Origin of the sequence: Caballeronia sp. BCC1704 (genome assembly GCF_902833455.1) — a bacterium.
In the GTDB taxonomy this organism is placed as follows: domain Bacteria; phylum Pseudomonadota; class Gammaproteobacteria; order Burkholderiales; family Burkholderiaceae; genus Caballeronia.
This window is the reverse complement of record NZ_CADFFT010000001.1, coordinates 680,439-737,265: the sequence shown is the minus strand read 5'-3', so window position 1 is coordinate 737,265 and position 56,827 is coordinate 680,439. Positions and strand designations below refer to the sequence as shown.

Here is a 56,827-nt window from a genome sequence, read left to right as displayed (position 1 = left end):
GTCCGTGGTCTTGTTGCCGGTGACCTTCAGCTTGCCGGCATTGACGACGATGATGTAATCACCGGTGTCGACGTGCGGAGTGAATTCAGGCTTATGCTTGCCGCGAAGACGGCGTGCCACTTCGCTGGCGACACGGCCGAGAACCTTATCCGTCGCGTCAATCACGTACCATTCGCGCGTCACCTCTTCGGCTTTTGCGGAAAACGTCTTCATGATCGATCCAAAAATTAATCTGCCCTTTGCTCTTTACCTTGTTCGGTCCTGCTTATATGAGTGCGCTAAATGACTTTCCTTGCGCGTGCAGGCTCTCCCTGACTTCTCTCCGCGGGCGTGTGACGAAGAGAACTTTGAAGTATAGCGGGAAAACGCTCGTTGCGTCAAAGGGTTGCGGCTTTCGGTGGCCGACTGCGGACGGCGCGCGGCTCTCCGAACGAAAAAAAGCCCGAGCATTCGAAGCTCGGGCTCAATCCACCTAGGAGGAGGTGGAGGAGACGCTGTAGGTACTGCAACAACCAATGGGCTGAGTATAGGCACGGTCATGCTGCAAAGCAAGAAGATTCGCATCATGAGAGCGGATTTCATAATGCGGTGTGCACATTTTCTGTGCGCCAGGGCGCGACGCGGTGCTTACGGCGAAATTTTCCACCAGCAGTTCGGCGCACGCGATTAAGCGGATTCCAGCTTCCCGCCCGCGTCAATCGGAGAATGCGCGGAGTCGGTCTGCGATGACCGTTCGATGAACCGCTACAATGAAAGCTGTCTACAACGCGTCAAGCGGGCGGAGCCTCAGCATGGAATGCAAAGTGAGCTGGATGGGACAGGACGGCATGGCGTTCGCCGCCGAAACCGGTAGCGGTCATCTCGTCAACATGGACGGCGCGCCGGAAGGCGGCGGCCGCAATCTCGCGCCGCGTCCGATGGAGATGGTTCTGCTCGGCACGGGCGGCTGCACCGCGTACGACGTCGTGATGATCCTGAAGAAAAGCCGCCAGGAAATCGAAGGCTGCTCGGTGACGCTCAAGGCTGAGCGCGCAAGCGAAGACCCGAAGGTATTCACGAAGATCCACTTCCACTTCACGGTCACGGGCAAGAACCTGAATCCCGCGACGGTCGAACGCGCCATTAATCTGTCGCACGACAAGTATTGCTCGGCGTCGATCATGCTCGCCAAGACGGCGGAACTCACGCATTCGTTCGATATCGTCGAACGCTAAGCGCGTCGCAGAAAAAAAGAGCCGGCGTCTTGATGACGCCGGCTCTTTCTTTTGAATGACGACAAAGCGGGCCGATAAGCCGGATTCTGTGCGCGCGCCGCCCGAAGGCGAACGCGCGTGGCAGCCATTCCTCTAGGCGCGTCATTGCTGACGCGCTCGAGCTTCCTACCCGCAGACGAACGGGGGCACCGTCCTGCATCGCGAAGATGCGCGCCTGCCTATTTGGAATTGCTCCGGGTGGAGGTTACCGTGCCGGCACGTCTCGCGACGGCCGCGGTGCGCTCTTACCGCACCGTTTCACCCTTACCTGATCTCCGGACTTGCGCCCGAAGCCATCGGCGGTTTGCTTTCTGTTGCCCTGTTCCGCGTGTTGCCACGGATGGCTGTTAGCCATCACCCTGCCCTGTGGAGTCCGGACTTTCCTCGCCCTCAACGCCAAAAAGCGCCGAAGCCGCGACTGCCTGGCCTGCTTTGCGGCGTCGATTTTAACATGCGGCTTTCGCGTGCTTCGCGGCGCCCGCCGCGATGCGTCGGCCGGGACGGAAGACGGACGGATCGTCGTAGAACGCGGCGTCCGCATTCGCGTCGCACCAGCCGGGCACGCCCAGCACCGGCAGCGGCGCGAACGCGCGGCTCGCGGGCGACTCGGCTATCAGATTGCGCGACACGAGATCGTCGAGCATAGAGCGGCGGGCGGCATCGTCCGATGAGAAATACGCGGCCGGCACATCCACGATCCACGCGTGCCCCGTGCATGCCTTGTATGGCGCGACGAGCTTTTCGAGCAGCGCGTGGCCGAAGATGCGCGCCTCGCACCGGCTGCCCCACGACGCGCGTTCCGTGACGAACAACTCACGCCAGTCGAAACGGCGCAGCGCATCCGCGAGCGATGGATCGGCGCACGCGAACAGCACCGCGTTCTCGTCGAAGAGCGTGAGCGCATCGCGCACGCCGCCGCGCGTCGGGCCGATGCCAAGCGCGTCGATCTGTTCTGCCTGACGCGCGTTGAGCGCCGCCTTGATGCGCGGATACGCGAACCACATCAGGCCGTTGAAAAAGTCGTGCAGATTGTGGCGCGTCGGAACGCAGCCGGTCGCGGCGATATGCGCCTCGTACGACGCGCCCTTCGGCAGCGATTCCTGCGCGACGAATGCGAGCGGCCGGCCGCGCCCGGTGGCGAGCGCGGCTTGCGCGGCGTCGTCGTTCAGTGCTTCGAGATAGCGCGTCGGACCATCGAGCGCTGCCGCCTGCCAGCGTTCGCCGCGCGACGCGAGCGGCGCAAGCCACGGGCGCGTCCAGTCGATCTCGTCGAAACGCGCGGACACTGCGGCTACCGTCAGACCGATTCCACGAACCGCCAGCCGATCGACTCGCCGCCGCGCAGCGGGACGATCTGCGAATCGCCCGCGGCGAATTCGGCGGGCAGCGTCCACGACGCGCGTTCGAGCGTCACCTTCTCCGCGCTGCGCGGCAGGCCGTAGAAATCCGCGCCGTGGAAACTGGCGAAGCCTTCGAGCTTGTCGAGCGCGCCGGCCTTGTCGAAGGCTTCGGCATAGAGTTCCAGTGCGTGCAGCGCCGTGTAGCAGCCCGCGCAGCCGCACGCGTGCTCCTTCAGGCCCTTCGGATGCGGCGCGCTGTCCGTGCCCAGAAAGAAGCGCGGATTGCCGGACGTCGCCGCCTCGACGAGCGCCACGCGATGCGTCTCGCGCTTCAACACCGGCAAGCAGTAATAGTGCGGACGAATGCCGCCGACGAGAATCGCGTTCCGGTTGTACAGCAGATGATGCGCGGTGATCGTCGCGCCGATCGTGCCTTGCGCGTCGCGCACGTAGTCGGCGGCGTCTTTCGTCGTGATGTGCTCGAAAACAACCTTGAGCGCCGGGAAATCGCGGCGCAGCGGCGTCATCACGCGGTCGATGAACACTTTCTCGCGGTCGAACACGTCGATGTCGCTATCCGTCACCTCGCCGTGCGTCAGCAGCGGCATGCCCACTTCCTGCATCGCTTCGAGCGTTTTCGCGCACTTGCCGAGCAGATCCGTCACGCCCGCGTCCGAATTCGTCGTCGCGCCGGCCGGATACAGCTTCACGCCGTGCACGAAGCCGCTGTCTTTCGCGCGGCGAATCTCGTCGGGCGGCGTGTTGTCGGTGAGATAGAGCGTCATCAGCGGCTGGAAGCGCGCGCCCGCGCCCTCCTTCGGCAATGCCGCCAGGATCCGCTCGCGGTACGCCGCCGCCATCTCGGTCGTCGTGACCGGCGGCTTCAGATTCGGCATGATGATCGCGCGGCCGAACTGGCGCGCTGTATGCGGGAGCACGGCGGCGAGCGTCGCGCCATCGCGCACGTGCAAGTGCCAGTCGTCGGGGCGCGCCAGCGTGAGAGTCGTAGGCGAATCGGGCGATGCGGAAGTAGCGGACATGGCGTGATGACGGCGAGGACGTTAAGAGAAAGCGAACCGCAAGCAAGGAATTGCGCAGCCGAGAAGCGCACGGCCGGAAAAAATCGCCGTGGAAATTCCACAACGGGCCGCCAACCGGCGACGGCCTTCGATTTTTTCGGGAATGCCCCGGTGATATGCTTGTCGGACGTATTGTAACAACCCGACTTCAGGGCTTCGGCCCGCCGCATCGAGCAACATGTGCCAACTTCTCGGAATGAATTGCGCCGAACCGACCGACGTGACCTTCTCGTTCACCGGCTTCGCGGCGCGCGGCGGAATGACGGATCATCATGCGGATGGCTGGGGCATCGCGTTCTTCGAGGACAAGGCGTGCCGGCTGTTCATCGATCATCAGTCTTCGGCGAGTTCGCCGCTCGCCGAGATGGTCAAGCGGTATCCGATCAAGTCGAAGAACACCATCGCGCATATTCGCAAGGCGACGCAAGGGCATATCCTGCTGGAGAATTGCCATCCGTTCATGCGCGAGTTGTGGGGCCGGCACTGGATTTTCGCGCATAACGGCGATTTGAACGGCCACGCGCCGCAACTCACCGGCGTCTATCAGCCGGTAGGCACCACGGACAGCGAACTCGCGTTTTGCGCGCTGCTGCAAGGCTTGCGCACCGCGTTCCCGTGCTCGCAGCCGCCGCTCGACGAGCTCTTCGAGGCGCTCGCCACGCTCACGCGCGAGATCACGCAGTACGGCGTGTTCAACTTCCTGATGTCGAACGGGCAGGCGCTGTTTTCGCACTGCTCCACGCATCTCTACTACCTCGTGCGCAGCTGGCCGTTTTCGACCGCGCATCTGATCGACGCGGACATGTCGATCGACTTCGCGAAGTACACGACGCCGGAAGATCGCGTCGCCGTGATCGCGACTTCGCCGCTCACCGACAACGAAGTCTGGACGCGCTTCGCTCCCGGCGATCTCGCGATGTTCCAGCAAGGCGCGCTCGCGCGGACGCTGAACATTCCGGTGCCCGAGGCAGTCGCGAAGAAGGCGGCCGAACCGCTCGCGAAGGCTTGCGTGGGCTCCGCGCTGAAAATCGACGAAATCCGCACGACGGCGGCAGTCGAGTCGGAACTGGGCATCGAATAAAAAAACGCGGCGCTTCCTCTCAGAAGCGCCGCGTTTCTTTGTAGCGTTGCGAAAGCTCAGTGCAGGATCTTCGCGAGGAAGTCCTTCGCGCGGTCCGACTTCGGGTTCGCGAAGAACGCGTCCTTCTGGTCGTCCTCCACGATCAAGCCCTTATCCATGAAGATCACGCGATGCGCGACCTTCTTCGCGAAGCCCATTTCGTGCGTCACGCACATCATGGTCATGCCTTCCTGCGCGAGCTCCACCATTACGTCGAGCACTTCGTTGATCATCTCCGGATCGAGCGCGGAAGTCGGCTCGTCGAAGAGCATCGCGATCGGATCCATCGAAAGCGCGCGCGCAATCGCCACGCGCTGCTGCTGACCGCCCGACAACTGGCCGGGATACTTGTCCGCATGCGCGCGCAAGCCCACGCGATCGAGCAGCTTCAGACCCTTCTGCGTCGCTTCGTCGTTCGAGCGGCCGAGCACCTTGATCTGCGCGAGCGTCAGGTTCTGCACGATCGACAGATGCGGAAAGAGCTCGAAGTGCTGGAACACCATGCCGACCTTCGAGCGCAGCTTCGACAGATTCGTCTTCTTGTCCGTGAGCGACTGGCCGTTGATGGTGATTTCGCCCTTCTGGAACGGCTCCAGGCCGTTGACGGTCTTGATGAGCGTCGACTTGCCCGACCCCGACGGCCCGCAGACGACGACCACTTCGCCCTTCTTCACTTCGGTCGTGCAGTCGGTGAGCACCTGAAACTGCCCGTACCACTTCGAAACATTCTTGATAGAGATCATCTTGCGACCTTTTTCTGAAGACTTTTGACGAGCGCCGACGCCACCACGCACACCACGAAATAACATGCCCCGGCGAACAGCACCATTTCGACGGTCGTGCCGTCGCGGTCGCCGATGTTCGTCGCCGTGCGGAAGAAGTCCGCGAGACTGATCACGTAGACGAGCGACGTGTCCTGAAAGAGCACGATCGCCTGCGTGAGCAAAAGCGGCACCATCGCGCGGAAGGCCTGCGGCAGCACGACGAGCTTCATCGCCTGACCGTAGGTCATGCCGAGCGCGAAGGCTGCGTTGACCTGCCCGCGCGGCACCGCCTGAATGCCGGCGCGGATGATTTCCGAATAGTACGCGGCTTCGAACAGCGAGAACGCGACCATCGCCGATGCGAGGCGAATGTCGATATCCGCCGACAGACCGAGCACGTTCTGCAGCACCTGCGGCACGATGAGGAAGAACCACAGCAGCACCATCACGAGCGGGATGGAGCGGAACAGCGTGACGTAGGCGCCCGCGAACCATTGCAGCGGCTTGATGCCCGAGAGGCGGAACAGCGCGATGACCGTCCCCCACACGATGCCGATCACGATGGCGAGGAGCGTGATCTGCAGCGTGATGATGGCGCCCGTCCACAGCGTAGGCAGCGAGCCGATGACGCCACTCCAGTTGAACTGATGCATTACTTGCCTCCGATGTAGCCAGGCAGCCGCGTTTTCGCTTCGATCCAGCGCATCAGCAGCATCACGATAAGGTTGATGAGCATGTACGCGAGCGTCACCGCGATAAACGATTCATAGGTCTGCGCCGTGTAGTCCACGAGCTGACGCGCCTGCGCCGACAGATCGAGGAGACCAATGGTCGAGGCCACCGCCGAATTCTTGAACACGTTCAGGAATTCCGACGTGAGCGGCGGCACGATGATGCGATACGCCACCGGCATCAACACGTAGCGATACGTCTGCCATTGCGTGAAGCCCATCGCGAGGCCGGCGTTGCGCTGTCCGCGCGGCAACGCGCTGATGCCCGAGCGCACCTGTTCGCACACGCGCGCGCCGGTGAAAAGCCCGAGACAGATGATCGACGACGAAAAGAACTGCGCGGAAGGCGGCAGTTGCTTGAACCAGTTGCCGATGGAAGCCGGCAGCAACTCCGGTATCACGAGATACCAGATGAAGAACTGCACGATCAGCGGAATATTGCGGAAGATCGCGACATACACAGTGCCGATGCCCGCCAGCGTGCGATTCGGGACCGTGCGCAAGATGCCGAACAACGAGCCGACCACGAGCGCGATAACCCAGGCCGCGAGCGACACGGTAATCGTCACCCAGAAGCCGGAGATCAGCCAGCCGAGATACGTGGTGGGCTCGCCGGTGGAAACCGGACTCAGCAGAACGCCCCAGTTCCAGTGATAAGACATGGACTCACTCCAAAAAGAAACGGAAGAAGCAAGGCTCCTTCCGTCTCGTTCGTTCTTTACCCGAACCGGTTAGTCGATTGCCTTGTCATTCGGGCTCTTGAACAGAGCCTTCATGTCGTCGCTTTCCGGGAAGTTCAGGTTGAGCCCCTTCGGAGGAATCGGGCTTTCGAACCACTTCTTGTAGATCTTGTCGGCTTCGCCCGACGTCTCGACCTTCGCGATCGCGTCGTCCACGACCTTCTTGAACTCGGGGTCGTTCTTGCGCATCATGCAGCCGTACGCTTCATGCGATTGCGGCGCGCCGACGATCACGAAATCGCCCGGGTTGTTCGACTTCGCGCGCTCGCCCGCGAGCAGCGCATCGTCCATCATGAACGCGACCGCGCGGCCCGTCGACAGCGTCAGGAACGACTCGCCGTGGTCCTTCGCGCTGATGATGTTCATGCCCATGTTCTTTTCCTGATTCATCTTGCGAAGCAGGCGCTCGGACGTGGTGCCGGCAGTCGTCACGACGGTCTTGCCCTTCAGGTCGGCCCAGTCCTTCACGCCGGAATCCTTCTTGGTCATGAGACGCGTGCCGATCACGAAAATCGTGTTCGAGAAAGCCGCTTGCTGCTGGCGCTCGGCGTTGTTCGTGGTCGAGCCGCATTCGATATCGACGGTGCCGTTCTGCACGAGCGGAATGCGGTTTTGCGACGTCACCGGCGTCAGCTTCACCTTCAGGTTCGGCATGTTGAGCTTCTGCTTGACCGCCTCCACGACCTTCATCGCGAACTCGTTCGAATAGCCGACGACATTCTGCTTGTCGTCATAGTACGAGAACGGAATGGACGATTCGCGATGCCCCAGCGAGATGACACCCGTATCCTTGATTTTCTTGAGCGTGCCCGCGTCCTGGGCGTAGGCGCCCGTGGCGAAAATTCCCAGCGCGGCGACGAGCAGCGCAGCCTTTTTAACCTTCATGTGTTCGATCTCCTGTGGCGAAAAACCGGGCCAAGTTTAGCAGGGTAATAATTCTGAAAGAATGATCGTTAACCGGAGTTCGTCGCATTTTAGAGACGGGCCGGTGCAACTGGGTGCAACTCCGCGTAGGCGCGCATATTACGCGAATTTGATAAAAAAAGTGGCGGCGTTCCGAGGGAACGCCGCCACTTTCATAGGGAGGTGGCGCGGCTGCAACGCCGCGCCTCGCCGCGCTTACGATGAACGCGCTTTTGCATGCGATCAGGGATACAGGCCGCGCATTTCGCGCGCCATCAAAATGCGCGTACACGCGACGATAAACGCCGCCGTGCGCACCGAAACCTGCTGCTCGCTCGCGACTTGCCACACTGCGGCGAACGCTTCGCGCATCACGCGCTCGAGGCGCTGGTTGATCTCGTCTTCGGTCCAGAAGAAGCTGGAGAAGTCCTGCACCCACTCGAAGTACGAAACCGTCACGCCGCCCGCGTTCGCCACCACGTCTGGAATCACGAGCACGCCCTTGTCGTGGAGGATGTCGTCGGCTGCGGTCGTGGTCGGGCCGTTCGCGCCTTCGACGATGATCTTCGTCTTGATCTTCGGCGCGTTCTGCTCGGTGATCTGCCCTTCGAGCGCGGCCGGGATCAGGATGTCGCTTTCGATGGTCCAGAACTCGTCCTTCGACACCGGGTCCGCGCCCGCGAAACCGCCGACACCGCCGTTCTGCGCGACGTGCTCGGCGAGCGCCACCGTGTTGATGCCCTTCGAGTTATAGAGCGTGCCGGTGTGATCCTGCACCGCGATCACGCGCGCGCCCGCTTCTTCGAAAAGACGCGCCGCGATGCCGCCGACGTTGCCGAAGCCCTGCACTGCGATGCGCGCGCCTTCGATCTCCAGCCCGACGCGCCGCGCCGCTTCCGTGCCGACGACGAACACGCCGCGTCCCGTCGCTTCCTTGCGGCCGAGCGAGCCGCCGAGCGAGATCGGCTTGCCGGTCACGACGCCGGTTGCCGTCTGGCCCTGGTTCATGGAGTAGGTGTCCATCATCCACGCCATGATCTGCTCGTTCGTGTTCACGTCCGGCGCGGGAATGTCCGTGTTCGGCCCGATGATGATGCCGATTTCGCTCGTGTAGCGGCGCGTCACGCGCTCCAACTCGCCGCGCGAGAGCGTGCGCGGATCGACGCGGATGCCGCCCTTCGCGCCGCCGTACGGCACGTTCACCGCCGCGTTCTTCACCGACATCCACGCGGACAGCGCCATGACTTCGGAAAGCGTCACGTCCTGGTGATACCGCACGCCGCCCTTGCCCGGACCGCGCGACGTGTTGTGCTGCACGCGATAGCCTTCGAAGTGCGCGACCGTGCCGTTATCCAGCTCAATCGGGCAATCGACGATGAGGATGCGCTTCGGACGCTTGAGGGTTTCGAGCCAGCGCGAGAGAGAGCCGAGGTACGGCGCCACGCGATCGACCTGCCGCAGATAGTTCCCCCACGGGCCGAGATCGTCGGCGTGCAGATACGAGGGAATGGCATGGTCAAGCTTCGGAGAGGACATTGATGCTCCAGCGGTTTGTGGAATACGTCAATTGTCGAAAAACGGCGTTTCCAAATCCAATGCCGTTTCCTTATCCGATCATGCGTTTCTTGCATAACCTCCTGAAGCCTTACGCGGCGGGCGTTTCAGCCGATGCCCTCAGCAGTTCTTCACCGACTGCGTCCCATAGCGCACGGACGAGCGCCTGGCGCGGATCGTCGCCTTGCGAAGCCATCTTGTCGCGATAGAGGCGGATCTCCATCGTCAACGTGAACTGACCGGCGGGCGTGCCGCGCGTTCCCCGGTCGAGCCGGACGAGCCGGCCTTCTTCGACTGCATCCTCTACTGCGCTATGCGGCAGGAACGCGACGCCGTGTCCCGCGAGCGCCATCGCCTTGAGACCTTCCGCCATATCCGTTTCATACACTTTGTCCAGATGCAGACGCGCGGGCGCCGTCGCGATGATCACCTCGGTCATGCGACCGAGGTAAGCGTTGGGCGTGTACGAGAGATACGGCACGGGCGCATCGGCGCTGGCGGGCAACGTGTAGCGCGCGCGTCCCGCCTTGTTCGGCGCGGAGAACGGGCTGATCGGTTCGAGGCCGAGCGTGAGCATGTCGTAGCGCGCGGGATCGAGCGCGACCGGATGGCTCGGATGGTGATAACCCATCACGAGATCGCAGCCGCCTTCGACGAGCGAGAGCACCGCGTCGTGCACGTTGAGCGCGCGCAGCCGCGTGCGGATGCGTCCGAGCCGCGCCTCGATGTGCTGAAGCCAGCGCGGAAAGTAGGTGAGCGAGAGCGTGTGCGGCACAGCGAATTCGATGGTCGCCGCCGGCGCGCCGCCCTGCCCGCGCAACAGCGTGCGCGCTTCGTGAAACTGCGAGAGCATCGCGAGCGCCTGCTCGTAGAACACCTGCCCGGCTTGCGTGAGCCGCGTCGGATAGACGGAACGGTCGATCAGTTCAGTGCCGAGCCACGCTTCGAGCGCCTGGATGCGCCGCGAGAACGCAGGCTGCGTGATATGGCGAAGCTCGGCTGAGCGGCTGAAGCTGCGCGTCTCCGCGAGCGATACGAAGTCTTCGAGCCATTTGAGTTCCATGCTGGAGTCGCGCCGTGCCGCGCCGGATGCGGGAAGCAGGCATTTTAGCGGGCGCGGCTGTGTCCGATGTATCAAGCGAAGGCTTACCGCACCATGCGCACGCATGGCGCACGGGCGAGGTGCGGCTTGTGTCTTGGCGCGTTCGCTCGTTCTGCCCGCGCCGAGCCGCGCCCGCATTGAGGCGCGCGGCATCGGCGCAAATTGGCATGATGCTTGCAAAAAATCCGGGCCGCCGTGAACACCACGCCATAAGCGCGACAGCGCCCACCCGGAACCCTCATGTCCAATCTCATTGCATCGCTCAAGAGCGGCAACTGGCGCTCGCTTCTCGCCTGCTTTCTCTACTTCGATACGGGCTTCACCGTCTGGGTGTTGTACGGGCCGCTTGCGCCGTTCATCGGGCGCGACATCACGATGTCGGCGGCGCAACAGGGCTTTCTCGTCGCGGTGCCGGTGCTCGCCGCCGCGATCCTGCGCGTGACGCTCGGCAATCTGTATCAATCGACCGATGGCCGCCGCGTCGCGCTCATGGGCGTGCTGCTCTCGTCGATTCCCTCGGTCGTGCTGCCGCTCGTTCCCGGCGTGCCGTCGTATGCGCTCTTGCTCGTGCTCGGCGTGTTTCTCGGCATGGGCGGCGCGAGCTTCGCGGTCGCGTTGCCGATGGCGGGCAGCAACTATCCGCCGAAGGTGCAAGGGCTCGTGCTGGGTCTCGCCGCCGCTGGCAACATCGGCGCGGTGCTCGACGGTTTCCTGTTTCCGCATCTGGCCGATGCCTTCGGCTGGAAGCTATCGACCGCCGCCGCGCTGCCGCTGCTCGCGATCACGGCTGCCGCGCTGTTCGCATGGGCGTCGGATGCGGGCGAAAAAACCGGCAGCACGATGCGCGCGCTCGCCAGCTTCGCGGTGACCCTCGTGAGCCTGGTCGTGCTCGTGTTGGCCGTGCATGGCGGCGTGTTCGGCGCGGGACGCACGGGCGTCCTGCTGCTGCCGGTGCTCGGCGCGCTCATCGCGATTGCCGTGCTGCCGCGCCGCTATCGTTCGGTGCTCGGCGAGCGCGATACGTGGGTCATCATGCTCATCTACAGCATCACGTTCGGCGGCTTCGTCGGCATGTCGTCCTATGTCACGCTGCTGCTGACATCGCTCTATCAAATGCCGAAGCTCGAAGCCGGCCTCTTCATGTCGCTGCTCGCGTTTCTCGGCGCGATCGTGCGGCCGTTCGGCGGCTATGTCGCGGATCGCGTGACCGGCGTGCGCGCGCTGCTCGTGCTGCTCGCGGTCATCGCCGCCGCCGATTTCGCGTTCGCCATCTGGATGCCGCCGGTCGCGGGCGGCCTCGGCTTGCTCGTGTGCCTGTATCTCGCGTTCGGACTCGGCAACGGCTCGACGTTCCAGCTCGTCCCGCATCGCTGGAAGGGAAAGACGGGGCTGCTGTCCGGCATCGTCGGCGCGGCGGGCGGCATCGGCGGCTTCTACCTGCCGGTCATCATGGGCATCGCGAAGGAAAGCACCGGCAGCTATCAGATGGGCTTCGCGACGTTCGGCGTGCTCGCGACGGGCGCGTTCGGCGCCCTATTCCTGCTGCGTTCGCAATGGCTGCGGTGGTCGGCAACGTCGTCGCAAGGACACGACGCCGTCGCGATCAACGGCGCGCACGCGATGGAGTGATGCGGCAGACTATGGCCGGCGATCGCTCTCGATTGCCGGCCAGCGCGCAAACGCGAAGACCCATAGCATGACGAAATTCACGATAGGCAGCAGTCCGGTGAGCACCCACCAGCCAGAGTGTCCGGTGCGCTTCACAATGCGCACGTACGGGTAGATGGTCACCACGCAAAAGAAGATAACGATGAGCCAGTGCCAAATGCTTAAACTTTCCATGCCTGTTCCGCAATACGACTAATTAACTCTGCGAGACTATATATCAGCTTCGGCTAGCCGCGGCCGTGCGACCGCGACTTTCAGACTTTTCGGTTAAACCTTCGCCGCATCATCCCGTTCGACCACAGGCTCGACCGTCCGCTGCTGCTGTAACGCCCACATCTGCGCAAAGAGTCCGCCCGCCCGGAGCAACTCCGCGTGCGTGCCGCGCTCGACCACGCGTCCATGATCCATCACGATGATCTGCTCGGCATGCACGACCGTCGAGAGCCGGTGCGCGATGATGAGCGTCGTCCGCTCGCGGGCGATGGAATCGAGTTCGCGCTGAATGGCGCGTTCCGACTTCGAATCCAGCGCGGATGTCGCTTCATCGAAAATAAGGATCGACGGGTTCTTCAACAGCGTGCGCGCAATCGCCACGCGCTGCTTCTCGCCGCCCGACAGCTTCAGTCCGCGCTCGCCGACAGTCGTGTCGTAACCCGCCGGCAACGCCTCGATGAAGTCGTGAATATGCGCGGCGCGCGCCGCCGCCATCACTTCTTCGCGGCTCGCGGAAGGCCGTCCATACGCGATGTTGTAGTAGATCGAATCGTTGAAGAGCACGGTGTCCTGCGGCACGATGCCGATCGACGCGCGCAGCGAATCCTGCGTCACGTCGCGAATATCCTGCCCGTCGATGACAATGCGCCCGCCCGTCGCGCGGTCCAGATCGTAGAAACGAAACAGCAGCCGCCCGAGCGTGGATTTGCCCGAGCCGCTGTGGCCGACGACAGCGGTCGTCGTGCCTGCCGCGATGGTGAAATCGACGTTATGCAGAATCTGCCGCGCGGGCTCATACGCGAAGCTCACGTTCTCGAAACGCACCTCGCCGCCTGTCACGTCGAGCGGCGGCGCATTCGGCGCATCCGGCACTTCGCGCCCGGCGCCGAGCAGCGTGAACATGCGGTCCATGTCAGTCAGCGCCTGCTTCAACTCGCGATACACCACGCCGAGAAAATTCAGCGGAATATAAAGCTGCAACATGAACGTGTTGATGAGCACGAGATCGCCGAGCGTCAGCCGCCCCGCCATCACGCCCTGCGTCGCGCGCCAGAGAATGAACACGAGCCCGAGGCCGATAATGGTCTGCTGCCCGAAGTTCAGCATCGAAAGCGACCGCTGCGATTTGATCGCCGCCGCGCGATAACGCTGCAAATTCTCGTCGTAGCGGCGCGTCTCCCATTCTTCGTTGCCGAAGTACTTCACCGTCTCGTAGTTCAGCAGCGAATCGATGGCGCGCGAATTCGCCTTCGAGTCCAACTCGTTCATCGTGCGTCGATAGTGCGTGCGCCACTCCGTCACTTTCACCGTGAACGCGATATACGTGCAGAGCGCGATGAACGTAACGATCGCGTAATACGCCTCGTACTTCGTCACGAAGAACGCGAGCACGAGCCCGACTTCGACGAGCGTCGGCAAGATGCTGTACAGCGAATACGAGACGAGTTGCTGAATGCCGCGCGTGCCGCGCTCGATGTCGCGCGACATGCCGCCCGTCTGCCGCTCCAGATGAAACCGCAGCGACAGCGAATGCAGATGCCGAAACACCTTCAGCGCGAGTTGCCGCACAGCGCTTTCGGTCACTTTGGCGAAGAGCAGTTCGCGCAGTTCGGTGAAGAGCGAAGTCGACAGCCGCACGCCCGCATACGCGATCACGAGCAGCCCGATTCCGCCGATCAGCACGATGCCCGGCGCGTCGTGCGCGCGGCCGAGCGCGGTGAGATGCTGCACCGAGGCGAGGCTATCGACGATGCGCTTCATCACGATCGGCACGCCGAGATTGGCGACCTTCGCGCCGATCAGGCACGTCAGCGCGAACGCGACGCGCCATTTGTAAGTGGTGAGATAAGGCAGCAGCGAGCGGATCGTCTGCCAGTCGTTGCGCGGACCTTGTGCGACCGGACCGGGCTCGGTGTTGGAGTAGCGGCGCATGTATTCGAGTGGAGAAGGCGCGTCGCGCGCGGCGCGGGGACGCCTTTTGCTAGTCTTTAAGCGGGCGCACGCGGCCGCGTGCTTCCCGTACAATTTGCCGAAGGCCGGCCGCTCAAGGCGCGGTCTATTCTTATAACTCATGCATTGTCGCAGAAGGACCACGGCCACGCTCGCGGCCACCTTCTGCACGGAACGACGACGTCAACCGGGACCCTCTCATGCCGCAAGATTCCAAGCTACCTCAGAAACCCGTCGCGCTGCGCGTGGTGCCGCAACCTGCCGACGCGAACGTGCACGGCGACGTCTTCGGCGGCTGGATCATGGCGCAAGTCGACATCGCGGGCTCCATCCCGGCGAGCCGGCGCGCGAACGGCCGCGTCGCGACCATCGCGGTCAATTCGTTTCTCTTCAAGCAGCCGGTGTTCGTCGGCGATCTGTTGAGCTTCTACGCGGATATCGTGAAGACCGGCAATACGTCGATCACCATTTCCGTCGAAGTCTTCGCGCAGCGCATGAGTCTCGCGGAGGAAGTCGTCAAGGTGACGGAAGCGACGCTCACCTATGTCGCCACCGACCACGACCGCCGCCCGCGCGCCTTGCCCCCGCTCGACTGAGCGCGCTCAGTTCACCAGCACGCCGTGCCGCAGCAAGCCGGGAATGGCTTCCTGCGGCATCGGACGTGAGAACAGAAAGCCCTGCATCTCGTCGCAATCGCGCTCGCGCAGGAATTCGTGCTGCGCCGGCGTTTCGACGCCTTCTGCGATCACCTGCAATTCCAGCGAATGCGCGAGCGCGATGATCGCGGACGTGATCGTTTCGTCGTCGCCCGACGAGCCGATATCCGCGACGAAAGACCGGTCGATCTTCAGCCGATGCACCGGGAACCGCTTGAGATACGACAGGCTCGAATAGCCGGTGCCGAAGTCGTCGATGGCAATACCGATGCCGAGCGCCGATAGCTCGGAGAGCATCATCACGGCGTCTTCGGCGTTGCGCATGATCGCGCTTTCCGTCAGCTCGAGCTCCAGATAATGCGGCGCAAGCCCGGTTTCCGCGAGCACGGACGTGACGAGCGTCGCGATATCGCGCTGCTGGAAATGCCGCGCGGACAGATTCACCGACACGCGCGCGGGCGGCAGCCCGGCGTCCTGCCACGCCTTGTTCTGACGGCACGCCTCGCGCAAGACCCATTCCGACAGCGGCCCAATGAGCCCGCACTCTTCCGCGACCGGAATGAACGCGGCCGGCGACACGAGCCCTTGCTCCGGATCGCGCCAGCGCACCAGCGCCTCGATACCGACGATCGCGCCCGTCGCCATATCGACTTGCGGCTGATAGTGCAGCAGGAATTCGCCGTCGCGCAGCCCGCGCCGCAGTCGCCGCTCCATATCCAGCCGCGCGCCGACGCTCGCGTTCATCTCCGGCTGATAGAACTGATACGTGTTGCGGCCCATGTCCTTCGCGCGATACATCGCGAGATCGGCCTTCTTTAGCACCGTTTCGGCGTCGTCGCCGTCTTGCGGGAAGACGCTCGCGCCCATGCTGCAACCGACGTAGAGCTCCGTTTCGTCGAGCCAGATGGGCTCGGAGATCGTCGCGCGCGTGCGCTCCATCCACGCGGTGAGCGCGGCTTCGTCGGCCAGATCCGGCAGCACGATCACGAACTCGTCGCCGCCATGACGCGCCACCGTGTCGCCGGCACGCGCCGAGCGCGCGAGCCGCTCGCCGATCACCGCGAGCAGCCTGTCACCGACGCTGTGGCCCAGACTGTCGTTCACGTTCTTGAAGCCGTCGAGGTCCATGAAGACGACCGCGATTTGCGAGTTGCGCCGCCGCGCCTCATCGATTGCACGTTGAAGGCGGTCGCGCAGCAGGTTGCGGTTGGGCAGGCGCGTGAGCGTGTCGTAATTCGCCTGATACTCGAGCTGTTCCTGATAGTTCATCAGGTCGGTCACGTCGTTGATGATGCCGATGTGATGCGTCGTATGCCCTTGCGCGTTCGGCACGGGCGCGACGAACAACTGATTCCAGAAAAGCCCGCCGTCCTTGCGATAGTTGCGCAGCACGACGCTCGCTTCCGCGTTGACGGCGAGCGCGCGGCGAATCGACGTGAGCCCTTCCTGCTCGCCGTCCGGGCCATGCAGGAAGCGGCAATCGCGGCCGATCACTTCGCTCGGGTCGTAGCCCGTGATGCGCTTGAACGCCGGATTCGCATACTCGATCACGTGCGCGCCGTTCACGACGCCGGTGATCAGAATGGCGTTCACGCTCGCATCCAGCGCGCGGCTTTGCAGACGCAGCGCGAGTTCGGCGCGCTTGCGGTCGGTCACGTCGTGATAGGAGCCGAGCACGCCGATGGTCGCGCCTTCGCCGTCCATCAGCGGCAGCTTGCTGATGACGACCGTATGCAGCGTGTCGCCGACGAGCACGTCGTGCTCGTGGTGCATCTTCGGCACGGTGGTCAGCACCACTTCCTGATCGTCGGCGCGGATCATGTCGGCCGCGGCGCTCCAGGGCAGTTCGTAATCCGTCTTGCCGACGATCTGCTCGTTGTACGCGAGCCCCGCGTCGCGGGCGAACGCGTTGTTGCAGCCGAGATAGCGCAGATCGCGGTCCTTCCAGAACACGCGCTGCGGAATGTTGTCGATGATCGTCTCGAGCATCTCGTTCGAGCGGCGCGCCTCGGCTTCCGCGTTGATGCGGTCGGTCACGTCGTTCGCCAGCATGAAGAGGCCCGGCCGGTTCGAATACGTGAGCGCGTGATGCGAGACGTCTGCGCTGATGGTCGCGCCATCGCGACGCCGGTAACGCCACACGCCGCCCGAGCGCTGGCCGCGCGTCGCGCGCTCTCCCGCTTCGCCCGTCTCGCCTTCGCTGCGCGCGAGCCGCGCGGCGAAACGGTCGAAGTCGTCGGCGACGTGCAGATCGCGCAGCGTCATCTCCATGAACTCGGCTTCCGAGTAGCCGAAATGCTCGCGCGCCGCCGGGTTCACGGCGACGAAGCGCATCGTATCGCGATCGACGATCCACATCGGCACCGGATGCGCCTCGAACATGCTGCGAAAGCGCTCGTTGCTGCGATGCTTCGCCCGCGCGACGCCGATCTTCTCGCGCGCCGAACGCTCGTGGGTGACGAAAAGCGTGATGAGCGCGCCGCTGCCGAGCAGCATCGTGAACGCGAGCAGCAGCATCGCGCCGCCCGATGCCTGCGCGGAGCGGTCGAGCGCCGCCGTGGTCGCGGTGTCGATGCGGTCTCGCAGCGCCGCGAGCGCATCGTCGAGCGCCTGCTGGTCTTCGGAGAGCAGCACGAACGCGGTGTCGGCCCAGGCGCGCGATTCATCGGCGCTTGCGCGGCGCGTGCGCTCGTCGGCCAGATTCGCGTCGGAGCGCATGGCGGCCGCGCGCGCGGCGAGCGCATCGAACGCGTCGCCTGCGCCGGGTTGCATCGCAAACTGCGCGCGCAGCCCGCTTTCGAGCGCGTCGAGATGCTTCTCGCGCGCTTCGTGCTGCGCGGCCGGCTCGGCGATGCCCGTCGCCTCGAAGCGGCTCAGTTGCGTGAGCGCCTCGCCGAGCGCCCCGCGATACGCGGCGAGGTCGCGCATCAGGCTCATCGAGCGGAGCGTGCTCGTGTTGGTCGCGCGAAGTTCGACGATTCGCTGACACGCGACGAATGCGTTCGCGCCGAGCGCGGCCAGCACGACGGCGACGTTCACGAGGAATCGCCCGGAGAGGAAACGAGTCATGAGCGGCAAGCGGTTCCTTTGCTGCGGTGGCCGCGCCGCGAGCGTCATGCCCGGCGCGCGCCCACGCAAAAGCGCGGCGCGAACCGGCAGGCTCGCACCGCGATTGATGGATAACGCGGATAACGGCAGCTTTCGCGCGGGCTTGAGGGCTGCCCGCGCAAATTAGCCGCTCATGATGCGCATGCGCTCATTCGGCGAGGCCGAATTCGCGCATGGCGGGCAGGAAGTCGTGATTGAGTTTGTCGGTGTTGCGCGAGAGCTTGGCGAGCGCGTAACGCTGGAAGCGGTCGAGCGCGGCCCAGCGCGAGAGGCTCGGCACGCTCAGGCCCGCAAGACTGCTTTGGCGGATGACGGCTTCGGGCACGGCGTCGGCATGCGCCCAGACCGGATCGGCGTCGCGCTCGATTTTTTCCGGCGCGGCATTCGCGTGCGTCTTCAGCATTTCTTCGAGCGCGAGGTCGAAGTTCTTCTCCAGTTCGATCTCGTCTTCGACCGGAAAGCGCGCGAGCAGCACGCGATCGTCATACGGAAGCATCTGCCACTGATCGAGCGTGATGCGCATGCCGAAGCGGTCGAGATTGAAGCGTACCGAGAGAGGAATGAAGCGCAGATTGTCCGAGGATTCGACCTCGAACCCGAAGAGACGAGCGGTATCGTAAAGTCCCATGGCGTAGCCTCATTGGAGTGAGGGGCGCGCGCCGGCGCGCATCGCCCGCTTAAGTTATTGTAGGGCTTGGTACTGGGCTGAAACCGTGCAAGCAGCAGGTTTGATTAGCAATGGTCATACCCGGACCACGCAGTGTAGGGAGAACAAGGTGGACCCACTGGAAACTGAGGAACAGCCGGGCTATGTCGAACGGCGCGTGCGAAGACATCGCGGCGGCGATAGCGCCGTCGCAAACGATAACGTCGGTCAGGAATGGCCCGTCGCGCTCGTCTATAACGGCATCTCGCACGCGGTGATGATGTGCACGCCGCGCGATCTCGAAGCGTTCGCCGTGGGCTTCTCGCTGACCGAAGGCATTGTCGAGCGTGGCAGCGATATTCACGACATCGAAGTCTATTACCGCGACGACGGTCACGCGCTGCCGCATGCCGAAGTGCATCTGCAAGTCGTGCAGCAGGCATTCGCGTCGCTGAAGGACAAGCGCCGCGCGCTCGCGGGGCGCACCGGCTGCGGCGTGTGCGGCATCGAGAGTATCGACTTGCTCGATCTTCAGCCGGAGCGCGTGCCGGATACCGGCTTTCTGGCGCGCGTCGCGTCGGATGCCATCGAGCGGGCGGCTCGCGAACTGCCGGCGCATCAGCGCTTGACGAAGCTCACCGGCGGCCTGCATGCCGCCGCCTGGTGCCATGAGACCGGCGCGGTGCGGTATGCATTCGAAGACGTCGGCCGTCATAACGCGCTCGACAAGCTCATCGGAGAACTCGTGCTCCGGCGCGAGAACACGACGCAAGGCTTCGTGTTTCTGTCGAGCCGCGCGAGCTATGAACTCGTGCGCAAGTCGGCGCGCGTCGGCGTGCCGATGGTCGCGACCATCTCCGCGCCGACGTCGCTCGCTATTGCCATCGCGAAGCAGGCGGGGTTGCGGCTCGTGAGTTTTGCGCGGGAGGGGGGGTTTGTGGAGTATGAGGTGGAGTAGGAGGTGAGTGAAGGCGCCGCTCACTGCCCGCCGCACGACACGTCGCCTTCCTTGCAGTGCAACTGCGCGGCGAGATGCGCGGTTTGCGCTTGCGTCAGCTTTTCGACGCACATCGCGGTTTGCATCGAATTGATGCTGCCGCCGCGCGTGCCCATGGTGTCGAACGTGCATTGCGCGTCGCGCCATGCGATCCACGCGCGCTGCGCCTTGCGCAATTGCTCCGCGCCTTCTTTGCTCACCTTCGAGAGCAGCGTGCGGTAGGTGTCGTTGAGCTTCTGGTCCGCGGCTTTCAATTCGCGGCCCACGCACTCGTTCATCGCCATTTGCGTGCTCGCGTTGTCCATGCACGCCGACGAGTCCGCCCACGCGGGCACGGTCGCACAGACAAGCGTTGCGAGAAGAAGCGGTCTGAGTCGCATGGAACGTGTCTCCGCGTGAACGGCATCGGCTGCGAGCCGCTTGTCAGCGGCACGGGCTTACTGAAACCGGCTGAAATCCGCTTTCCGCTTCTCCAAAAACGCCGCAAACGCCTCGCGCGCCTCCGGCCCTGCAAGCATCCGCGAAAAATGCGCCGCCTCTTCTTCCATGCGCGCGGCCACTTCGTTGCGTTGCTCGCTCTTCATCAGCGCCTTCGTCGTCTTGAGCGATGACGCCGGCAGCGCCGCCAACCGTCTCGCTCGCTCGAACGCATAGGCATCGAGTTCGGCCGCATCGATCGCGCCGTTGACGAAGCCCATGCTGATCGCTTCGTTCACGTCGAACGCCTCGCCGAGCAGCAGCTTTTCCGCCGCGCGCTGATAACCCGCGATGCGCGGCAAGAGCAAACTCGACGCCGCCTCCGGACACAGCCCGAGTTGCACGAACGGCAGCGAGAACTTCGCGTTCTTCGCGGCATAGGCGATATCGCAATGCAAGAGCATCGTCGTGCCGATGCCGACCGCCACGCCCGATACCGCCGCGACGATAGGCTTCGGCATGCCGCTCAGGCGTCGCAGGAACTGGAACACGGGCGCGTCGAGACCTTTCGGCGGATCGTTCAGGAAGTCTTCCAGATCGTTGCCCGCGCTGAACGCGCCGCCGTTGCCGCGCAGCAGCACCGCGCGCACCGTCGGATCGTTTTCCGCTTCGTACAGACCGTCGGCCATTTCCTGATACATGGCCGCCGTGATGGCGTTCTTTTTCTCGGCGCGATTCAAGACGATGCTCAACACGCCTTGCGCTCGTTCGATGACGATATCCATGCGGCGTCTCCTCCTGTTGTTGGCCCGCGAGCGCAGCCGCCCGCGGGCCGCCCGATTACATCCGCTCGAAAATGCCCGCTGCGCCCATGCCGGTGCCGACGCACATCGTCACCATGCCGTACTTCAGGTTGCGGCGGCGCAGGCCGTGGATGACCGTCGCGGAACGGATCGCGCCCGTCGCGCCGAGCGGATGCCCGAGCGCGATCGCGCCGCCGAGCGGATTCAGCTTCGACGTGTCGAGGCCGAGGTCGTTGATCACCGCGAGCGATTGCGCCGCGAACGCTTCGTTCAGTTCGATCCAGTCGAGGTCGTCCTGCGTCAGACCCGCGTTCTTGAGCGCGGCCGGAATCGCTTCCTTCGGCCCGATGCCCATGATTTCCGGCGGGACGCCGCGCACCGCGAAGCTCACGAAGCGCGCGAGCGGCGTCAGATTGAACTGCTTCAGGATCTTCTCGGACACCACGATCAGCGCGCCCGCGCCGTCCGACGTCTGCGAACTGTTGCCCGCCGTCACCGATCCCTTGTTGGCGAACACCGGGCGCAGTTTCGCGAGCGTTTCGAGCGACGTGTCCGCGCGCGGGCCTTCGTCGAACGCAATCTCGCGCGCATTCACGCGCACTTCGCCGGATGCGAGATCCGGAAAGCGTTCGTCGAGCGTGTAGGCGGCGATCTCATCGGCGAATTCGCCCGACTGCTGCCCGGCCAGCGCCTTGCGATGCGACTCCACCGCGAACGCGTCCTGCGCCTCGCGGCTCACCTTCCAGCGTTCCGCGACGCGTTCGGCGGTGAGGCCCATGCCGTACGCAATGCCGATGTCCTCGCTGCGATCGAAGATATGCGGCGACAGCGACGGCTTGTTGCCCATCATCGGCACCATGCTCATCGACTCGCAACCGCCCGCGAGAATCGCATCGGCCTCGCCGACGCGAATGCGGTCCGCCGCCATCGCGAGCGCGGTGAGACCCGACGCGCAGAAGCGGTTCACCGTGACACCGCCGACCGTCTGCGGCAGTCCGGCGAGCAGCGCGCCCATGCGCGCGACGTTCAGGCCCTGCTCGGCTTCGGGAATCGCGCATCCGACGATCGCGTCTTCAATTACCCCGGTATCTAGCCCCGGCACCTGCGCGACAGCAGACTTGATCGCGTGGACGAGCAACTCGTCCGGGCGTGTGTTCTTGAACACGCCGCGCGGCGCCTTGCCGATCGGCGTGCGGCTCGCGGCAACGATATATGCTTCCTGCAATTGTTTGCTCATAACCAGCTCCGATAGTCCGCGCGCTCAGTTGCGAACCGGCTTGCCGGTCTGCAACATGCCCATGATCCGTTCCTGCGTCTTTTGCGTGCCGAGCAGTTCGATGAACGCGCGGCGCTCCAGCCCAAGCAGCCATTCCTCGTCGACAAGACTGCCGCCTTCCACGTCGCCGCCGCACACCGCTTCCGCGATACGGCTCGCAATCAGGAAGTCGTGATCGCTGATGAAGCGGCCATCGCGCATATTGACGAGCGACGCCTTGATGGTCGACAGCGCCGAGCGGCCCGCGACCGGAATCTGCTTCGCGCGCAGCGGCGCGCGGTAGCCGGAATCCGCGAGCGCGCGCGCTTCCTTCTTCGCGATGTCGAGCAACTCGTGCACATTGAAGACGATCGTGTCCGACGGTTTCAGATAGCCCATCGCGCGTGCTTCGAGCGCGGAGCCGGAGACTTTCGCCATCGCCGCGTTTTCGAACGGCTTTTGCAGGAACTTGAGCAGATCGCTCGTCGCGTTGACGGCGCTCGCGGCGTCGGCTGCACGCAATGCGGCTTCCTTCAGTCCGCCGCCCGCCGGCACGAGACCCACGCCCACTTCCACGAGTCCGATATAGCTTTCGATATGCGCGACGCGCTTGGCCGAATGCAGCATCAGTTCACAGCCGCCGCCGAGCGCAATGCCCGACACCGCGCAGACCACCGGCACGTTCGCGTACTTCACGCGCATCATGCTGTCCTGGAACTTCTTGACGAACGGCTCGATGCCTTTCGCGCCGCCCATCATGAACGCGGGCATCGCTTCTTCGAGATTCGCGCCCGCCGAGAACGGACCGCCCGGCGCGCCGAGCGTGAGCGAAGTCGGCTGCCAGATCACCACGCCGCGGTATTCCTTCTCCGCGAGTTCGATGGCCTGCGTGAGGCCGTCGAGCACGCCGGGACCGATGGTGTTCATCTTCGTCTTGAACGAGACGATGACCACGTCGCCGTCGTCGCGGTCGAGCCAGGCGCGCACGCTGTCGGTTTCGAAGAGCGTCTTGCCGAAGGTTTTCGGATCCGCGCCGCTTTCACCGACGAGCGGCGCGCGGAACACTTGCTTTTGATAGACCGGCAGCGTCGAACGCGCGACGAAGCGACGTGCCTGCGGCGACCACGAGCCTTCGTTCGAGTGCACACCGCCCTTCTCTGCGACGGGGCCGTCAAGCACCCAGGCGGGCAGCGGCGCTTTGGAGAGCGCCTTGCCCGCGTCGATGTCTTCCTGCACCCATTGCGCGACCTGCTGCCAGCCGGCCGCCTGCCAGCTTTCGAACGGGCCCTGGTTCCAGCCGAAGCCCCAGCGGATCGCGAGATCGACATCGCGTGCGTTGTCAGCGATCGACTCCAGATGCACCGCGATGTAATGGAACACGTCGCGGAAAATGGCCCAGAGGAACTGCGCCTGCTTGTTGTCGGTTTCGCGCAGGAGCTTGAGGCGCTCGGCGGGCGGGCGCTTCAGAATGCGGCCGACGAGTTCGTCCGCCTTAGCGCCCGCCTCGACGTATTGCGCCGTCTGCGGGTCGAGCACCTTGATCGCCTTGCCTTCCTTGCGATAAAAGCCCGCGCCCGTCTTCTGCCCGAGCGCGCCGTTCTTCACCAGTTCGGCGAGCACGGGCGGCGTGGCGTAGACCGGGAAGAACGGATCGTCCGGCAAGTTGTCCTGCATTGTCTTGATGACGTGCGCCATCGTGTCGAGGCCGACGACATCCGCCGTGCGGAACGTCGCGGACTTCGCGCGGCCGAGGCGCGCGCCGGTCAGGTCGTCCACTTCGTCGAAACGCAGGCCGAACTTCTGGCTCTCGGCGATCACCGCGAGAATCGAAAACACGCCCACGCGATTCGCGATGAAGTTCGGCGTGTCCTTCGCGCGCACGACGCCCTTGCCGATGGCGCTCGTCAGAAACGTTTCGAGCTGGTCGAGAATCTCGGGCTTGGTCGATTCGGTCGGAATCAGCTCGACGAGATGCATGTAGCGCGGCGGATTGAAGAAGTGCACGCCGCAGAAACGCGCCTTGAGTTCATCGGAGAAACCGTGCGACAACTCGGTGATCGACAAGCCCGAGGTGTTGCTCGCGAAGATGGCGTGCGGCGCGATATGCGGCGAGACCTTCTTGTACAGGTCGTGTTTCCAGTCCATGCGCTCGGCGATCGCTTCGATCACGAGATCGCATTCCGCAAGGCGCGCGATGTCGTCTTCGTAGTTCGCGGGCTCGATGTACTGCGCGTCGTCCTTCATGCCGAGCGGCGCGGGCGACAGCTTCTTCAGATTCTCGATGGCCTTGAGCGCGATGCCGTTCTTCGGACCTTCCTTCGCGGGAAGATCGAAGAGCAGCACGGGCACGCGCGCGTTGATGAGATGCGCGGCGATCTGCGCGCCCATCACGCCGGCGCCGAGCACGGCGACTTTGCGGATGTTCAGGGTGCTCACGGGAAAGCCTCCGTATGGGGTTTGCTTTTTAGCCCGCGGCGCAGTCGAAGTCGATTGCGCCGCCAGGCGTTTGATCGAGATGTCGCGGTTCGAAGAGTCGAACCGTCGCGTTGCGCTCGTACTTAGAACAAGGCTTCGTCGTAGTCCATCATCGGCTTGGCGCCCGCGCGCGCGGCGCGGATGGTCGAAGCCGTTTCGGGCAGGAGCTTCGCGAAGTAGAAACGCGCGGTGGCGAGCTTGGCCTTGTAGAACGCATCGCCTGATGCGGCGTTGTCGAGCGCCACGCGCGCCATGCGCGCCCAGAAGTACGAGAACACCAGATGCCCGACCGTGCGCAGATACGGCACGGCTGCGGCGCCCACTTCGTCGGGGTTCTGCATCGCCTTCATGCCGATTTCCATCGTGAGCTTCTGCACCTTCTCGCCGATATCCGCGAGCGGGTTGATGAACTCCTGCATCTCCGGCTTCACGCCTTCCTCTTCGACGAAATCCGTCACGATCTTGCCGAAGCGCTTCAGCTTCGCGCCCATGTCGCCGAGAATCTTGCGGCCGAGCAGGTCGAGCGCCTGAATGGAGTTCGTGCCCTCGTAGATCATGTTGATGCGCGCGTCGCGCACGTACTGCTCCATGCCCCACTCGGAGATGAAGCCGTGGCCGCCGTAGATCTGCATGGCGAGGTTCGTGCCTTCGAACGCGTTGTCGGTCAGGAACGCCTTGATGACCGGCGTGAGCAGCGCGACGAAATCGGCGGCTTCGCGGCGCGCGGCTTCGTCTTCGTGCGAGAGTTCCTTGTCGATGTTGAGCGCGGCCCAGTACGTGAACGCGCGGCCCGCTTCGGCGTACGCCTTCTGCGTGAGCAGCATGCGGCGCACATCCGGATGCACGATGATCGGATCAGCGGGCTTCTCGGGCGCTTTCGGGCCGGTGAGCGAGCGCATTTGCAGGCGCTCTTTCGCATAGACGAGCGAGTTTTGATACGCGACTTCCGTCAGCCCCAAACCCTGCATGCCGACGCCCAGACGCGCCGCGTTCATCATCACGAACATGGCGTTCAAGCCCTTGTTTGCTTCGCCGACGAGCCAGCCCTTCGCGCCGTCCAGGTTCATCACGCAGGTCGCGTTGCCGTGAATGCCCATCTTGTGCTCGATCGAGCCGCACTTGATGCCGTTGCGTTCGCCCGGCGCACCGCTCGCGTCCGGAATGAACTTCGGCACGATGAAGAGCGAAATGCCCTTCGTGCCGGCCGGCGCGCCGGGCAGCCGCGCGAGCACCAGATGGACGATGTTCTCGGCCATGTCGTGTTCGCCGCTCGAAATGAAGATCTTCGTGCCGGTGAGCGCGTACGAACCGTCGGAATTCGGCTCGGCTTTCGTGCGCAGGATGCCGAGGTCGGTGCCGCAATGCGATTCGGTCAGGCACATGGTGCCGGTCCACTCGCCGGAGACGAGTTTCGCGAGATACGTCGCTTTCTGCTCCGGCGTGCCGTGCGCGTGCAGGCATTCGTACGCGCCGTGCGAGAGGCCCGGATACATGGTCCAGGCCTGATTCGCCGAGTTGAGCATTTCGTAGAGCGCGTTGTTGACGAACGCGGGCAGCCCCTGGCCGCCATATTCGGGATCGCAGCCGAGCGCGGGCCAGCCCGCCTCGACGTACTGGCGATACGCCTCTTTGAACCCCGACGGCGTCGTAACGATGCCGTCGCCCTCGTAAGTGCAACCTTCGCGGTCGCCGCTCTGGTTCAGCGGAAACACGACTTCGGAGCAGAACTTGCCGGCTTCTTCGAGCACCTGGTTAATGGTGTCCGCGTCCAGGTCGGCATGCTTCGGCATGCGCTTCAGTTCGGCTTCCACGTTCAGCAGTTCGTGCAGCACGAACTGCATGTCGCGCAAGGGGGCGGCGTACTGTCCCATGAGTCTCTCCAGTTTCTAGAAGCTTGCGTCGTGCGCCGCCGAACCCTTGGGACGATTCGATCGGCGCCGCTAACGGCTGTCCGTTTGATGCGAAGTTAGATTCGTCGCCGCGCTCGTGGCTGCGTGGGCGGCCGGCCCGCTGGTTTCGCGGCCGCCGCCATCGGCAGACGAGTGCGACGTCTGATATGAAACGATCGTCTTCTCCAGCGCGTCCCGCGTCAGTTGCACCGCTTCCGGCAAATGCAGGAAACGCGCGTCGTGATGCAGGCCGAGCGTGAAGCTGTACAACTCGAAGAGCATCAGCTTCGGATCCGTCTCCGGCTTCAGATGCCCTTCTTCCTTCGACTGGCGAATGGCTCGCAACAGCGCCTCGCGCCACGTCGTGACACTGTGAACCAGCTGCTCGCGCACCGCGCTCGCCGCGCGATCGTCGTACTCCACCGCGCCGCTGATATAGATGCAGCCGGTGGTGACTTCCTCGATGCGCTTTTCCATCCAGCGGCTCATCATCGCGCGCAGTCGCGGCAAGCCGCGCGGTTCGCGCAAGCTCGGGAAGAACACTTCGTCTTCGAACCGGCGGTGGTACTCGCGCACCACTTCCACTTGCAGATCTTCGCGCGATCCGAAGTGCGCGAACACTCCGCTCTTGCTCATCTGCATCCGCTCGGCCAAAAGACCGATGGTGAGTCCTTCCAGTCCGTCCCTGCTCGCCAGATCCAACGCTGCGTCGAGAATCGCGGCCCGCGTCTGTTCGCCTTTTCGCATGATCCCACCGTCCTCTCGTGACCCCATTGAAAACGAACGGCCGTTCTATTATTGTGGCCGATCGCTGCTGAAACAAGCAAAATTTTAGAAAGCGGTGTCTAACTGCCGCAGCAACCAATAGGATAAGTCCTATTTTTGCCCGCCCTATTGTCCTTTTTTATGCGCGGACTGCATCTAAGTGACTGCCCGACTTCCCATTTGATGGGAGCATATTGACGTTCGGCAGCTATCTTAGCGAAGCAGCAGTAATTGGGCCGTCAATCGTATTGGCCGATGGTGATGAGTTTCATCGTCATGCGGTAGGTGTTGTACGCGAGCCAACTCAGGATTCGCTCGCTTAACGGGCGCGACGCGTAGTGTTTTTCGTCGATTCGACCGCCTTCGTCGAACGCCTGGAGGATCGCGTCGTGCAAGCCCGCGATCTCCGCGTGGTTCACGAGCACCATGTTGGCTTCGTTGTTCAGCACGAGAGAAAGCGCGTCGAGATTGGACGAGCCGATGGTCGCCCAGTCGGCGTCCACGACCGCGACCTTGCCGTGAAGAATCGTCTTCTCGTACTCGGCAATGCGCACGCCATTCTTCAGCAGATTGCCGTAGAGGAACGGCGTGGCGTAGTCGAGCGCGACGAACTCCTTGCGCCCGATCACGAGCGACACGCGTACCCCGCGCCGCGCCGCGAGCACAAGCGCGCGGCGCAGCTTGCGGCCCGGCATGAAGTAAGGATTGGCGAGCAGCACTTCACGCTCCGCGTGGGCGATGGCTCGCAGATACGCCTTTTCGATAGCCCGCCGGTTTAGCAGATTGTCGCGCGCGACGAACGCGACGCACGGTTGATCGACCGCATGGATTTCGCCGAGCTGCGCGCGGCGCCGCGCGCGCATCGCGCGTCGGGAAGTCCGGCGGTTATGGTCCGGCTGCGGCTCGCAGGACGACGAACGCGGCTCACGCGGCTTAACGCCGAGCCGTATGCGCTCCCATTGAAGGTCGAACGCATCGCGCACGTCCTTGACCACCGGCCCCTGCGCCTCCATCGCGAAGTCCCAGCGCGGCTCTGGCAAGCGCGTGCCGTTCTGGTCGTAGTCATCGACGATATTGATGCCGCCGCAAAACGCGTACGTGTTGTCGATCAGCGCGAGCTTGCGATGCGTGCGCGAAAAGCCGAGCGGCCCGAACAGCAGATGCGGATTGTAGATTCGATGCTCGACGCCGCCCGCTTTCCACTGCTCGAACATCGGCAGATTGCCGTCGGTGCCGATGCCGTCCGTGATCACGCGCACCGTGACGCCGCGCGCCGCGGCCCGCAAGAGCGCGTCGGAGACGGCGCGGCCGGCGTCGTCGTTCGCGAAGATGTAGGTTTCGAGCGAAACCGTGTTCTGCGCGCCGTCGATCCGCTCAATCAGCGCGGGAAAGAACTGCGCGCCGCTCTTGAAAATGCGGACCTGGTTGCCCGCGGTGAAGCAGAAGCGCGGCGGACGTCGCCCGGAGAAGAGCGCCTGGCGCAGTCGCTTGAAGCTGCGCCGCGGCCGCACACCGATCATCGGCTATGCGCCGCGAGGCGCTCGGGCAATTGAAGAATGGCTTCGCGGTTGGACCACGAGAAGCAGCGGTCGGCGGCTTCGCGCAACGGCAGCCACAGATGCGAGGTGTGTTCGCGCGGCGCGAGCGTCACTTCCAGACAATGCGGCACGCAGAGACTGAACTGGTGTTCGGTGTTGCGCGTGATGCCTTCAGCGTAACGGTGCCGCCATTGCGGATAGATGTCGTACTGAATGCTGTGATGCCAGTTCAGCAGCGCATTCTGCGGCACCAGCGGACTGCCGACGATGATGCCCGTTTCTTCCTGCACTTCGCGCGCGGCGGTTTCTTCGAGCGGCTCGTCGATGCGGTCTTTCGAGCCCGTCACCGATTGCCAGAAGCCCGGATGATCCGCCCGCTCGATGATGAGCACGTCGAGGTCGGGCGTGTGAATCACGACCAGCACGGATTCGGGGATTTTCGGTGGCTTCTGCATGACCATGTGAACTTGCGCGTTGTCTCGTATCCGGCAACGACTGTAGCGCAAAAAACGAAAAAGGCGCACTCGGCGCCTTTTTCGTCACAACATTAACAATGCTTATTGCGTCTTTTGTTCGGGTTGCCGCAGACGGATGTGCAGCTCGCGCAGCTGGCGCTCGTCGACTTCGCTCGGCGCTTGCGTGAGCAGGTCCTGCGCGCGCTGCGTCTTCGGGAACGCGATCACGTCGCGGATCGAATCGGCGCCGGACATCAGCGTCACGATGCGGTCCAGACCGAACGCGATACCGCCGTGCGGCGGCGCGCCGTATTGCAGCGCGTCGAGCAGGAAGCCGAATTTCAGGCGCGCTTCTTCCGCGCCGATCTTCAGCGCGCGGAACACCTTGCTCTGCACGTCTTCCTGGAAGATACGCACCGAACCGCCGCCGATTTCCCAGCCGTTCAGCACCATGTCGTACGCCTTCGCGAGACAGCGGCCCGGATCGGTTTCGAGGTATTCGAGGTGCTCGTCCTTCGGGCTCGTGAACGGATGGTGCGCGGCCACGTAGCGGTTTTCTTCCTCGTCGTATTCGAACATCGGGAAGTCGATCACCCACAGCGGCTTCCAGCCGGATTCGAGCAGGCCGTTCGCCTTGCCGAATTCCGAATGGCCGATCTTAAGGCGCAGGGCGCCCAGGCTGTCGTTCACGACCTTCGTGCGATCCGCCGCGAAGAAGATGATGTCGCCGTCTTCCGCGCCGGTTCGCTCCATGATAGCGGCGAGCGCCGCGTCATGCAGATTCTTGACGATCGGGCTTTGCAGACCGTCGCGGCCCTTGGTCTTGTCGTTGACCTTGATCCACGCGAGGCCCTTCGCGCCGTAAATGCGCACGAATTCCGTGTAACCGTCGATATCGCCGCGCGACAGCTCGCCGCCCTTCGGCACGCGCAACGCAGCGACGCGGCCGTCCTTCGAATTGGCCGGCATGCTGAACACCTTGAAATCGACGTCCCTGACCGCGTCGGTCAGGTCGGCGAATTCGAGCTTCACGCGCAGGTCGGGCTTGTCCGAGCCGAAACGGCGCATTGCTTCCGAGTACAGCATGACCGGAAATTTCTCCGGCAGCGCGACGTCCATCGTCTCCTTGAAGACGTGGCGGATCATGTTTTCGAACAGATCGCGGATTTCCTGCTCGTTCAGGAACGACGTTTCGCAGTCGATCTGCGTGAATTCCGGCTGACGGTCCGCGCGGAGGTCCTCGTCGCGGAAGCACTTCGTGATCTGGTAGTAGCGGTCGAAGTTCGCGACCATCAGCAATTGCTTGAACAATTGCGGCGATTGCGGCAGCGCGAAGAACTGTCCCGCATTCACGCGCGACGGCACGAGATAGTCGCGCGCGCCTTCCGGCGTGCTCTTGGTCAGCATCGGCGTTTCGATGTCGATGAAGCCTTGCGCGTCCAGATACTTGCGCACTTCGATCGCCACGCGATAGCGCAGGCGCAGGTTCTTTTGCATCTGCGGACGGCGCAGGTCCAGCACGCGATGCGTGAGGCGCGTCGTTTCGGACAGGTTGTCGTCGTCGAGCTGGAACGGCGGCGTCACAGACGCGTTCAGCACGTTCAGTTCATGACACAACACTTCTATCTTGCCGCTCGTCAGATTCGCGTTGACCGTGCCTTCCGGACGGTTGCGCACGACGCCCTTCACCTGCACGCAGAACTCGTTGCGCACGCCTTCGGCCACCTTGAACATCTCGGCGCGATCCGGATCGCAGACGACCTGAACGAGCCCTTCGCGATCGCGCAAGTCGATGAAGATAACGCCCCCGTGGTCGCGGCGGCGATGCACCCAGCCGCACAGCGAGACGGTTTGGCCCAGCAGGACTTCGGTCACCAGACCGCAGTATTCAGATCGCATCGACATGATGTTGTGTCTTTCGTTGTTCGTTGATGAACGGCTCGCGTGCGGATCGCGCTCTTCGTCGGCTCGATTCGCGGCACGCGCGCCGGCATTACATCGGCGGCTCGGTGGGGCGGCGGGCGGGCGCGACCGACAGCGGCGCGCTCGGCGCGGGGGCGACCACGCCCATCGAGACGATGTACTTCAGTGCGGCGTCGACGGTCATATCCAGCTCGACGACCTCGCTTTTCGGCATCATCAGGAAGAAGCCGGACGTGGGGTTCGGCGTGGTCGGCACGTAGACGCTCACGTGATCTTCCTTCAGATGATTCAACACGTCGCCGCCGGGAATGCCGGTCAAAAACCCGATGGTGTACGAGCCCTTGCGCGGATATTCGACCAGCAGCGCCTTGCGAAATGCATTGCCGCTCGACGAGAGCAGCGTGTCCGAAACCTGTTTCACGCTCGTGTAGAGCGGGCCGACGACCGGAATGTGGCGAAGAATGGCGTCCCACCAGCCGACGAGTTTCTGCCCGACGAAGTTCTGCGTAAAGAGGCCGACGACGAAGATGAATGCGAGCGTGAGCAGCGCGCCCAGTCCCGGCAGATGGAACCCGAAGACACGCTCCGGCTGCCACGCGGCCGGCAAAAGGAGCAGCGTCTGATCCATGGTTCCGATCACGAGGCCGAGCACCCACAGCGTGATGGCGAGCGGCACCAGCACCAGCAGGCCGGTGAGGAACACGGTTTTCAGCGTAGTCTTTTTCGTGGTCACGTTGTTGTCGCTAGGGTGACGGGCGTCGGGTTGGCCGCGATCTGCGCGCGCTCAGGGCGCGCGCTCTGACAGGCGGTACGGGACGGATTGCGCAGCCGGCGCGAAGCTCGCGCCGTGCGTGACGTGTGCGCTTTCAGGCTGCGCCCGAAGGCGTCGCGGGCGTCGCGGGCGTCGCAGTCGTGGATGCGCCGGCGGCAGGCGCTGCGCTCGCAGACGTCGATGCATCGGACGATGACGCACTGCCCGCTTTCGCGCTATCGCCGGAATTCGAATTGCCCGCGTTGTCGCCCGACTTCGGCGCAGCGGAACCGTTGCTGCCGCCGCGGAAATCGGTGACATACCAGCCGGAGCCCTTCAACTGGAAACCAGCCGCGGTCACTTGCTTGGAAAACGCGTCCTTTCCGCAGGCGGGACATTGCGTGAGCGGTGCGTCGCTCAACTTCTGAAGCACGTCTTTTTCGTGGCCGCAGGATGCGCAGCGGTATGCGTAAATCGGCATGGCACTCTTCCTACAATGATCTGTCGACGCTTGCAAAGCCTTGAATTATAGCCGCAAACGCGCTTCGGCCCGCCATTTTCGGCCGGCCCCGCGCCGTGCGGCTTCCTCGCCAGATGGGGGCGAAGACGAAAAATTCAAGCGCGCCGCCACGTCAGCCAGCGTTCACGGCCGGCAAAGACCGGTATGGAGCCGCTGACTTCGCGATCGTCGATCAATTCGAAGTGGGGAGCGAGCAGCGCGTCGAGTTCATTGCGCTCGATGCCGAACGGCGGTCCTTTCGGCGTCGCGCCGATGAAAAAGAAGCCCGCGAGCAGCGCGCCGGGGCGCGCGAGCGCCGCCATGCGCTTTGCGTAATCGGTCCAACGGTCTTTCGGCAGCGCGCACAGAAAGGCGCGCTCGTAGATCCAGTCGGGCGCGAACGGCGGCTGATAGGTGAAAAAATCGGCTTCTTCGACGACGCCCGCGTGCGCGCCCAACTGAGCGCGCGCCGCCGCGACCGCGCTCGGCGAGAAGTCGATGGCGCGCACGCTCATGCCCCGCTCGGCCAGATACGCCGCCTCGTAAGCGTTGCCGCAGCCGGGAATCAGCACGCGCGTGGCTTCGGGCGCGGCCAACGTGGACACGAACACGCGAAACGCATCGGGCACACCTGCCTGATCCCACGGCATGAAGCGTCGATCGAACCGTTCGTCCCAGAAACCGGGCGAATTCGGGTCGCGGTTCTCGAAGGACGGAACGTCGGCATTGCCGGAATTGCTCATCGAATCTCCTCGCGCCGGCTGCAAGAGGCGCCCGCTCCGCGCCGGTCGCCGTGATCAGGGGTGACCCATCCAGAATTGCGCGATGACGACGCCCGCTCCCGCGATAACGCCGAGCCCGACGACGAGCAGCGTCGTCAGCAGCCGGTTCGTGCGCTTTTGCTCCGCGAGCAGTTGGCGCATGGTTTCGTCATTGTTGCCGCGCGGCGCGTCATGCCGTTCCGCGAGCAAGTGATGAATTAGCCGCGGCAATTGCGGAATGGTCTTGCTCCACTGCGGCGCTTCCATTTGCAGACGCTCGTACCAGCCGCGCCAGCCGATCTGCTCGTTCATCCAGCGTTCGAGGTAGGGCTTCGCGGTCTTCCACAAATCGAGTTCCGGATCGAGCGAGCGGCCGAGCCCTTCCACGTTCAGCATCGTCTTTTGCAGCAGCACGAGTTGCGGCTGAATCTCGACATTGAAGCGGCGCGAAGTCGAAAAGAGCCGCATCAGCACCTGTCCGAGCGAAATGTCCTTGAGCGCGCGGTCGAAATAGGGCTCGCAGACCGCGCGAATCGCGCTCTCCAGTTCCTCGACGCGCGTGCTCGGCGGCACCCAGCCGGATTCGAGATGCAGCGTCGCCACGCGGTGGTAGTCGCGCTTGAAGAACGCGAGGAAGTTCTGCGCGAGATAGTTCTTATCGAAGTCCGAGAGCGCCCCGACGATCCCGAAGTCGAGCGCGATATAGCGGCCGAACGTCGCCGGATCGAGGCTCACCTGAATGTTGCCGGGGTGCATGTCCGCGTGAAAGAAGCCGTCGCGAAACACCTGCGTGAAGAAAATTTCGACGCCTTCGCGCGCGAGCTTCGGAATATCGACGCCGGCCGCGCGCAGCGTTTCGACTTGCGAGATCGGCACGCCGACCATGCGCTCCATCACCAGCACCGTGGGCGCGGACAGATCCCAGTACATCTCCGGCACGAGCAGCAAATCGAGGCCCTGAAAATTGCGGCGCAACTGGCTGCCGTTGGCGGCCTCGCGCATGAGATCGAGTTCGTCGTGCAGATATTTGTCGAATTCAGCGACAACTTCGCGCGGCTTCAGCCGCCTGCCGTCCGGCCAGAGACGCTCGGCCCAGATGGCGATATCGCGCAGGAGCGCGAGGTCCGAATCGATCACCGGCAACATGCCCGGCCGCAACACCTTCACGGCGACGGGCTTGCCCGCGTGCTCGCCGTGCTTGATCTTCGCAAAATGCACCTGCGCGATCGACGCGCTCGCCACCGGCACGCGCTCGAAGTCGTCGAAGAGCGCATCGATCGGCGCGCCGAGCGCTTTCTCGATGATCGAAACGGCGACGTTCGAATCGAACGGCGGCACGCGGTCCTGCAACTTCGCGAGTTCGTTGGCGATATCGACCGGCAACAGATCGCGCCGCGTCGACAACACTTGGCCAAATTTGACGAAGATTGGTCCAAGGCTTTCCAGCGCGAGGCGCAGCCGGATGCCGCGCTCGACATCGAAGCGGCGGCCGAACGTCGTCACGCGCATGAGGTAGCGCACGCGGCGGTCGTTGATGCCGCTCATGACCAGTTCGTCCAGGCCGAAGCGGACAATCGTGAAAAAAATCTTGAGGAAACGCAGAAAACGCATGGTCGGAGTTCGCTTCAGCTCGTTATTTGCGCGAGTCGCGCTCGGACTCGCCGCCGGTCCGCGCTGAAGCGCCGCGGGCCGACTCTCGTTGTTCGATCCGCTCGATGCGCTTTTCGACGCGCGCGAGCGCATCGCGCGCCTGCGACAACTCGGCGTTGAACGCGTCGAGCGCGCTCTTGCGCACGAGTTGCGGACGCTCGTCCAGCAAGTACTCGGCCACGGAGTCGAGAACATTGCGGCCGGTGCGCTGCGCCTGCGCCTGCATCGTGCGCGCGATCATGCCGATGCGATGCGCGGGCGCATCGCCGATCACGCGCGACAAGTCCTCCTCCGGATCCCAGCGCAGATGCTCGGCGAGCTTCGCGAGCGTCTGCGCGAACTCGGCATCGCCTTCTATGCGCACGTGCTTCATCACCGCCGCCTGGCCGCCTTGCAGAAACGCGGGAAGTGCATCGAACGGCACGGCGATGCTGACATCGAAATGGCCCACTTGCGTCTCGCTCGTCGCGACGAAAAGCCCGTCCGCCTGCGCGACGAGCGCGATGACGAACGGCGCGCACGACAGCCGTACGGACTTGCCGGCATACGGCTGGAGGCGCTCGCGCGCCCACGGCTCGCGCGCGAGCAGATGATTCACGACAGCCGCGAACGCACCGGACGCGGTCTTGACGGCAGGATCTACAACGGAGCGGGAAGGTTCGTGTGCGTTCGTCATCGGCTCTGAGATGAAAAAACCCGCGCAAGCGGTCGCTCGCGCGGGTTCTATTCTACGGTCTAGGCAAACTCCGCGAACGCGGAAGCCGCTTCTCGACGCGCGTCCCGCTGCCGACGTGCGGCGCCATGCCGCCACGCCGGCGTGCGGGGACGCGCTCAACTGACCTGCTGAATGCCGGCCAGCAGCCAGCCTTCGTTACCGGATTTCTGCTTCGACAGGTTCCAGATTTCGACGAACGGCTCGGCCGCCGCCCCTTCCGATTCACGGATGAGGCCGTGGAAGCGCACGCTTGCGAGATACTCGGACCCGCGATCTTCCACGCCGAGCACGTCGGCGTTCAGCTGGACCACGTCCGTGCGATTCGGCGCGCCGCCGCGTGCATCGATGTCGAGCTTCACTTCGGCGAACATTTCCGGCGTGGTGAATTCGCGGATGTCGTTGACGTTGCCGCGGTCCCACGCGTCCTGAAGGCGCACGAAGTAGACCTTCGCGTTACGCACGAACGCTTCGGTGTCGAAGCCTGCCGGCACGTTGACCGGCGCGGCCTGCGTCGCGGGCGAAACGATATAGTCCGCGCCGAAGCCCGCAGGCTGCGACATGCGCGGCGGCTCCTGATTCAGGCCGCTGCGCGCCGACGCGCCATACGGCGACGCGCCCGCGCCTGCATACGCCGGCGTCGATGCGCCCTGCCGCTTGCGCATGAAGAAGCGGAACAGCATGACGGCCGCGAGCACGATCAGCGCGATCATAATCATGTTGGCCATCGCGCCAGCGAACGCGCCGCCGAGCCCGAAATGCGACAGCAGCGCCGCGATGCCCAAGCCAGCGGCAAGACCGGCGATCGGCCCGAGCCAGCGGTTGCGCGCCGGTTGAGCGGCGGGCGGCGCGGCGGGCGCGGGTTGCGCGCGCTGCGGCTGCATCGACTGGCTCGGCTGCATGGACTGCGACGGCGGCGTCGCCTGATGCTGCTGCGTGGCCGTGGCCGACTGGCGGCCCATGCTGCGGCCGCCGCCCATGCGGCGCGCCTCGGCGTCGTCCGCGAAGATTGCGCCAGCCGTAACAACGCCAGCGAGCGCCAAGATTCCGGCCTTCCTGAACATCGAGCTCAGAAAACCCCGGGATTGGGGTGTGCGCGAATCGGACATATCGAATCCTTAAGAGAGTGGAACATCAAAATTTTGTCCCGACGTGTAACGCTACCACGCCACCTGACAAATTGTAATATTCGACTCGATCCAGTCCTGCTTGTTCCATCATCGTCTTCAATGTTTCCTGGTCCGGGTGCATGCGGATGGACTCGGCCAGATAGCGATAGCTGTCCGCGTCCTTTGCCACCTTCTCGCCGAGCCAGGGCAGAATCTTGAAGCTGTAAATGTCGTACGGCTTCTTGAGCGGTTCCCACACTTTCGAAAATTCGAGCACGAGCAGACGGCCGCCCGGCTTGAGCACGCGGTACATTTCGGCCAGCGCGCGCTCCTTGTGCGTCATGTTGCGCAGGCCAAAGGCCACCGTCACCACGTCGAAGTAGTTGTCCGGAAACGGAATCTTCTCCGCGTCGCACAGGAGCGTCGGCGTGATGACGCCCTTGTCCAGCAGACGATCGCGACCCACGCGCAGCATCGATTCGTTGATGTCCGTGTGCCAGACTTCGCCCGTCGCGCCGGCCTGCTTGGCGAACGCCATCGCGAGGTCGCCGGTGCCGCCCGCGATGTCCAGCACCTTGTAGCCCGCGCGCACCTTCGCCTGCCCGATCGTGAAATGCTTCCAGATGCGATGCAGCCCGCCGGACATCAGGTCGTTCATCAGGTCGTAATTGCTCGCGACGGAGTGGAACACGCCCGCCACCTTGCTCGCCTTCTCCTGCTCGTCGACCGTTTCGTATCCGAAGTGGGTCTTGCTCATTGCGCTCTTTCCTCGCATGTTGTTCGTATCTGCCTGCGCAATCGTCGCGCCGGCCCGCGGCGTTATGCCGCGCATAGTTCGTTCAGTGACAGTGGCCGCCGGCGGGCTTCGCGGCCATCGGCGCATCGCGGTCGATGCCGGCGGCCTGGAGCTTCGTCAGATAGTCGCGCCAGCGTTCGTCCTGTTTCGTCGCGAGATCGTAAAGGATGTCCCACGAATAAATGCCGGTATTGTGCCCGTCCGAAAAATTCAACTGCAGCGCGTAATGTCCGACCGGCTCGATGCCCGTGATGGCGACTTCGCGCTTGCCCGTCTGCAGCGTTTCCTGCCCCGGCCCGTGGCCTTGCACTTCGGCGGACGGCGAATAAACGCGCAACAGCTCGAACGGCACGCGATACGACTCTTTCTCGCCGTATTGCAACTCCAGCACGCGGGATTTCGAATGCAGAACGACGCCGGTGGGAATCGGCGTCGTCGATGTCAGTCCGCTCATGGTGAGCCTTATCTCTTAAGTTAGGGTTGGCCGAACGCCTAATTCAGCTCGCGGCGAACGGCTTCGCGCAGAAGCGTCGCCTGCGCGCGGCGCTTGGCGAGCTGCGCCTCGGACACCGTGCGCTGGCGCGGCGCCCAGACGGGCAGCGGAAAACGGGAATCGTTGGAAAAACGTGGAATGACGTGCCAATGCAGATGCGGCACCTGATTGCCGAGGCTCGCCAGATTGATTTTCTCGGGCACGAGCACGCGACGCATCGCGCGTTCGACGCCGTTGACGGCGGTCATCACGCGCGCGCGGTCGGCATCGGCCAAGTCCGACATTTCGGCGACATGCGCGCCCCAGATCACGCGACAAAAGCCGGGCCAGTCCGGCTCGTCGGCGAGGACGACGCGCAACGCGTCGTCCGACCACAGCACTTCGCCGCCGTCTTCGCGGCAAAACACACAGTCCATCTCAAACCTCTAGCGAATCAAACCTCGATTTCGCTATTACACCAGCACGCGCTCGATACCGCCATTGTTCGCGCGTTCGACGTACTGCTCCATCCAGTTTTCGCCGAGCACCTTGCGCGCCATTTCGACGACGATATAGTCCGCCTCGACGTTGGCGTCCTCGTTGTAGCGCGAGAGTCCTTGCAGGCACGACGGGCAGCTCGTGAGAATCTTCACGTCCGTGCCTTCGGTCTGCGCGCCGTCGCCCGCCGAGAGCACGGAGCCGGGCGCGGCGCCCGCCGTGCCTGCCGACGCGTTCATCGGATTGATCGCGTTCGAGCCCGCAACCGACGTCAGCGGAATGCCGCGCAGATTGGCCGCGCCTTTGCGCACTTCCTCTTCCTTGCGGAAGCGCACCTGCGTCGCGATGTCCGGGCGCGTGACCGCGAACGTGCCCGACTCGCCGCAGCAGCGATCGTTCTTCTGAATCTTGTAACCGTCGTTCTGCGAGCCCATCAAGTCGTTCACGAGCTTCACCGGATCGACCGTCTTGATCGGCGAGTGGCAAGGATCGTGATACATGTAGCGCGTGCCCTTCACGCCATCCAGCCGAATGTTCTTCTCCAGCAGGAACTCGTGAATGTCGATGATCCGGCAGCCGGGGAAGATCTTCTCGAATTCATAGCCCGCGAGCTGGTCGTAGCAGGTGCCGCACGACACCACGACGGTCTTGATATCGAGATAGTTCAGCGTATTCGCCACGCGATGGAACAACACGCGGTTGTCCGTGACGATCTTCTCCGCCTTGTCGAACTGGCCCGCGCCGCGCTGCGGGTAGCCGCAGCACAGATAGCCCGGCGGCAGCACGGTCTGCACGCCCGCTTCCCACAGCATCGCCTGCGTGGCGAGACCGACCTGCGAGAACAGACGCTCCGAGCCGCAGCCGGGGAAATAGAACACGGCTTCCGAATCGACAGTCGTCGTCTTCGGATTGCGGATGATCGGGACGATCTTGTTGTCCTCGATATCGAGCAGCGCGCGCGCCGTCTTCTTCGGCAGATTGCCCGGCATCTTCTTGTTGACGAAGTGGATCACCTGCTGCACGACAGGCGGCTTGCCGGTCGTCGACGGCGGATGCGCGGTCTGCTTCTTGACGATCTTCTTCAGCACGTCGGTGCCGAGACGCTGCGCCTTGTAGCCGACGCCCATCATCGCGGTGCGCGCGATGTTGATGGTCTGCGGATTCGTCGCGTTGAGGAAGAACATGCCCGCCGCGTTGCCCGCGTTGAACTTCTTCTTGCCCATCTTGCGCAAGAGGTTGCGCATGTTCATCGACACATCGCCGAAGTCGATCTTCACCGGGCACGGCGTCGCGCACTTGTGGCAGACGGTGCAATGGTCGGCGACATCGTTGAACTCGTCCCAATGCTTGATGGACACGCCGCGACGCGTCTGCTCTTCGTACAGGAACGCTTCGACGAGCAGCGAAGTCGCGAGAATCTTGTTGCGCGGGCTGTAGAGCAGGTTCGCGCGCGGCACGTGCGTCGCGCAGACCGGCTTGCACTTGCCGCAGCGCAGGCAGTCCTTGATGGAGTCGGAGATCGCGCCGATATCGGACTGCTGCATGATGAGCGATTCATAGCCCATCAGCCCGAACGACGGCGTGTACGCGTTGCGCAGGTCCGCGCCTTCGAGCAGCTTGCCCGCGTTGAAGCGTCCTTGCGGGTCCACGCGCTTCTTGTACGCGCGGAAATCGCCGATTTCCTCGTCCGTAAGAAATTCGAGCTTCGTGATGCCGATGCCGTGCTCGCCGGAGATCACGCCATCCAGCGAACGCGCGAGCTTCATGATGCGCGCCACCGCGTGATGCGCGTCCTGCAGCATCTCGTAGTTGTCGGAGTTGACCGGAATGTTCGTGTGAACGTTGCCGTCACCCGCGTGCATGTGCAGCGCGACGAACACGCGGCCGCGCAGCACGTGCTTGTGGATGGCCTGCGCTTCGTCGAGGATCGGCTTGAATTCGCCGCCATTGAAGATCTGGCGCAGTTCCGCGCGAATCTCCTGCTTCCACGAAATGCGCAGCGTGCGATCCTGCGCGAGATGAAACACCGTGGCGTCCGGCTGCACGTCCACGCGATCCGCGAACTTCTCGGCGAACGCCTCGTAGCCGAGCGTCACCAGATAGTGCTGCGCCTCGCGCAGCGGCAAGTCGAGCTTCTCGCCGACGAACGTCCACCGTTCGCGCACGCGCTTGAGCAGGTCGAGCGCCTGCTGCACGCGGTCTTCGAGCAGTTCGGCGCTCGGAATTTCGTTGGCGTCGTCGCTCTTGCCGAGCGGCAGCTCGCCATTACGGAAGAACGCTTCGAGCGCGTCGAGCAATTGCAGCTTGTTCTTGATCGACAGTTCGATGTTGATGCGCTCGATGCCGTCCGTGTACTCGCCCATGCGGTTGAGCGGAATCACGACGTCTTCGTTGATCTTGAACGCGTTCGTGTGTTTGGCGATCGCGGCCGTGCGCGAGCGGTCGAGCCAGAAACGCTTGCGCGCTTCCGCGTTCACCGCGACGAAGCCTTCGCCGCTCTTGCCGTTCGCCATGCGCACGACTTCGGACGTGGCCTGCGCGACGGCATCGGCGTCATTGCCGACGATATCGCCGATCAGCACCATCTTCGGAAACGCGTTGCGCTTGCTCTTGGTCGCATAGCCGACCGCGCGCAGATAACGCTCGTCGAGGTGTTCGAGGCCCGCGAGAATCGCGCCGCCCTGCTTCGACGTTTCGAAGAGATAGTCCTTGACCTCGACGATGCTCGGAATGGCGTCGCGCGCCTGCCCGAAGAATTCAAGGCAAACCGTGCGCGTGTGCGCCGGCATCTTGTGCAGAATCCAGCGCGCGGACGTGATCAGGCCGTCGCAGCCTTCCTTTTGCACGCCCGGCAGGCCCGACAGGAACTTGTCGGTCACGTCCTTGCCGAGCCCTTCCTTGCGGAACGTGCGGCCGGCAATGTCGAGGTTTTCACTGCGGATCAGCTTCTCGCCGGGGGCGCGATTGCCGTCGAACCAGTCCAGACGAAAGCGCGCCACTTCGACGTCGTGAATCTTGCCGCAGTTGTGATCCAGACGCGTGACTTCCAGCCAGTTGCCTTCCGGATCGACCATGCGCCACCAAGCGAGGTTATCCAGCGCCGTGCCCCACAGCACCGCTTTCTTGCCGCCCGCGTTCATCGCGACATTGCCGCCGACGCACGATGCATCGAGCGAAGTCGGATCGACCGCGAACACGAAGCCGGCCTGTTCGGCCGCTTCCGTGACGCGGCGCGTGACGACGCCCGCGCCGGAGAAAATCGTCGCGACTTTATGATCGACGCCCGGAAGGTCGGTCATCTCGACCGGTCCGAGCTGTTCCAGCTTTTCCGTGTTGATGACCGCGGAGAACGGCGTGAGCGGAATCGCGCCGCCGGTGTAGCCTGTGCCGCCGCCGCGCGGAATCACGGTGAGGCCGAGCTCGAAGCACGCCTTGATGAGACCGGCGATCTCGGCTTCCGTATCCGGCGTCAGCACGACGAACGGATACTCGACGCGCCAGTCGGTCGCGTCCGTGACGTGCGAAACCCGCGCGAGGCCGTCGAAGCGAATGTTGTCCTTCTGCGTTTGCTTGCCGAGCACGCGCGACGCGCGGCGGCGCAGATCGGCCATGCGGCCGAATTCGGAGGCGAAGTCGTCCACGGCGCGGCGCGCGGCGGCGATGAGCAGTTGCACGCGTTCAGCGCGCTCGCGGCTGCCTGCTTCTTCGCTGTGCTCCGACAAGTCCGCGCTGCGGCGCTTCTCGATTTCGGTCAGGCGATGGTTCAGCGCCTCGACCAGCATCGCGCGACGCTTCGGGTTGTCGAGCAGGTCGTCTTGCAGATACGGATTGCGGCGCACGGCCCAGATGTCGCCCAGCACTTCGTACAGCATGCGCGCGGAGCGGCCGGTGCGGCGCTCGGCGCGCAGTTCGTCGAGCGCGGCCCAGGCTTCGTCGCCCAGGAGCCGCATGACGATTTCGCGGTCCGAAAACGACGTGTAGTTATAGGGAATTTCGCGGAGACGCGGCTCGATATCGAGCGCCAAGGCGGCATGGGCGCCGTTCGGATCGAAGGCTTGAGGTGCGTTCATGTTCGACGGTTCGGTGGTTCGGCGCGCGGGCTTCGGAAAGCGTAGACGCCGACGGTGCGCGTGGGGGCGCAGATTTTCGAAGGAGACTTTTGTTTACGAAGGCGGGCGATTCGCCCGAAAGCGCCGGCTTGCGCGGATGCCGCGAGCCTCACGGCGCCGCCTTCGATGTGCCCGAGATCAACGCCACGATCGCGCATGGCGCGCATGCCGCTCGGCCGCCGCGTGATGCGCGCGGGGAACATGCGCCAGAGATTCGATCCGAAGCTGCAAGTGCATCTGCCGGTCCTGATTGCTGATTTGCAAAAAGAAATTCTAACCCATCGCGAAAATCGCCGTTGGCGGCCGCTAGCACGACGAAGGGGTTTTTGCGCGCCCATTTTCGCCGCCGTTTGGCTTTTTTGCGCGCTTTTAGGCGTCCGGCCGGTCGGTCAATGCTGCGCCGCGCCGGAAACGCAGTCCTTTGCGGCTATCATTGATGTTTTCGCCCTGAAAAAGCGCAGCCGGCCTGCCTGACGAGTCCTCCGCATGAACCATCCCGATTACCTGAAGAAAGTGCTGACGGCGCGCGTCTACGACGTCGCACGCGAAAGCGAGCTGGAACCGGCGCGCAATCTGTCGGCGCGCCTGCGCAACTCCGTGTATTTGAAGCGCGAAGACAATCAGCCGGTCTTCTCGTTCAAGATTCGCGGCGCGTACAACAAGATGGCGAACCTGCCGACAGATGTGCTCTCGCGCGGCGTCATCACGGCGTCGGCGGGCAATCACGCGCAGGGCGTGGCGCTCTCGGCGGCGCGTCTCGGCTGCCGCGCGGTGATCGCGGTGCCGACCACCACGCCGCAAGTCAAGATCGACGCCATCCGCACGCACGGCGGACCGACGGTCGAGATCGTGTTGGCGGGCGAATCGTACAGCGACGCCTACGCGCGCGCCGTCGAGCTTCAGGAAGAGCGCGGCCTCACCTTCGTGCATCCGTTCGACGATCCGGACGTCATCGCCGGGCAAGGCACGGTCGCGATGGAAATCCTGCGCCAGCATCAGGGCCCGATTCACGCGATCTTCGTGCCGATCGGCGGCGGCGGACTGGCGGCGGGCGTCGCCGCGTACGTGAAAGCGGTGCGGCCGGAGATCAAGGTGATCGGCGTGCAGACCGAGGATTCGTGCGCGATGGCGCGCTCGATCACGGCGGGCGAACGCGTGACGCTCGGCGAAGTCGGCCTGTTTTCGGACGGCACGGCGGTGAAACTCGTCGGCGAGGAAACGTTCCGGCTGTGCCGTGAACTGCTCGACGAAGTGCTCACCGTCGACACCGATGCGCTTTGCGCCGCCATCAAGGACGTGTTTCAGGACACGCGCAGCGTGCTCGAACCGGCGGGCTCGCTCGCCGTCGCGGGCGCGAAGCTGTATGCGGAACGCGAGGGCATCGAAGGCAAGACGCTCGTCGCCGTAACTTCCGGCGCGAACATGAACTTCGACCGCATGCGCTTCGTCGCGGAACGCGCCGAGGTGGGCGAAGCGCGCGAGGCGGTGTTCGCGGTGACGATTCCCGAGGAGCGCGGCAGCTTCCGGCGCTTCTGCGAACTCGTCGGCACGCGCAGCGTCACTGAATTCAACTACCGCATCGCGGATGCGCGCGCCGCGCATATTTTCGTCGGCGTGCAGATCAAGTCGCGCAAGGAGACGGCGCAGATGATGTCGTCGTTCATCGAGCACGGCTTTGCGACCGTCGATCTGTCGCACGACGAGCTTTCCAAGCAGCACATTCGCTATATGGTGGGCGGCCATTCGCCGCTCGCGCAGGACGAGCGCCTCCTGCGCTTCGAATTTCCCGAGCGGCCGGGCGCGCTGATGAAGTTCCTCTCGTCGATGGCGCCGAACTGGAACATCAGCCTCTTCCACTATCGCAACCAGGGCGCGGACTACAGCTCGATTCTGGTCGGCATTCAGGTGCCGCAGTCCGATAACGCCGAGTTCGAGCGTTTCCTCGCGACGCTCGGCTATCCGTGGTGGGACGAGCAGGCGAACCCGGTCTACAAGCTGTTCCTCGCGTAAGGCCGAGCAGCGATGGCCTTCACGCTCGAAGACAAGCTCGTCGTCGCGATTTCGTCGCGCGCGCTTTTCGACTTCGAAGAGGAAAACCGCGTCTACGAAACCGGCGACCTTGCCCGCTACGAGGCGCTGCAACGCTCGCGGCTCGACACGCCCGCGAAACCGGGCGTCGCGTTCGGGCTGATTCGCAAGCTGCTGGCGCTGAACGCGCACGAGCAGCGCGTCGAAGTGGTGATTCTGTCGCGCAGCGATCCGATCAGCGGCCTGCGCGCGTTTCATTCGTGCCGCGAGCATGGACTCGCGATCGAGCGCGGCGTGTTCACGCGCGGCCGGTCGCCGTTCGCGTACTTGAAACCGCTGCGCGCGTCGCTATTTCTGTCGGCGAATCCGGACGACGTTCGCGCCGCGCTGGCCGCGGGCTTCCCCGCCGCCCGCGTGCTGCCGGAAACGCCGCGCGCCGCGAGCCGGTATGCTGATGAAATCCGCATCGCGTTCGACGGCGACGCCGTTCTGTTTTCCGACGAAGCGGAACGCGTATATCAGAGCGAAGGCTTGGGCGCGTTCGTCGGCCACGAGACGCAAAAGAAGGATTCGCCGCTTCCCGGCGGACCGCTCAAGCCGCTTCTGGCGGCGTTGAACAAGCTGCAACGCATCGCCGACGACAACGAAAGTCAGTCGCCGATGCACATTCGCACCGCGCTCGTCACGGCGCGCTCCGCTCCCGCGCACGAACGCGCGATCCGGACGCTGATGGCGTGGAACATCGAAATCGACCAAGCGATGTTCCTGGGCGGCCTCGACAAGGGCGAATTCCTGCGTGAATTCGAACCCGACTTTTTCTTCGACGACCAAATCCGCCACTGCGAATCGGCCCGCGTCGTGACTGCGACGGGGCACGTTCTCAGCGGCATAGCGAACGCACCATGACACCCGACCAATCTCCGCTCGGCAAAGCCGTCAACTACACCGAACAGTACGATTCCTCGCTGCTCTTTCCGATCGACCGCAAGCGCGCGCGTGACGAGATCGGCGTGCCGGCGCGCCTGCCGTTCTTCGGCACCGACGTCTGGAATGCATACGAGCTTTCGTGGCTGAACAGGCGCGGCAAGCCGCAGATCGCGGTCGCGACGTTCTTCGTGCCGGCGGAGTCGCCGAACATCGTCGAATCGAAGTCGTTCAAGCTGTATCTCGGATCGTTCGCGCAGACGCAGTTCGATTCGATCGACGACGTGCGCGCCGCCATCAAGCGCGATGTTTCGGCGACGTGCGGCGCGACGGTATCGGTGCAGCTCGTGCCGCCTGCCGATTTCGGCAAGCTCACGATGGAAGAATTCGACGGCTTGTCGCTGGACCGGCTCGACCTCGATTGCGAGATTTATGCGCCGGACCCGTCGCTGCTGACGGCATCGCATGACGAAGCGCCTGTCGACGAGACGCTGTTTTCTAATCTGCTGAAGTCGAATTGTCCGGTTACCGGGCAGCCGGATTGGGGCAGCGTGCAGATCCGCTATTACGGCGGACAGATCGATCACGCGGGTTTGCTGCGGTATATCGTGTCGTATCGCGAACATACCGGGTTTCATGAGCAATGCGTCGAGCGCATCTTCATGGACATCATGCGCGAGTGCAAACCGGAGCGGCTCGCGGTGTATGCGCGGTACACGCGGCGCGGCGGGCTGGATATCAATCCGTTTCGGACGAATTTCAATTTGCCGATGCCGGATAATGCGCGGTTGGGGAGGCAGTAAGTCTCGAAGCGGCGGCGCGCGGCAAGCGCGGCGCCGCTTGCGCCATCACGCCCCCGGCTTCTTATAAGCCACGCAATCCACCTCGACCTTGCAGTCGATCACCATCGACGACACCACGCACGCCCGCGCCGGCGGGTTCGCGCCGAAGTACTCCTTGAACACCTTGTTGAACGAAGCGAAGTCGCGCGGATCGTCCAGCCACACGCCGCAGCGCACCACATGCTCCGTGCCGTAGCCCGCTTCTTCAAGAATGGCGATCACGTTCTGAATCGCCTTGTGCGATTGTTCGACGATGCCGCCCTTGATCACCTCGCCGTCCTGCATCGGCGTCTGGCCCGACACGTAGAGCCAGCCGTCGGCCTCGACCGCGCGTGCGAACGGCATATGCGCGCCGCCTTGTCCCTTGCCGCCTTCCACGCCATAACGCTTCATCTTTCCACTCCTTTTCGAAAAGCAATAAGTGCTAGAACGCGCCCGCCGCATCCAGCTTCGATGCCGCGCCGCGCGCCACGAAACGTCCCGCGCGCTCGCCCGTCAGCGCCGCCTCGCGATACGTCAAAACGCCATTCACCCAGACCGCGTCGATGCCATCGGCCGCCTGCTCCGGCTTCGCGAACGTCGCGGCATCGCGCACGCGCTCGGGATCGAACACGACGAGATCGGCGTGATAGCCAACCTTCACTTCGCCGCGCTCGGCCAGCCCGAAACGCCGCGCGGACAGACTCGTCATCTTGCGCACCGCCTCTTCCAGCGCGATGAGCGCCGTGTCGCGCGCATAGTGGCCGAGCACGCGCGGAAACGCGCCCCACAAGCGCGGATGCGGCAGCGGATCGTTCGGCAAGCCATCGGAGCCAACCATCGTCGCGGGATGCGACAGGATGCGCCGCACGTCGTCCTCCGACATGTTGTGATACACCGCGCCCGCCGGTTGCAGGCGCTTCGCGGCCTCCTGCTGGCTCACATTCCATTGCGCGGCAACCTCACGGATCAGCTTGCCCGCCATCTCCGGATGCGGCGTCGACCACGTGATCGTGATGTCGATATCGCCCGTCACTTGCTTCAGATCCAGCGTCGATGAACTGCGGTTATACGGATAGCAGTCGCAACCGACCGGCTGTCCTTCGCGCACGGTTTCGATCGATTTCAGCACTTCCACGCTGCGCCCCCAGTTCGACGGCCCCGCGCACTTCAGATGCGAAATCACCACCGGCACGCGCGCATGACGGCCGACGCGATATGCCTCTTCCATCGCGTCGAGAATGGCGTCGAATTCGGTGCGCATGTGCGTCGTGTAGAGCGCGCCGGCTTTCGCGAGCGGTTCGGCCAGCGCCTGCACTTCCTCGGGCGGCGCGTTGAACGCCGATCCATACGCGAGCCCGCTCGACAAACCCAGCGCGCCGTTGTCCAGCGCCTCTTCGAGCTGCGCGCGCATGCCGGCGATTTCATCGGCGGTCGCGGCGCGGTCGAGCCGGTCCATGTGGTTGTTGCGCAGCGCCGTATGGCCGATCAGCGCGCCGACGTTCACCGCCGGACGCGCGTCGTTCACTGCATCGACATAGGCCGCGAAGGTCGGATAGCGGAACGCGGCGGCATCGCCGAGCAGGTTCATCGGATCGGGCGGATCGCCCTTCAGCGTGACCGGCGACGCGCTGATCCCGCAATTGCCGACGATCACCGTCGTCACGCCCTGCGTGATCTTCGGCATCATCTGCGGCGAGCGGATCACGTGCGTGTCGTCGTGCGTGTGTACGTCGATGAAACCGGGCGCGAGCACTTTGCCGCGCGCGTCGAACACGTCGTCGGCGCTCCAGTCCGACAAACCGCCGTGCGGCTCCATTGCGACGATGCGGCCGTCGCGCACGGCGACATCGCGCTCGACGGCGGGCGCGCCGGTGCCGTCGATCACGCGCGCGCCGACGATCAGCGTGTCGCACTTTTCCATGATCAATCTCCCAAAGGTTGGCGCTCGCCGCCGCCGCGATGCGCGTCGAGCGCATGTTTCATGCGGCGCAGCAGTTCGCGGCTGCGGTCGGCCTGCTTCACGGCAAGTTCGGTGACGAGCAGGTCGAGCGCCATCATCATCGCGTAGCGCGACGACGACGGCTTGTAGATGAAGTCCGTTTCAATCGCGATGACGGGAATGAGCCAGTCCGCGAGCGCGCCGAGCGGCGACGCGGGCGCGGTCAGCGCGATGACGCGCGCGCCGTATTCGCGAGCGAGCCGGCAGCTCTCCACCATCTCGGGCGTCTGCCCTGTCACCGAGAGCGCGACGACGACATGCTCTTTCGACAACGTCGACGCCACCATGCGCTGCAACAGCCCGTCCTGATAAGACGCGACGGGCCGCCCAAGCCGCACGAGCCGAAAGCGCATTTCGTCGGCGAGCGCGGTCGATCCGCCGCCCATGCCGAACACGTAGATCATCGACGCCGCAGCGAGGGCATCGGCAGCTTCGGCGACCGGTGCGGCGCGCAGCGCGCCCTGATTCTGCGCGAGCGTCGTCTGCACTTCCTCGAAGATGCGCGCGGCGAGCGAATCCGGCAACGCGTCCGGCTCGCGCTTCAGGAATCGCTGGCCGACCGCCGCCGCTTGAGCGAGCCGCAGCTTCAGTTCGCGCACGTCTTCGCAGCCGACGGCTTTCGCGAAGCGCGTCACCGTGGCAATGCTCACATCCGCCTGCTCCGCGAGCGCGCCGATGCTCGCCCGCGACGCGCCCGTGAGATCGTCGAGAATGAGCGCGGCGACCTTGCGCTCGGCGCTGCGCAGCAGTGGCGCGCGCTCGGCTATGCGCGCGACGATGTCGAAGCTCTGCGGATCGGCGGGGCCGTTCATGGTGTCGGGTTTACTCGGGGCGCGTGTTACTAAATAACAATTCAACGCCGATCCTACTTTGGGTACCATAGTGCCGTCAACCGTGAAGGCTTTTAAGCGCGTACACAAACGCATCTAATCGGACCGATGGAGCAGCAGCACATGAAAGTTACAAACTATCAGAGCGCGACGATCGACCCGTTCGGCAAGGGTCTCGGCATGGTGCCCGGCACGAGCATCCAGTTGGGCGAAGCCGGGCGTCTGCAATGGAATCTGCTCGAAGAAGACGTGAGCCTGCCCGCCGCCGTGCTGTACGCCGAGCGCATCGAGCACAACCTGAAGTGGATGCAGGCGTTCGTCGGGGAGTACGGCGTGAAGCTCGCGCCGCACGGCAAGACGACGATGGCGCCGCAACTCTTTCGCCGCCAGCTCGATACGGGCGCGTGGGGCATCACGCTCGCCACCGCGCATCAGGTGCGCGCGGCGTATCGCGGCGGCGTGCATCGCGTGTTGATGGCGAATCAGCTCGTCGGCAAGCGCAACATGGGCATGATCGCCGAGTTGCTCACCGATCCGAGCTTCGAGTTCTTCTGCCTCGTGGATTCAGCCGATGGCGTGAATCAACTCGGCGCGTTCTTCACGGACGTGCGCAAGAAGCTGAACGTGCTGATCGAAATGGGCGTGCCGGGCGGCCGCACCGGCGTGCGCGACGACGCGCAGCGCGAAGCCGTGCTCGCCGCGATCGCGCGCTGGCCGGGCGTAATCGAACTGGCGGGCGTGGAGTTGTACGAAGGCGTGTTGCAGGACGAGTCGAAGGTGCGCGACTTTTTGAAGAGCGCCGTCGATGTCACGCGCAAGCTGATCGACGAAGGAAAAATCGCGCGCAAGCCGGCGATTCTGTCCGGCGCGGGATCGGCGTGGTATGACGTCGTCGCGGACGAATTCGCGAAAGCGAACAGCGACGCTATCGAAGTGGTGCTGCGCCCCGGCTGCTATCTGACGCACGACGTGGGCATCTACAAGAAAGCGCAGAACGAAATTTTCGCGCGCAATCCCATCGCGAAGAGCATGGGTCAGGGGCTAAAACCCGCGCTTCAATTGTGGGCCTACGTGCAGTCGATTCCGGAGCCGGACCGCGCGATCATCGGGCTCGGCAAGCGCGACTCGGCGTTCGATGCGGGCATGCCGGAGCCGGCGAAGCACTATCGGCCGGGCGCGGAGGCGCCGCGCGACGTATCGGCGGAGGAAGGCTGGGAGATTTTCGGCCTGATGGATCAGCACGCGTACATGCGCATCAAGCCCGGCGACGACGTGAAGGTCGGCGACATGATCGCGTTCGACATCTCGCATCCGTGCCTGACATTCGACAAATGGCGGCAAGTGCTGGTCGTCGACCGGAAGTATCGCGTGACCGAAGTGATCGAAACGTTCTTCTAAGCCTTGTCGTCGGCGGTGGCCGCCGCGCTCGCCGCGGCCACTTCCTGAATGCGCGATTCCAGCATCTGAAGCGCGCCCGACAATGCCTCGATTGCGTCGTCGGGCATCGAGGCCATGGTGTCGTGCAGGAATGCGTTGCGGCGCGGCAAGCCCTCTTCCGTGGCGGCGCGGCCCTGCGCCGTCAACGCGACATTCGATACCCGATTGTCGCGGGCATCGACGCTGCGCACGATCCAGCCGAGCGATTCGAGCGTCTTCAACTGCCGCGTGAGCGCGCCCGGATCGACGCGCAGCCGCTCCACCAGCGCCTTCTGCGACAGCACGCCCGCGTGTTCGTGCAGCGCGAGCAGAATGCGCCAGCGCGGCATCGGGTGGCCCACCGCCAGCTCGAACGCCGACATGAACGCGCGATACGTGCGCCCGAACTGTTGCACCACGGCGATCCGATCCTGTTCGTTCATGCTTGTGGTTCCCTTGATCGTCATTCGGCGAGGATGACCGGTTCAGGCTGGCGTTTCAAGCGCACGAGCGGCACGCGGCGCGATTGCCATACCGATATCACCGCAACCACCGCCGCGACCGCGAGCCCGATGTGAATCGCCGCGACCAGCGCCTCGCGCGCCGCTTCGAGCAGCATCGCGCCGTTGTGGCCCGCCGCCGAGAGTTGCGCGAGCAGCGTCTGCTGTCCTTCGTGATTGATGAGAATCTGCGGGTCGGAGAGATCGGCGAACCAACGCATCGCGTGATCTCTTTCCAGCGCGAGGCTCACGCCGCTCGCGTACAAATGGCTCACGAGCGTGCCGGTCAGCGCCGTGCCGATCATCCCGCCGATCATGCGCAGCGATTGCAAGAGCGCAGTGGCAATGCCGAGGTGCTGGCGGCCCGCCGTCTGTTGCGCGAACACGGTCAGGTTCGGCATCACGAAGCCGAGGCCCAATCCGCCGAGCAGCATGAAAACGAGCAGCAGCGCGCGGGGCATCGTGTGCGTCGCGATGACCACGCCGAGGCACGACACCGCGAGGCATCCGAAGCCGATGTAAAGCATGCGCTTCGGGTTCGACAGCCGCGTGACGATGCGCCCGTTCAGAATGCTGCCGATGGTGATGAACACCACGAGCGGCGTGATCATCATGCCCGCGCCCTGCGGCGACATGCCGAAGCCGCCCTGGAACAGGAGCGGCGCGTAAAAGAGCAGCGAGAACATCGTGAAGCCGCCCAGAATGGCGAGCGTGAAGAGCGCCGCGAGACTCTGGTTGCGAAACATGTCGATGGGAAGGATCGCGTAATCGCAGCGCATTTCCCATTTCCAGAGCGCGAAGCCGGCGGCGGCGCTCGCCACAAGCAGCGTCGCCGTCTCCAGGCTCACGCCGTGCTTCGGCAACATTTCGACGAACAGTTGCAGCGCGCCGAGCGCGACGGCAATGAGCACCGCGCCGGGCCAGTCGAGCCGCATCTTGCCTTCATGCGCGACATGCCGAAGATGCGGCAGGAAGCGCCACACGAAGAACAGCGAGAGCGCGCCGACCGGCAGATTCACATAGAACACGGAGCGCCAGCCGTAGTACTGCGTGAGGAACCCGCCGAGCGACGGCCCGACCGCGTTCGCGATGCCGAACGCCGAGCTCATCAGCACTTGCCAGCGCAGGCGCACGACGTTGTCCGGGAAAAGATCCGCGATGCACGCGAACGCCGTGCCGACCAGCATGCCGCCGCCGATGCCCTGCAAGCCGCGAGCGAGCACGAGGAACATCATGCTGTTGGCGAGCCCGCACAGCACGGACGCGACCGTGAACACGACGATCGACGCGATCACGAACGGCTTGCGGCCGTAGTAGTCGCCGAGCCGCCCGAAAATGGGCACCGTGATGACGGATGTCAGGAGATAGGAAGTCGCGACCCACGCGTAGAGCTCGAAGCCCCTGAGCTCCGCGACGATGGTCGGCAGCGCGGTGCCGACGACCGTCTGGTCGAGCGCGACGAGCATCGTCACGAAGGAGATGCCTAGCATCGCCATGAGAGATTCGCGAAACGGGAGGACCTGCCCGCTCGAATGATGCGCGGCTGTATGAACGGCCATTTTTTGTAAGAGCAATGATTGACTAGTCAACTTAAATGGAATCATAGCACGGTGCCGCGCTCTAAGCTGCGTGGTCAATCACCCTTTTCGGATCAAGAAACGACGCATGGAACCGACGCCCATCATCACCTCGCCGCTCACGCCGGAGGACTTCGCCGCCCTCTCCCGCGCCAAGGAAGCGCTCGAAAGTCCGTCGCTCACGATGAAACTGGCGAGCGTGATCGGCGCGCCCATCGAGAAGCTGATGGGCCGCCTGCCCGCCGCCGCGCAGGAAAAAGTCGACGAAGCGACGCAACTCGCGCTGAAGAAATGCCTGCAACTCGCGCTGCGAACGCTCGGCAAGAGCGCGCCCGCCGGTTCGCTGCTCGCGCCGCCGCCCGACAAGCCGAACAACCTGCTCCACAAACTCGCGGTAGCGACGACCGGCGCGGCGGGCGGCGCATTCGGCCTCTTCGCGCTGCCGGTCGAGTTGCCGGTCACGACCACGCTCATGTTCCGCTCCATCTGCGATATCGCGCGCAGCGAAGGCGAGGACGTGCATCGCGTGGAAACGCAGTTGCAATGCTTGATGGTGCTCGGCATGGGCGGCACGCATAAGGACGACGACAACGCCGATCTCGGTTATTTCATCGTGCGCGGCGCGCTGGCGCAGTCCGTCTCGCGGGCGACGAGCGAGATCACGGCGAAGGGGCTGAGCGGCCACGGATCGACGGCATTGCTCAAGTTTCTGCAGACCATCGCCTCGCGGTTCTCCGTGCAGGTCAGCGAGCAAGTGGCGGCGAAGTCGATTCCGGCGATCGGCGCGGTGCTCGGCGCGATGGTCAACACCGTCTTCATCGATCACTTTCAGCAGATGGCGCACGGCCACTTCACCGTGCGGCGACTCGAGCGGCAATACGGCACCGCGGCGGTCGAACGCGCGTATCAGACGATCGAGGTCATGGGCAGCCGATGATGCGACGCGGCCGCGCCGGTCACGTCTTCGATGAACCGGGCGGCGTGCGCGAGCGCTTGCCGCGCTTCGGGCATGAATGGCGCCCAGATCGGGAAGATGTGCGGCACGTTGCGCCAGATTTCCAGATCGACGCGAACGCCCGCCGCTCGCGCCTTCTTTGCGACGCGCGTGGAATCGTCGAGCAGGAGTTCGGTGTCGGCGGCCTGAATCAGCAACGGCGGCAAGCCGTCGTAATGGCCGAAAAGCGGAGACGCATAAGGATGCGCGGCGTCGGCATCGCCCAGATATTGCGCGGCGACCTTCGGGAAGACGGCGGCGTGGAACATCGGATCGCGGCCCTCGTTGCCCGTCATCGACGCGCCGCTGCCCGTCAGGTCCGTCCACGGCGAGAAGAGCACGGCGCCTGCCGGAAGTGCGTCGCCGGCATCGCGCAAGGCGAGCAGCGTCGCGAGCGCGAGACCGCCGCCCGCTGAATCGCCGGCGATCACAATGGTTTCCGGCGCGGCATCGGCGAGCAACGCGCGATAGGCCGCGACGGCGTCATCCACTGCGGCCGGAAAGCGGTGCTCGGGCGCGAGCCGGTAATCCAGCGAGAACACGTTGGCCTGCGCGCGCACGGCGAGCCCGAAACTGATCGCGCGATGACTACGCGGTGAGCAGAAGTAATAGCCGCCGCCGTGCAGATAGAGAATCGTTCTGCGCGATGCCGATGATCGCAGCCACTCTCCGTTCGCGCCCACTTCCAATTGCCAGCCCTTCGGCACCGGCGGCGACCACAGCCGGCGCGACGTGTACGCGCGGGCGCGCTCGACATCGAGCACGGGCTTCGCGGTCTCCGGACGCATCCGGCGCCGCAAGACCCAGCACGCGAATGCGCTTTGCCAACTCATCGCGCGCGCTCCTGTCCTCCGATTTCGCGATTCACGTTAGTTCGACGGCATGACCTGACCGCGAATCTCGCCGGTCGGGTTCTCTTGCGTGTGAACGTTGAAGTACCACTGCCCGGCCATCAGATCGGAAACCTGCTGTTCGGTGAGCGTCGCCTGCCCTGTCATCGGACTGGCGAGGGCGCGCTTATCGACGGGAACCTGCACTTTCGCGTTCTGCCCGACTGGCGCGGGGCCGTGGAAGTGCGCCATCGTGACGGGACCGGAAAGGTCGGCGTACGTCGCGGTCCAGGTGAGTTGCTTGGTATTCGTGTCGAAGGTGGCGTCGAGCGTGCCGTGGCCTTTGCTCACGCGCGGCGGCACTTCGCTCGACGGCTGAAGGTTGGCCTTCAGCGCGACGGTATCGGCATGCGCGATTGTCGATGCGAGCATTGCGGCGGCGATGGCTGCGCAGTAGAACACATGCGGCTTGCGTGTCGAGATCATTTCCCGGTTCTCCGTTTTCATGGCGGCGCGTCGGCCGCGTCTTCATGGTAGTGCATTCGGAGTCGGGACGCAGTCGGCAGTGGACGAACGACGCGCAGATGCGAAAAAGGGCGCCTCGCGGCGCCCTTCTCTGCTAGCTAGCTATAGCTCGATACTGCCGAGACTGCTTAGAAGCGGTGACGGATACCCGTCGTCACGAGAACCTGACGGTTGCTCGACGAGGGGCCGCCCGGCGCGCCGTTGATGCCGGCGTACGGCGTGTAACCGTCCGAACCGCTAGCGATCTGCACAACGCCTTCAGCGTAGATGTCGGTGCGCTTGGACAGAGCGTAGTCCGTCTGCAAGCCGAACTGGTGGTAGCGGGCGCGGTCGGTGTTGCCGAAGAAGTTGGTCTTCGCGTTAGTGAACGTGTACGCAGCACCCAGCGAGAGTGCCGGCGTCAGCGCATAGCGACCGTTGACTTCGTAGTTATTGACGATGCTGGAGTAGCTCTCGATCGAGTTGTTGTCTTCACGCGTTTGCGTCCACAGCAGGCCGAACGTCATCGCGCCGGCCGAGAAGCTGCCACCCGCGCCGAACGTGCGCAGGCGCTCGGTGTTCTGAATCGGCGAGATCGCATCGGCAGCGGGAACGTTCTCCGTGATCGCACCGTTGTTCGTCGCATTGAAGCCGTTCGCTTGCGTGTACGCTGCGCCGATCTTGAACGGGCCATTCGCGTAGCCAGCACCCAGGCTGTACGCACGGTTGTCCGCGAAGCTGCCCGCGCCGTTCGAGAACGCATAGGCGCCTGCGAACGACAAGCCAGCGTAGTTCGCGCTCACGAACTTGACGGAGTTGTTGACACGGAATGCGTTGCCGTCCAGGTTGTCCAGGTCACCCGGGTGCGCGAAGTACGTGCCGCCCCACGAGCCGGTTGCGCTCAGCGGGCCGAGGTAGTCGGCGACCGCGTCGGTCTGACGGCCGAGCGTCACGGTGCCAGCTTGCGTCGACAAACCGACATATGCTTGGCGGCCAAACATGCGGGTATCCACGCTCTTGCCGTTAGCGACGTCGAAGCCATTTTCCAGCGTGAAGATTGCCTTCATGCCGCCGCCCAGATCTTCGGCGCCGCGCAGGCCCCAACGGCTCATCTGCACGTTGCCGCCGCTCATGCTCCACGAGTTCGTCTTGTAGTGGTCGGCGTTGTCCGGCGTTTGCACGTTGTTCACGAACGTGAGACCAGCATCGACCAAGCCATACAGCGTAACGCTGCTCTGCGCGCTCGCGGCAGTTGCGAACGAAGCGGCGACGGCCGCAACAATCAGAGTCTTCTTCATTGTGTGTTCCTTAGAAAGAGTCTTACGACTCGATAGGGTTGCTCGCGGCGTCTCGGCATCTCGGAAGGGTTTCCCGCCGCATGCCTTCTACCGTTATTCGGCAGCCCAAAGTGTATGGCTCGCCTTTCCGCCGACCAGCCCAAGGACACACAAAAATCTTTTCGAACAATTCAAAAAATGGAATTTCAATATGAGTAAACGCTTAGGCTTCTTGCACTTACCACCTCACCAAAATCTTGCCGCGCGCGCCGGCCTATGCGTTCAGTTGCGGACATGCGACAGTGGCCCGAACACCACACGCCCAAACAGTCGGACTACTCTGATTACCTTCCATCTCGCGCCCCACTAACATCGCGCACGCGAGAGCGGCGCTTTCTTCCGCTCATGACCATCAGGGAAAGA

General features: G+C 63.9%; 51 protein-coding genes and 1 other RNA gene (1 of these 52 running past the window's edge). 11 read left to right on the top strand and 41 right to left on the bottom strand.

Annotated features, from left to right (window positions below):
* Positions 1–213, bottom strand: partial view of a 50S ribosomal protein L13 gene (gene rplM, locus HWX53_RS03475; protein ID WP_159835229.1) — the start only. The gene continues 216 nt to the left of window position 1, outside the view; only the first 213 of its 429 coding nucleotides appear in the window; it begins with the start codon at positions 211–213; its stop codon lies off the left edge, out of view.
* Positions 214–791: 578 nt separating this feature from the next.
* Between rplM and HWX53_RS03470 the strand changes: the two genes are divergently transcribed.
* Entirely contained in the window at positions 792–1,214 is a 423-nt protein-coding gene (locus tag HWX53_RS03470; protein ID WP_159835228.1) for an OsmC family protein, read from the top strand.
* A 59-nt stretch (positions 1,215–1,273) separates the two neighbouring features.
* Here the strand turns inward: HWX53_RS03470 and rnpB are convergent.
* From rnpB to pyrC, 3 genes are all read right to left on the bottom strand, one after another.
* Positions 1,274–1,687: RNase P RNA component class A (gene rnpB, locus HWX53_RS03465), an RNA gene on the bottom strand.
* A gap of 12 nt (positions 1,688–1,699) precedes the next feature.
* The gene (locus HWX53_RS03460; protein ID WP_244139990.1) at positions 1,700–2,647 is read right to left on the bottom strand and encodes a DUF3025 domain-containing protein; all 948 of its coding nucleotides are present in this window, start codon (positions 2,645–2,647) and stop codon (positions 1,700–1,702) included.
* Positions 2,551–3,633: a dihydroorotase gene (pyrC, locus tag HWX53_RS03455; protein WP_175939442.1), complete on the bottom strand. Its 1,083-nt coding sequence runs from the start codon at positions 3,631–3,633 to the stop codon at positions 2,551–2,553. The genes HWX53_RS03460 and pyrC overlap by 97 nt, the downstream gene beginning before the upstream one ends.
* A gap of 217 nt (positions 3,634–3,850) precedes the next feature.
* On the opposite strand from pyrC, the gene HWX53_RS03450 reads away from it, so the two are divergent.
* Positions 3,851–4,753, top strand: coding sequence for a class II glutamine amidotransferase (locus tag HWX53_RS03450; RefSeq protein ID WP_175939441.1), 903 nt, complete (start codon positions 3,851–3,853; stop codon positions 4,751–4,753).
* A gap of 56 nt (positions 4,754–4,809) precedes the next feature.
* Here the strand turns inward: HWX53_RS03450 and HWX53_RS03445 are convergent, their stop codons facing one another.
* The 6 genes from HWX53_RS03445 to HWX53_RS03420 all read right to left on the bottom strand — a co-directional run bounded on the left by HWX53_RS03445 (position 4,810) and on the right by HWX53_RS03420 (position 10,547).
* Positions 4,810–5,535 carry an amino acid ABC transporter ATP-binding protein gene (locus HWX53_RS03445; protein WP_040052979.1) on the bottom strand — a complete coding sequence of 242 codons (726 nt, stop codon included), beginning with the start codon at positions 5,533–5,535 and terminating at the stop codon, positions 4,810–4,812.
* Entirely contained in the window at positions 5,532–6,209 is a 678-nt protein-coding gene (gene gltK, locus HWX53_RS03440) for a glutamate/aspartate ABC transporter permease GltK (protein ID WP_175939440.1), read from the bottom strand. Before gltK ends, HWX53_RS03445 begins: the two co-directional genes overlap by 4 nt.
* Positions 6,209–6,949, bottom strand: coding sequence for an amino acid ABC transporter permease (locus HWX53_RS03435; RefSeq protein ID WP_175939439.1), 741 nt, complete (start codon positions 6,947–6,949; stop codon positions 6,209–6,211). The genes gltK and HWX53_RS03435 overlap by 1 nt, the downstream gene beginning before the upstream one ends.
* A 69-nt stretch (positions 6,950–7,018) precedes the next feature.
* The gene (locus HWX53_RS03430) at positions 7,019–7,912 is read right to left on the bottom strand and encodes a glutamate/aspartate ABC transporter substrate-binding protein (RefSeq protein ID WP_175939438.1); all 894 of its coding nucleotides are present in this window, start codon (positions 7,910–7,912) and stop codon (positions 7,019–7,021) included.
* A gap of 261 nt (positions 7,913–8,173) precedes the next feature.
* The gene (locus HWX53_RS03425; RefSeq protein WP_175939437.1) at positions 8,174–9,466 is read right to left on the bottom strand and encodes a Glu/Leu/Phe/Val dehydrogenase; all 1,293 of its coding nucleotides are present in this window, start codon (positions 9,464–9,466) and stop codon (positions 8,174–8,176) included.
* 109 nt (positions 9,467–9,575) lie between these two features.
* Positions 9,576–10,547, bottom strand: a complete 972-nt coding sequence (locus tag HWX53_RS03420; protein ID WP_175939436.1) for a LysR substrate-binding domain-containing protein — start codon at positions 10,545–10,547, stop codon at positions 9,576–9,578.
* A gap of 279 nt (positions 10,548–10,826) precedes the next feature.
* On the opposite strand from HWX53_RS03420, the gene HWX53_RS03415 reads away from it, so the two are divergent.
* On the top strand, positions 10,827–12,215 hold the full coding sequence (locus tag HWX53_RS03415; RefSeq protein WP_175939435.1) for an MFS transporter: 1,389 nt from the start codon (positions 10,827–10,829) through the stop codon (positions 12,213–12,215).
* A gap of 9 nt (positions 12,216–12,224) precedes the next feature.
* Here HWX53_RS03415 and HWX53_RS03410 read toward each other — a convergent pair whose 3' ends face one another.
* Together HWX53_RS03410 and HWX53_RS03405 are read right to left on the bottom strand one after the other, a co-directional pair.
* Positions 12,225–12,428 carry a hypothetical protein gene (locus HWX53_RS03410; protein WP_175939434.1) on the bottom strand — a complete coding sequence of 68 codons (204 nt, stop codon included), beginning with the start codon at positions 12,426–12,428 and terminating at the stop codon, positions 12,225–12,227.
* 93 nt (positions 12,429–12,521) lie between these two features.
* Positions 12,522–14,399: an ABC transporter ATP-binding protein/permease gene (locus HWX53_RS03405; protein WP_175939433.1), complete on the bottom strand. Its 1,878-nt coding sequence runs from the start codon at positions 14,397–14,399 to the stop codon at positions 12,522–12,524.
* A 218-nt stretch (positions 14,400–14,617) separates the two neighbouring features.
* Between HWX53_RS03405 and HWX53_RS03400 the strand changes: the two genes are divergently transcribed.
* Positions 14,618–15,013, top strand: a complete 396-nt coding sequence (locus HWX53_RS03400) for an acyl-CoA thioesterase (RefSeq protein WP_175939432.1) — start codon at positions 14,618–14,620, stop codon at positions 15,011–15,013.
* Between the two features lie 6 nt (positions 15,014–15,019).
* Here HWX53_RS03400 and HWX53_RS03395 read toward each other — a convergent pair whose 3' ends face one another.
* Both HWX53_RS03395 and HWX53_RS03390 read right to left on the bottom strand, forming a co-directional pair.
* Positions 15,020–18,142 carry an EAL domain-containing protein gene (locus HWX53_RS03395; protein ID WP_175939431.1) on the bottom strand — a complete coding sequence of 1,041 codons (3,123 nt, stop codon included), beginning with the start codon at positions 18,140–18,142 and terminating at the stop codon, positions 15,020–15,022.
* A gap of 187 nt (positions 18,143–18,329) precedes the next feature.
* Positions 18,330–18,809 (bottom strand): nitrate reductase associated protein, encoded by a 480-nt coding sequence (locus HWX53_RS03390; RefSeq protein ID WP_175939430.1) that lies wholly within the window; start codon positions 18,807–18,809, stop codon positions 18,330–18,332.
* Between the two features lie 148 nt (positions 18,810–18,957).
* Here HWX53_RS03390 and fdhD point away from each other — a divergent pair, with 148 nt between their 5' ends.
* Positions 18,958–19,785, top strand: a complete 828-nt coding sequence (gene fdhD / locus HWX53_RS03385) for a formate dehydrogenase accessory sulfurtransferase FdhD (RefSeq protein ID WP_175939429.1) — start codon at positions 18,958–18,960, stop codon at positions 19,783–19,785.
* 20 nt (positions 19,786–19,805) lie between these two features.
* On the opposite strand, the gene HWX53_RS03380 is transcribed toward fdhD, so the two are convergent.
* From HWX53_RS03380 to HWX53_RS03290, 19 genes are all read right to left on the bottom strand, one after another.
* Positions 19,806–20,204 carry a lysozyme inhibitor LprI family protein gene (locus HWX53_RS03380; RefSeq protein WP_175939428.1) on the bottom strand — a complete coding sequence of 133 codons (399 nt, stop codon included), beginning with the start codon at positions 20,202–20,204 and terminating at the stop codon, positions 19,806–19,808.
* Between the two features lie 57 nt (positions 20,205–20,261).
* A complete protein-coding gene (locus tag HWX53_RS03375; protein ID WP_175939427.1) occupies positions 20,262–21,026 on the bottom strand; it encodes an enoyl-CoA hydratase in 765 nt (254 codons plus the stop codon).
* A 55-nt stretch (positions 21,027–21,081) separates the two neighbouring features.
* Positions 21,082–22,281 (bottom strand): acetyl-CoA C-acyltransferase, encoded by a 1,200-nt coding sequence (locus HWX53_RS03370; protein ID WP_175939426.1) that lies wholly within the window; start codon positions 22,279–22,281, stop codon positions 21,082–21,084.
* 24 nt (positions 22,282–22,305) lie between these two features.
* Complete coding sequence (locus tag HWX53_RS03365; protein ID WP_175939425.1) at positions 22,306–24,735, bottom strand: 3-hydroxyacyl-CoA dehydrogenase/enoyl-CoA hydratase family protein; 2,430 nt, start codon at positions 24,733–24,735, stop codon at positions 22,306–22,308.
* A gap of 122 nt (positions 24,736–24,857) precedes the next feature.
* Positions 24,858–26,645, bottom strand: a complete 1,788-nt coding sequence (locus HWX53_RS03360) for an acyl-CoA dehydrogenase C-terminal domain-containing protein (protein ID WP_175939424.1) — start codon at positions 26,643–26,645, stop codon at positions 24,858–24,860.
* Positions 26,646–26,714: 69 nt separating this feature from the next.
* Positions 26,715–27,410, bottom strand: a complete 696-nt coding sequence (locus HWX53_RS03355) for a TetR/AcrR family transcriptional regulator (protein ID WP_175939423.1) — start codon at positions 27,408–27,410, stop codon at positions 26,715–26,717.
* 257 nt (positions 27,411–27,667) lie between these two features.
* Positions 27,668–28,948: a phospholipase D-like domain-containing protein gene (locus HWX53_RS03350; protein WP_175939422.1), complete on the bottom strand. Its 1,281-nt coding sequence runs from the start codon at positions 28,946–28,948 to the stop codon at positions 27,668–27,670.
* Positions 28,945–29,421 carry a dihydroneopterin triphosphate diphosphatase gene (gene nudB, locus HWX53_RS03345; RefSeq protein WP_175940585.1) on the bottom strand — a complete coding sequence of 159 codons (477 nt, stop codon included), beginning with the start codon at positions 29,419–29,421 and terminating at the stop codon, positions 28,945–28,947. The genes HWX53_RS03350 and nudB overlap by 4 nt, the downstream gene beginning before the upstream one ends.
* 102 nt (positions 29,422–29,523) lie before the next feature.
* Complete coding sequence (aspS, locus tag HWX53_RS03340; RefSeq protein WP_175939421.1) at positions 29,524–31,326, bottom strand: aspartate--tRNA ligase; 1,803 nt, start codon at positions 31,324–31,326, stop codon at positions 29,524–29,526.
* 88 nt (positions 31,327–31,414) lie between these two features.
* Entirely contained in the window at positions 31,415–32,077 is a 663-nt protein-coding gene (locus HWX53_RS03335) for a DUF502 domain-containing protein (RefSeq protein ID WP_175939420.1), read from the bottom strand.
* A gap of 133 nt (positions 32,078–32,210) precedes the next feature.
* Positions 32,211–32,576, bottom strand: a complete 366-nt coding sequence (locus tag HWX53_RS03330) for an FmdB family zinc ribbon protein (protein WP_175939419.1) — start codon at positions 32,574–32,576, stop codon at positions 32,211–32,213.
* A gap of 134 nt (positions 32,577–32,710) precedes the next feature.
* On the bottom strand, positions 32,711–33,337 hold the full coding sequence (locus tag HWX53_RS03325; RefSeq protein ID WP_175939418.1) for a methyltransferase: 627 nt from the start codon (positions 33,335–33,337) through the stop codon (positions 32,711–32,713).
* Positions 33,338–33,391: 54 nt separating this feature from the next.
* Positions 33,392–34,966, bottom strand: a complete 1,575-nt coding sequence (ubiB, locus tag HWX53_RS03320; RefSeq protein WP_175939417.1) for a ubiquinone biosynthesis regulatory protein kinase UbiB — start codon at positions 34,964–34,966, stop codon at positions 33,392–33,394.
* Positions 34,967–34,988: 22 nt separating this feature from the next.
* Positions 34,989–35,681, bottom strand: coding sequence for an SCP2 sterol-binding domain-containing protein (locus HWX53_RS03315; protein WP_175939416.1), 693 nt, complete (start codon positions 35,679–35,681; stop codon positions 34,989–34,991).
* Positions 35,682–35,836: 155 nt separating this feature from the next.
* Positions 35,837–36,826, bottom strand: a complete 990-nt coding sequence (locus tag HWX53_RS03310) for a TIM44-like domain-containing protein (protein ID WP_175939410.1) — start codon at positions 36,824–36,826, stop codon at positions 35,837–35,839.
* 25 nt (positions 36,827–36,851) lie between these two features.
* The gene (gene ubiE / locus HWX53_RS03305) at positions 36,852–37,583 is read right to left on the bottom strand and encodes a bifunctional demethylmenaquinone methyltransferase/2-methoxy-6-polyprenyl-1,4-benzoquinol methylase UbiE (protein WP_175939405.1); all 732 of its coding nucleotides are present in this window, start codon (positions 37,581–37,583) and stop codon (positions 36,852–36,854) included.
* An 82-nt stretch (positions 37,584–37,665) separates the two neighbouring features.
* The gene (locus HWX53_RS03300; RefSeq protein WP_175939401.1) at positions 37,666–38,076 is read right to left on the bottom strand and encodes a DUF971 domain-containing protein; all 411 of its coding nucleotides are present in this window, start codon (positions 38,074–38,076) and stop codon (positions 37,666–37,668) included.
* Between the two features lie 38 nt (positions 38,077–38,114).
* Positions 38,115–38,531, bottom strand: coding sequence for an HIT family protein (locus HWX53_RS03295; RefSeq protein ID WP_175939398.1), 417 nt, complete (start codon positions 38,529–38,531; stop codon positions 38,115–38,117).
* 36 nt (positions 38,532–38,567) lie between these two features.
* Positions 38,568–42,662: an FAD/FMN-binding oxidoreductase gene (locus HWX53_RS03290; protein ID WP_175939397.1), complete on the bottom strand. Its 4,095-nt coding sequence runs from the start codon at positions 42,660–42,662 to the stop codon at positions 38,568–38,570.
* Between the two features lie 195 nt (positions 42,663–42,857).
* Here HWX53_RS03290 and HWX53_RS03285 point away from each other — a divergent pair, with 195 nt between their 5' ends.
* Genes HWX53_RS03285 through queF form a run of 4 tightly spaced genes read left to right on the top strand, consistent with a single transcriptional unit; the run spans position 42,858 to position 46,456 of the window.
* Complete coding sequence (locus HWX53_RS03285) at positions 42,858–43,175, top strand: hypothetical protein (RefSeq protein ID WP_175939394.1); 318 nt, start codon at positions 42,858–42,860, stop codon at positions 43,173–43,175.
* A 12-nt stretch (positions 43,176–43,187) separates the two neighbouring features.
* Entirely contained in the window at positions 43,188–44,711 is a 1,524-nt protein-coding gene (ilvA, locus tag HWX53_RS03280; protein ID WP_175939392.1) for a threonine ammonia-lyase, biosynthetic, read from the top strand.
* 12 nt (positions 44,712–44,723) lie between these two features.
* The gene (locus HWX53_RS03275) at positions 44,724–45,635 is read left to right on the top strand and encodes a 5'-nucleotidase (protein WP_175939390.1); all 912 of its coding nucleotides are present in this window, start codon (positions 44,724–44,726) and stop codon (positions 45,633–45,635) included.
* The gene (gene queF, locus HWX53_RS03270; protein WP_175939388.1) at positions 45,632–46,456 is read left to right on the top strand and encodes an NADPH-dependent 7-cyano-7-deazaguanine reductase QueF; all 825 of its coding nucleotides are present in this window, start codon (positions 45,632–45,634) and stop codon (positions 46,454–46,456) included. The genes HWX53_RS03275 and queF overlap by 4 nt, the downstream gene beginning before the upstream one ends.
* 45 nt (positions 46,457–46,501) lie before the next feature.
* Here queF and HWX53_RS03265 read toward each other — a convergent pair whose 3' ends face one another.
* Genes HWX53_RS03265 through HWX53_RS03255 form a run of 3 tightly spaced genes read right to left on the bottom strand, consistent with a single transcriptional unit; the run spans position 46,502 to position 49,288 of the window.
* Entirely contained in the window at positions 46,502–46,888 is a 387-nt protein-coding gene (locus tag HWX53_RS03265) for a RidA family protein (protein WP_175939386.1), read from the bottom strand.
* Positions 46,889–46,919: 31 nt separating this feature from the next.
* Positions 46,920–48,398: a D-aminoacylase gene (locus HWX53_RS03260; protein ID WP_175939384.1), complete on the bottom strand. Its 1,479-nt coding sequence runs from the start codon at positions 48,396–48,398 to the stop codon at positions 46,920–46,922.
* A 2-nt stretch (positions 48,399–48,400) separates the two neighbouring features.
* The gene (locus HWX53_RS03255) at positions 48,401–49,288 is read right to left on the bottom strand and encodes a MurR/RpiR family transcriptional regulator (RefSeq protein ID WP_175939382.1); all 888 of its coding nucleotides are present in this window, start codon (positions 49,286–49,288) and stop codon (positions 48,401–48,403) included.
* 141 nt (positions 49,289–49,429) lie between these two features.
* On the opposite strand from HWX53_RS03255, the gene HWX53_RS03250 reads away from it, so the two are divergent.
* On the top strand, positions 49,430–50,704 hold the full coding sequence (locus HWX53_RS03250; protein WP_175939380.1) for an amino acid deaminase: 1,275 nt from the start codon (positions 49,430–49,432) through the stop codon (positions 50,702–50,704).
* On the opposite strand, the gene HWX53_RS03245 is transcribed toward HWX53_RS03250, so the two are convergent.
* Complete coding sequence (locus tag HWX53_RS03245; protein ID WP_175939378.1) at positions 50,701–51,165, bottom strand: MarR family transcriptional regulator; 465 nt, start codon at positions 51,163–51,165, stop codon at positions 50,701–50,703. The genes HWX53_RS03250 and HWX53_RS03245 overlap by 4 nt on opposite strands.
* A gap of 20 nt (positions 51,166–51,185) precedes the next feature.
* Positions 51,186–52,781 (bottom strand): MFS transporter, encoded by a 1,596-nt coding sequence (locus HWX53_RS03240; RefSeq protein WP_175939375.1) that lies wholly within the window; start codon positions 52,779–52,781, stop codon positions 51,186–51,188.
* 106 nt (positions 52,782–52,887) lie between these two features.
* On the opposite strand from HWX53_RS03240, the gene HWX53_RS03235 reads away from it, so the two are divergent.
* Complete coding sequence (locus tag HWX53_RS03235; RefSeq protein ID WP_175939373.1) at positions 52,888–53,736, top strand: EcsC family protein; 849 nt, start codon at positions 52,888–52,890, stop codon at positions 53,734–53,736.
* Here HWX53_RS03235 and HWX53_RS03230 read toward each other — a convergent pair.
* The 3 genes from HWX53_RS03230 to HWX53_RS03220 form a co-directional block, all read right to left on the bottom strand.
* Positions 53,706–54,626 (bottom strand): alpha/beta hydrolase, encoded by a 921-nt coding sequence (locus HWX53_RS03230; RefSeq protein WP_175939372.1) that lies wholly within the window; start codon positions 54,624–54,626, stop codon positions 53,706–53,708. The genes HWX53_RS03235 and HWX53_RS03230 overlap by 31 nt on opposite strands.
* 36 nt (positions 54,627–54,662) lie before the next feature.
* Complete coding sequence (locus HWX53_RS03225) at positions 54,663–55,109, bottom strand: CHRD domain-containing protein (RefSeq protein ID WP_175939370.1); 447 nt, start codon at positions 55,107–55,109, stop codon at positions 54,663–54,665.
* Positions 55,110–55,276: 167 nt separating this feature from the next.
* A complete protein-coding gene (locus HWX53_RS03220) occupies positions 55,277–56,425 on the bottom strand; it encodes a porin (protein WP_175939368.1) in 1,149 nt (382 codons plus the stop codon).
* Between the last annotated feature and the right edge of the window lie 402 nt (positions 56,426–56,827).

Excerpts from the sequence above, each read along its gene's own strand:
- HWX53_RS03470 (WP_159835228.1), top strand. The coding sequence starts at position 792 with ATGGAATGCAAAGTGAGCTGGATGGGACAGGACGGCATGGCGTTCGCC.
- pyrC (WP_175939442.1), bottom strand. The coding sequence starts at position 3,633 with ATGTCCGCTACTTCCGCATCGCCCGATTCGCCTACGACTCTCACGCTG.
- HWX53_RS03450 (WP_175939441.1), top strand. The coding sequence starts at position 3,851 with ATGTGCCAACTTCTCGGAATGAATTGCGCCGAACCGACCGACGTGACC.
- HWX53_RS03445 (WP_040052979.1), bottom strand. The coding sequence starts at position 5,535 with ATGATCTCTATCAAGAATGTTTCGAAGTGGTACGGGCAGTTTCAGGTG.
- gltK (WP_175939440.1), bottom strand. The coding sequence starts at position 6,209 with ATGCATCAGTTCAACTGGAGTGGCGTCATCGGCTCGCTGCCTACGCTG.
- HWX53_RS03435 (WP_175939439.1), bottom strand. The coding sequence starts at position 6,949 with ATGTCTTATCACTGGAACTGGGGCGTTCTGCTGAGTCCGGTTTCCACC.
- HWX53_RS03430 (WP_175939438.1), bottom strand. The coding sequence starts at position 7,912 with ATGAAGGTTAAAAAGGCTGCGCTGCTCGTCGCCGCGCTGGGAATTTTC.
- HWX53_RS03425 (WP_175939437.1), bottom strand. The coding sequence starts at position 9,466 with ATGTCCTCTCCGAAGCTTGACCATGCCATTCCCTCGTATCTGCACGCC.
- HWX53_RS03420 (WP_175939436.1), bottom strand. The coding sequence starts at position 10,547 with ATGGAACTCAAATGGCTCGAAGACTTCGTATCGCTCGCGGAGACGCGC.
- HWX53_RS03415 (WP_175939435.1), top strand. The coding sequence starts at position 10,827 with ATGTCCAATCTCATTGCATCGCTCAAGAGCGGCAACTGGCGCTCGCTT.
- HWX53_RS03410 (WP_175939434.1), bottom strand. The coding sequence starts at position 12,428 with ATGGAAAGTTTAAGCATTTGGCACTGGCTCATCGTTATCTTCTTTTGC.
- HWX53_RS03405 (WP_175939433.1), bottom strand. The coding sequence starts at position 14,399 with ATGCGCCGCTACTCCAACACCGAGCCCGGTCCGGTCGCACAAGGTCCG.
- HWX53_RS03400 (WP_175939432.1), top strand. The coding sequence starts at position 14,618 with ATGCCGCAAGATTCCAAGCTACCTCAGAAACCCGTCGCGCTGCGCGTG.
- HWX53_RS03395 (WP_175939431.1), bottom strand. The coding sequence starts at position 18,142 with ATGACTCGTTTCCTCTCCGGGCGATTCCTCGTGAACGTCGCCGTCGTG.
- HWX53_RS03390 (WP_175939430.1), bottom strand. The coding sequence starts at position 18,809 with ATGGGACTTTACGATACCGCTCGTCTCTTCGGGTTCGAGGTCGAATCC.
- HWX53_RS03380 (WP_175939428.1), bottom strand. The coding sequence starts at position 20,204 with ATGCGACTCAGACCGCTTCTTCTCGCAACGCTTGTCTGTGCGACCGTG.
- HWX53_RS03375 (WP_175939427.1), bottom strand. The coding sequence starts at position 21,026 with ATGGATATCGTCATCGAACGAGCGCAAGGCGTGTTGAGCATCGTCTTG.
- HWX53_RS03370 (WP_175939426.1), bottom strand. The coding sequence starts at position 22,281 with ATGAGCAAACAATTGCAGGAAGCATATATCGTTGCCGCGAGCCGCACG.
- HWX53_RS03360 (WP_175939424.1), bottom strand. The coding sequence starts at position 26,645 with ATGGGACAGTACGCCGCCCCCTTGCGCGACATGCAGTTCGTGCTGCAC.
- HWX53_RS03355 (WP_175939423.1), bottom strand. The coding sequence starts at position 27,410 with ATGCGAAAAGGCGAACAGACGCGGGCCGCGATTCTCGACGCAGCGTTG.
- HWX53_RS03350 (WP_175939422.1), bottom strand. The coding sequence starts at position 28,948 with ATGATCGGTGTGCGGCCGCGGCGCAGCTTCAAGCGACTGCGCCAGGCG.
- nudB (WP_175940585.1), bottom strand. The coding sequence starts at position 29,421 with ATGCAGAAGCCACCGAAAATCCCCGAATCCGTGCTGGTCGTGATTCAC.
- aspS (WP_175939421.1), bottom strand. The coding sequence starts at position 31,326 with ATGTCGATGCGATCTGAATACTGCGGTCTGGTGACCGAAGTCCTGCTG.
- HWX53_RS03330 (WP_175939419.1), bottom strand. The coding sequence starts at position 32,576 with ATGCCGATTTACGCATACCGCTGCGCATCCTGCGGCCACGAAAAAGAC.
- HWX53_RS03325 (WP_175939418.1), bottom strand. The coding sequence starts at position 33,337 with ATGAGCAATTCCGGCAATGCCGACGTTCCGTCCTTCGAGAACCGCGAC.
- ubiB (WP_175939417.1), bottom strand. The coding sequence starts at position 34,966 with ATGCGTTTTCTGCGTTTCCTCAAGATTTTTTTCACGATTGTCCGCTTC.
- HWX53_RS03315 (WP_175939416.1), bottom strand. The coding sequence starts at position 35,681 with ATGACGAACGCACACGAACCTTCCCGCTCCGTTGTAGATCCTGCCGTC.
- HWX53_RS03310 (WP_175939410.1), bottom strand. The coding sequence starts at position 36,826 with ATGTCCGATTCGCGCACACCCCAATCCCGGGGTTTTCTGAGCTCGATG.
- ubiE (WP_175939405.1), bottom strand. The coding sequence starts at position 37,583 with ATGAGCAAGACCCACTTCGGATACGAAACGGTCGACGAGCAGGAGAAG.
- HWX53_RS03300 (WP_175939401.1), bottom strand. The coding sequence starts at position 38,076 with ATGAGCGGACTGACATCGACGACGCCGATTCCCACCGGCGTCGTTCTG.
- HWX53_RS03295 (WP_175939398.1), bottom strand. The coding sequence starts at position 38,531 with ATGGACTGTGTGTTTTGCCGCGAAGACGGCGGCGAAGTGCTGTGGTCG.
- HWX53_RS03290 (WP_175939397.1), bottom strand. The coding sequence starts at position 42,662 with ATGAACGCACCTCAAGCCTTCGATCCGAACGGCGCCCATGCCGCCTTG.
- HWX53_RS03285 (WP_175939394.1), top strand. The coding sequence starts at position 42,858 with ATGGCGCGCATGCCGCTCGGCCGCCGCGTGATGCGCGCGGGGAACATG.
- ilvA (WP_175939392.1), top strand. The coding sequence starts at position 43,188 with ATGAACCATCCCGATTACCTGAAGAAAGTGCTGACGGCGCGCGTCTAC.
- HWX53_RS03275 (WP_175939390.1), top strand. The coding sequence starts at position 44,724 with ATGGCCTTCACGCTCGAAGACAAGCTCGTCGTCGCGATTTCGTCGCGC.
- queF (WP_175939388.1), top strand. The coding sequence starts at position 45,632 with ATGACACCCGACCAATCTCCGCTCGGCAAAGCCGTCAACTACACCGAA.
- HWX53_RS03265 (WP_175939386.1), bottom strand. The coding sequence starts at position 46,888 with ATGAAGCGTTATGGCGTGGAAGGCGGCAAGGGACAAGGCGGCGCGCAT.
- HWX53_RS03260 (WP_175939384.1), bottom strand. The coding sequence starts at position 48,398 with ATGGAAAAGTGCGACACGCTGATCGTCGGCGCGCGCGTGATCGACGGC.
- HWX53_RS03255 (WP_175939382.1), bottom strand. The coding sequence starts at position 49,288 with ATGAACGGCCCCGCCGATCCGCAGAGCTTCGACATCGTCGCGCGCATA.
- HWX53_RS03250 (WP_175939380.1), top strand. The coding sequence starts at position 49,430 with ATGAAAGTTACAAACTATCAGAGCGCGACGATCGACCCGTTCGGCAAG.
- HWX53_RS03245 (WP_175939378.1), bottom strand. The coding sequence starts at position 51,165 with ATGAACGAACAGGATCGGATCGCCGTGGTGCAACAGTTCGGGCGCACG.
- HWX53_RS03240 (WP_175939375.1), bottom strand. The coding sequence starts at position 52,781 with ATGGCCGTTCATACAGCCGCGCATCATTCGAGCGGGCAGGTCCTCCCG.
- HWX53_RS03235 (WP_175939373.1), top strand. The coding sequence starts at position 52,888 with ATGGAACCGACGCCCATCATCACCTCGCCGCTCACGCCGGAGGACTTC.
- HWX53_RS03230 (WP_175939372.1), bottom strand. The coding sequence starts at position 54,626 with ATGAGTTGGCAAAGCGCATTCGCGTGCTGGGTCTTGCGGCGCCGGATG.
- HWX53_RS03225 (WP_175939370.1), bottom strand. The coding sequence starts at position 55,109 with ATGATCTCGACACGCAAGCCGCATGTGTTCTACTGCGCAGCCATCGCC.
- HWX53_RS03220 (WP_175939368.1), bottom strand. The coding sequence starts at position 56,425 with ATGAAGAAGACTCTGATTGTTGCGGCCGTCGCCGCTTCGTTCGCAACT.